This window comes from Pedobacter albus (genome assembly GCF_036324255.1).
Classification (GTDB): Bacteria; Bacteroidota; Bacteroidia; order Sphingobacteriales; family Sphingobacteriaceae; genus Pedobacter; species Pedobacter albus.
In genome coordinates, this window is sequence record NZ_JAZDQT010000001.1 from 576716 (window position 1) to 634386 (window position 57671).

44 protein-coding genes (1 of these 44 cut by a window edge) are annotated in these 57671 nt (G+C 44.6%); 18 read left to right on the forward strand and 26 right to left on the reverse strand.

Features of this window, described 5'->3' with window-relative positions; genetic code table 11:
- Positions 1-7 precede the first annotated feature (7 nt).
- Positions 8-904: a GLPGLI family protein gene (locus VRU48_RS02425; protein WP_330106334.1), complete on the reverse strand. Its 897-nt coding sequence runs from the start codon at positions 902-904 to the stop codon at positions 8-10.
- 86 nt (positions 905-990) lie between these two features.
- Positions 991-1872 (reverse strand): GLPGLI family protein, encoded by an 882-nt coding sequence (locus VRU48_RS02430; protein ID WP_330106335.1) that lies wholly within the window; start codon positions 1870-1872, stop codon positions 991-993.
- Between the two features lie 400 nt (positions 1873-2272).
- On the opposite strand from VRU48_RS02430, the gene rplU reads away from it, so the two are divergent.
- Together rplU and rpmA are read left to right on the forward strand one after the other, a co-directional pair.
- Positions 2273-2584, forward strand: a complete 312-nt coding sequence (gene rplU / locus VRU48_RS02435) for a 50S ribosomal protein L21 (protein ID WP_199138690.1) — start codon at positions 2273-2275, stop codon at positions 2582-2584.
- Between the two features lie 59 nt (positions 2585-2643).
- The gene (gene rpmA / locus VRU48_RS02440; protein WP_330106336.1) at positions 2644-3090 is read left to right on the forward strand and encodes a 50S ribosomal protein L27; all 447 of its coding nucleotides are present in this window, start codon (positions 2644-2646) and stop codon (positions 3088-3090) included.
- Positions 3091-3337: 247 nt separating this feature from the next.
- Here rpmA and VRU48_RS02445 read toward each other — a convergent pair whose 3' ends face one another.
- From VRU48_RS02445 to VRU48_RS02495, 11 genes are all read right to left on the reverse strand, one after another.
- The gene (locus VRU48_RS02445) at positions 3338-4300 is read right to left on the reverse strand and encodes a polyprenyl synthetase family protein (protein WP_330106337.1); all 963 of its coding nucleotides are present in this window, start codon (positions 4298-4300) and stop codon (positions 3338-3340) included.
- 3 nt (positions 4301-4303) lie between these two features.
- The gene (locus tag VRU48_RS02450) at positions 4304-5494 is read right to left on the reverse strand and encodes a carboxypeptidase-like regulatory domain-containing protein (protein WP_330106338.1); all 1191 of its coding nucleotides are present in this window, start codon (positions 5492-5494) and stop codon (positions 4304-4306) included.
- An 11-nt stretch (positions 5495-5505) separates the two neighbouring features.
- The gene (gene rnr, locus VRU48_RS02455; protein WP_330106339.1) at positions 5506-7638 is read right to left on the reverse strand and encodes a ribonuclease R; all 2133 of its coding nucleotides are present in this window, start codon (positions 7636-7638) and stop codon (positions 5506-5508) included.
- Positions 7639-7779: 141 nt separating this feature from the next.
- Positions 7780-9504 carry an ABC transporter ATP-binding protein gene (locus VRU48_RS02460; RefSeq protein WP_330106340.1) on the reverse strand — a complete coding sequence of 575 codons (1725 nt, stop codon included), beginning with the start codon at positions 9502-9504 and terminating at the stop codon, positions 7780-7782.
- Positions 9504-9788, reverse strand: coding sequence for an Imm32 family immunity protein (locus tag VRU48_RS02465; protein ID WP_330106341.1), 285 nt, complete (start codon positions 9786-9788; stop codon positions 9504-9506). The genes VRU48_RS02460 and VRU48_RS02465 overlap by 1 nt, the downstream gene beginning before the upstream one ends.
- Before the next feature lie 842 nt (positions 9789-10630).
- On the reverse strand, positions 10631-11344 hold the full coding sequence (locus tag VRU48_RS02470) for a 3'-5' exonuclease (protein WP_330106342.1): 714 nt from the start codon (positions 11342-11344) through the stop codon (positions 10631-10633).
- Positions 11345-11460: 116 nt separating this feature from the next.
- The gene (locus tag VRU48_RS02475) at positions 11461-12852 is read right to left on the reverse strand and encodes an arginine decarboxylase (protein WP_330106343.1); all 1392 of its coding nucleotides are present in this window, start codon (positions 12850-12852) and stop codon (positions 11461-11463) included.
- A 276-nt stretch (positions 12853-13128) separates the two neighbouring features.
- The gene (locus VRU48_RS02480) at positions 13129-13587 is read right to left on the reverse strand and encodes a hypothetical protein (protein ID WP_330106344.1); all 459 of its coding nucleotides are present in this window, start codon (positions 13585-13587) and stop codon (positions 13129-13131) included.
- A 3-nt stretch (positions 13588-13590) separates the two neighbouring features.
- Complete coding sequence (ctlX, locus tag VRU48_RS02485) at positions 13591-14505, reverse strand: citrulline utilization hydrolase CtlX (protein WP_330106345.1); 915 nt, start codon at positions 14503-14505, stop codon at positions 13591-13593.
- A 149-nt stretch (positions 14506-14654) separates the two neighbouring features.
- Positions 14655-16103 (reverse strand): arginine deiminase family protein, encoded by a 1449-nt coding sequence (locus tag VRU48_RS02490; RefSeq protein WP_330106346.1) that lies wholly within the window; start codon positions 16101-16103, stop codon positions 14655-14657.
- A 96-nt stretch (positions 16104-16199) separates the two neighbouring features.
- Complete coding sequence (locus VRU48_RS02495; RefSeq protein WP_330106347.1) at positions 16200-17519, reverse strand: alpha/beta fold hydrolase; 1320 nt, start codon at positions 17517-17519, stop codon at positions 16200-16202.
- Positions 17520-17695: 176 nt separating this feature from the next.
- On the opposite strand from VRU48_RS02495, the gene argS reads away from it, so the two are divergent.
- Both argS and VRU48_RS02505 read left to right on the forward strand, forming a co-directional pair.
- Positions 17696-19471, forward strand: a complete 1776-nt coding sequence (gene argS, locus VRU48_RS02500) for an arginine--tRNA ligase (RefSeq protein ID WP_330107749.1) — start codon at positions 17696-17698, stop codon at positions 19469-19471.
- Between the two features lie 78 nt (positions 19472-19549).
- Entirely contained in the window at positions 19550-20314 is a 765-nt protein-coding gene (locus VRU48_RS02505; RefSeq protein WP_330106348.1) for a sulfite exporter TauE/SafE family protein, read from the forward strand.
- Between the two features lie 204 nt (positions 20315-20518).
- Here the strand turns inward: VRU48_RS02505 and VRU48_RS02510 are convergent, their stop codons facing one another.
- Positions 20519-21643 (reverse strand): AI-2E family transporter, encoded by a 1125-nt coding sequence (locus tag VRU48_RS02510; RefSeq protein WP_330106349.1) that lies wholly within the window; start codon positions 21641-21643, stop codon positions 20519-20521.
- Between the two features lie 223 nt (positions 21644-21866).
- Between VRU48_RS02510 and mnmE the strand changes: the two genes are divergently transcribed.
- Entirely contained in the window at positions 21867-23228 is a 1362-nt protein-coding gene (gene mnmE / locus VRU48_RS02515) for a tRNA uridine-5-carboxymethylaminomethyl(34) synthesis GTPase MnmE (RefSeq protein WP_330106350.1), read from the forward strand.
- A gap of 20 nt (positions 23229-23248) precedes the next feature.
- On the opposite strand, the gene VRU48_RS02520 is transcribed toward mnmE, so the two are convergent.
- Entirely contained in the window at positions 23249-24247 is a 999-nt protein-coding gene (locus VRU48_RS02520; protein ID WP_330106351.1) for a helix-turn-helix transcriptional regulator, read from the reverse strand.
- A gap of 105 nt (positions 24248-24352) precedes the next feature.
- Here VRU48_RS02520 and VRU48_RS02525 point away from each other — a divergent pair, with 105 nt between their 5' ends.
- Both VRU48_RS02525 and VRU48_RS02530 read left to right on the forward strand, forming a co-directional pair.
- A complete protein-coding gene (locus VRU48_RS02525; protein ID WP_330106352.1) occupies positions 24353-24820 on the forward strand; it encodes a glycine-rich domain-containing protein in 468 nt (155 codons plus the stop codon).
- A gap of 297 nt (positions 24821-25117) precedes the next feature.
- On the forward strand, positions 25118-25375 hold the full coding sequence (locus VRU48_RS02530; RefSeq protein ID WP_330106353.1) for an NAD(+)--rifampin ADP-ribosyltransferase: 258 nt from the start codon (positions 25118-25120) through the stop codon (positions 25373-25375).
- Positions 25376-25411: 36 nt separating this feature from the next.
- Here VRU48_RS02530 and VRU48_RS02535 read toward each other — a convergent pair whose 3' ends face one another.
- Positions 25412-25987: a dihydrofolate reductase family protein gene (locus tag VRU48_RS02535; protein ID WP_330106354.1), complete on the reverse strand. Its 576-nt coding sequence runs from the start codon at positions 25985-25987 to the stop codon at positions 25412-25414.
- A 288-nt stretch (positions 25988-26275) separates the two neighbouring features.
- On the opposite strand from VRU48_RS02535, the gene arr reads away from it, so the two are divergent.
- The 3 genes from arr to VRU48_RS02550 all read left to right on the forward strand — a co-directional run bounded on the left by arr (position 26276) and on the right by VRU48_RS02550 (position 36077).
- Positions 26276-26680 carry an NAD(+)--rifampin ADP-ribosyltransferase gene (gene arr / locus VRU48_RS02540; RefSeq protein WP_330107750.1) on the forward strand — a complete coding sequence of 135 codons (405 nt, stop codon included), beginning with the start codon at positions 26276-26278 and terminating at the stop codon, positions 26678-26680.
- Positions 26681-27143: 463 nt separating this feature from the next.
- Complete coding sequence (locus VRU48_RS02545; protein WP_330106355.1) at positions 27144-35171, forward strand: MBG domain-containing protein; 8028 nt, start codon at positions 27144-27146, stop codon at positions 35169-35171.
- 21 nt (positions 35172-35192) lie between these two features.
- The gene (locus tag VRU48_RS02550) at positions 35193-36077 is read left to right on the forward strand and encodes a PorP/SprF family type IX secretion system membrane protein (protein WP_330106356.1); all 885 of its coding nucleotides are present in this window, start codon (positions 35193-35195) and stop codon (positions 36075-36077) included.
- Between the two features lie 48 nt (positions 36078-36125).
- Here VRU48_RS02550 and VRU48_RS02555 read toward each other — a convergent pair whose 3' ends face one another.
- The 4 genes from VRU48_RS02555 to VRU48_RS02570 all read right to left on the reverse strand — a co-directional run bounded on the left by VRU48_RS02555 (position 36126) and on the right by VRU48_RS02570 (position 40046).
- Positions 36126-37061 (reverse strand): helix-turn-helix domain-containing protein, encoded by a 936-nt coding sequence (locus VRU48_RS02555; protein WP_330106357.1) that lies wholly within the window; start codon positions 37059-37061, stop codon positions 36126-36128.
- Entirely contained in the window at positions 37054-37995 is a 942-nt protein-coding gene (locus VRU48_RS02560; protein WP_330106358.1) for an NAD-dependent epimerase/dehydratase family protein, read from the reverse strand. Before VRU48_RS02560 ends, VRU48_RS02555 begins: the two co-directional genes overlap by 8 nt.
- Positions 37996-37999: 4 nt before the next feature.
- A complete protein-coding gene (locus tag VRU48_RS02565) occupies positions 38000-38704 on the reverse strand; it encodes a type 1 glutamine amidotransferase domain-containing protein (protein WP_330106359.1) in 705 nt (234 codons plus the stop codon).
- 100 nt (positions 38705-38804) lie between these two features.
- The gene (locus tag VRU48_RS02570; protein ID WP_330106360.1) at positions 38805-40046 is read right to left on the reverse strand and encodes an NRAMP family divalent metal transporter; all 1242 of its coding nucleotides are present in this window, start codon (positions 40044-40046) and stop codon (positions 38805-38807) included.
- A 471-nt stretch (positions 40047-40517) separates the two neighbouring features.
- On the opposite strand from VRU48_RS02570, the gene VRU48_RS02575 reads away from it, so the two are divergent.
- From VRU48_RS02575 to VRU48_RS02595, 5 genes are all read left to right on the forward strand, one after another.
- Positions 40518-41666 carry an efflux RND transporter periplasmic adaptor subunit gene (locus VRU48_RS02575; RefSeq protein WP_330106361.1) on the forward strand — a complete coding sequence of 383 codons (1149 nt, stop codon included), beginning with the start codon at positions 40518-40520 and terminating at the stop codon, positions 41664-41666.
- Positions 41667-41677: 11 nt separating this feature from the next.
- The gene (locus tag VRU48_RS02580) at positions 41678-44839 is read left to right on the forward strand and encodes an efflux RND transporter permease subunit (protein WP_330106362.1); all 3162 of its coding nucleotides are present in this window, start codon (positions 41678-41680) and stop codon (positions 44837-44839) included.
- A gap of 7 nt (positions 44840-44846) precedes the next feature.
- Positions 44847-46259, forward strand: a complete 1413-nt coding sequence (locus VRU48_RS02585) for a TolC family protein (protein WP_330106363.1) — start codon at positions 44847-44849, stop codon at positions 46257-46259.
- 538 nt (positions 46260-46797) lie between these two features.
- Entirely contained in the window at positions 46798-46989 is a 192-nt protein-coding gene (locus tag VRU48_RS02590; protein WP_330106364.1) for a cold-shock protein, read from the forward strand.
- A 112-nt stretch (positions 46990-47101) separates the two neighbouring features.
- Positions 47102-47563, forward strand: coding sequence for an NUDIX hydrolase (locus VRU48_RS02595; RefSeq protein WP_330106365.1), 462 nt, complete (start codon positions 47102-47104; stop codon positions 47561-47563).
- A gap of 9 nt (positions 47564-47572) precedes the next feature.
- Here the strand turns inward: VRU48_RS02595 and VRU48_RS02600 are convergent, their stop codons facing one another.
- From VRU48_RS02600 to VRU48_RS02615, 4 genes are all read right to left on the reverse strand, one after another.
- Complete coding sequence (locus VRU48_RS02600) at positions 47573-48283, reverse strand: DUF2931 family protein (protein ID WP_330106366.1); 711 nt, start codon at positions 48281-48283, stop codon at positions 47573-47575.
- Positions 48284-48287: 4 nt separating this feature from the next.
- A complete protein-coding gene (locus tag VRU48_RS02605; RefSeq protein ID WP_330106367.1) occupies positions 48288-48593 on the reverse strand; it encodes a hypothetical protein in 306 nt (101 codons plus the stop codon).
- A 39-nt stretch (positions 48594-48632) separates the two neighbouring features.
- Positions 48633-49397 carry a carboxylesterase family protein gene (locus tag VRU48_RS02610; protein WP_330106368.1) on the reverse strand — a complete coding sequence of 255 codons (765 nt, stop codon included), beginning with the start codon at positions 49395-49397 and terminating at the stop codon, positions 48633-48635.
- A 221-nt stretch (positions 49398-49618) separates the two neighbouring features.
- The gene (locus VRU48_RS02615; protein WP_330106369.1) at positions 49619-52024 is read right to left on the reverse strand and encodes an ABC transporter permease; all 2406 of its coding nucleotides are present in this window, start codon (positions 52022-52024) and stop codon (positions 49619-49621) included.
- Positions 52025-52292: 268 nt separating this feature from the next.
- Here VRU48_RS02615 and VRU48_RS02620 point away from each other — a divergent pair, with 268 nt between their 5' ends.
- Positions 52293-52925, forward strand: a complete 633-nt coding sequence (locus VRU48_RS02620) for a GyrI-like domain-containing protein (RefSeq protein WP_330106370.1) — start codon at positions 52293-52295, stop codon at positions 52923-52925.
- A gap of 204 nt (positions 52926-53129) precedes the next feature.
- On the opposite strand, the gene VRU48_RS02625 is transcribed toward VRU48_RS02620, so the two are convergent.
- Together VRU48_RS02625 and VRU48_RS02630 are read right to left on the reverse strand one after the other, a co-directional pair.
- Positions 53130-54569 (reverse strand): alpha/beta fold hydrolase, encoded by a 1440-nt coding sequence (locus VRU48_RS02625; RefSeq protein WP_330106371.1) that lies wholly within the window; start codon positions 54567-54569, stop codon positions 53130-53132.
- Between the two features lie 62 nt (positions 54570-54631).
- The gene (locus tag VRU48_RS02630; protein WP_330106372.1) at positions 54632-55441 is read right to left on the reverse strand and encodes a helix-turn-helix domain-containing protein; all 810 of its coding nucleotides are present in this window, start codon (positions 55439-55441) and stop codon (positions 54632-54634) included.
- Positions 55442-55628: 187 nt separating this feature from the next.
- Between VRU48_RS02630 and VRU48_RS02635 the strand changes: the two genes are divergently transcribed.
- Complete coding sequence (locus tag VRU48_RS02635; RefSeq protein ID WP_330106373.1) at positions 55629-56006, forward strand: BlaI/MecI/CopY family transcriptional regulator; 378 nt, start codon at positions 55629-55631, stop codon at positions 56004-56006.
- Between the two features lie 34 nt (positions 56007-56040).
- A protein-coding gene (locus tag VRU48_RS02640; protein WP_330106374.1) for a M56 family metallopeptidase crosses the window boundary here: on the forward strand, positions 56041-57671 show its 5' portion. 349 nt of this gene lie beyond the right edge of the window; 1631 of the gene's 1980 nt are visible here — the first part of the coding sequence; its start codon is at positions 56041-56043; the stop codon falls past the right edge of the window.

Genomic DNA, 57671 nt, shown 5'->3' on the forward strand with positions numbered 1-57671 from the left:
TTAGGGGTTAGTTATGTTCGGGTAATTCTATTGGATTGTTAAAGGTGTTTTTAGAAGCGATTTCGGCCAATTTGTTGGTGCTGCTAATGGTAACGCCACTGTTGGCCATCTGGGCTTTTACAAAGCCCACAGGGTCTTTTGCCCGGGCTTCTTTCAGTTTGTTGAGCTCGGACACGGTTGTTCTGATGGCGTTGGTAGGCAATTTGATTTCTTTGCCCGCCAATGCGCTGGTTGTGGCAACGATGGTGTTTTCTGGATCTAATGCCGGTTTTTCGGCGACTTCCTCTTTGATGTTCTCGAAGCCAGCAAACAAGAACTGGACTTCCTTTTTATCGTCATAGGCCTCTATAATCAATCCGGGCAGACCATTGAGTTTCCATGGACCGCTCTGAAAAGGCAATTCGGGGGCGAACCAGGCCGTCCAGTTGCGACCCTTAAAATGGGCTGTGGCTTTTTTGCAGGCAATACCAGAAAAGCTGGCTGTGTCTTTGGTAATCTTCCAGCTGATTTTAGGCAAAGGCTCTTCAGTAAGGTAGATGTTGATGAGGAGCTCTCTGGTAAAAAGCTTGTTCTCTTTAAAGAAACTGTAAAACTCTACGGCCGAAGTAGGCTTAACCTTGCCTACATTGATGCGGATGGGCTCGCCGGGCGCAAGATTCTTTACCTGTTCTTCAAGTTGTCTTTTTCTTTCGATGTCTTGGGTGATTTTATCGAAACTGGCATAAACCGAGGCATTTTTGCCAATTAGCAAGGCCATGTTTTCGGTATAGGGATTAGCCCTGTTGGTGGTGTCCCTAATGTGCGAAAACGAATAGCTGACTTTGGCCAAGGCTTTTTCTGGCGATTGCGCCCAGGCCACGCTAGTACAAAAAAAGGCGATAAAGGTGATTTTTAAGGTTTTCATGTGAATAAGGATGATTTTTATGGCGTCTATTTCTACGAAAATTTCGTAAATAAGGACGTGTTTGATTTATGGTATTTGGACATAGGCTAGGGAAGTTCTATGGGATTATTCATGAAAACTACTTTTCTCGGTAGGTTAGGCTTGTTTTCGAGCAGCTTTGCGAAAGGCGTTCCGGCAAGTTGTGTTTTGGCAAAGCCGATAGGGTCTTCGGCATGGGCCATTTTTAATCTTTGCAGTTCTTCTTTGGTCGTTTTAATGGCATTGTTGGGTAGTTTGATGAAATCCGTCATCTCGGAAGTATCTATCATCTCGCCACTTATCTTATTGGTTTGGACTTTAGGCGTGCTTTCGGTTGTTTCAAAGCCATTGAACAGAAACTGGACGTCTTTTTTGCTGTCGTAAGCCTCAACGATTAAGCCAGGTAAGCCATTGAGTTTCCATGGCCCGCTTTGGAAAGGGATGCTGGATGCAAACCAGGCTATCCATGTTCTGCCTTTGAACAGCGCTATGGCTTTTTGGCATTTAAGTCCAGAGAAGCTGGCCGTATCTTTGGTGATTTCCCAATGGATAGGAGGGATTGTTTCTTCGGTGTAAAAGAAATTGATCATTTTTTCGCCGATGTTAAGCGTGTTGCTTGCACGGAAGCAATAAAAATCGGCCATGCTGGTGTTTGTTCTTTTTTGGGCCGAAATGGTAGCGCCATTTAAAGTGCCGCCATTGTTCTTGATCTGTTCGTTAACATGGCTCATGAAACCAACGGTTTGGTTAAGCCTGGTTTCGCTGGTATACCACGACGAACTTTTGCCCAGCATCAAAATCATGGCTTCGGTGTAGGGTGCATTTCGGTTATTGGTATCTCTCACATGAATGAAACTGTATTTTGCCCTGGCCAAGACTGGTTCCACATATTGCGCAACGGCCAAGGTGCTAAGCAACAGGGATGATGACGTAAACAAAAACCTTTTCATCTGCCACATTTATTTATGTTTCGTAAAACTACGAAATATTCGTAATAAAAGAAAATATTTCGATTATTTTTAGGGGTAGGCGATTGGCCGGGATAAAATGAGTTTGTTTTTGGCTGTACAACAGCACTTTCAAGCTAAACCCGATAGGAGCGAAAATACTTTTTGCCTTGAGGACTGATTGATGGCAGGCGGAAAATTGCAAAAAGATTGGAGCGGCTAGCGGGACTGTGCTGGCCTAGCAGCAGGAAACAAGCCTTTTCTTATTTTTGAAACCAGGCGTGTGGGCGGGAGAAGCATTTGTGCCTTAAATATTTTTGTTAAGCTATTGTGTTTGAAAATTAATTGTTCTATATTTGCACCTCGATAAAAAATAAAACAAGTCTAAAATAATTATTTAACAATGTACGCAATAGTAAATATAGCAGGACAGCAATTCAAAGTTGCAAAAGACCAGCACCTTTTTGTACACCGTTTACAAGGAGATGAGGGCGCTAGTATTGAATTTGACAATGTATTGTTGGTTGATAATGGTGGTAAGATTACAGTAGGCGTTCCTGCGGTAAAAGGTGCATCGGTTACAGCTAAAATCGTGTCTCATTTAAAAGGTGATAAAGTAATCGTTTTCAAAAAGAAACGTAGAAAAGGTTACAAAAAGAAAAATGGTCACCGCCAGTATTTCACCAAAATCCAGATTGAGAATATCACTCTGTAGTTAATTTTTTGTTTAATTCTGAGATTGGGCTTTCCAATCTGTAAAAAATATAAAAGAAAATGGCACATAAAAAAGGAGCCGGTAGTTCGAAAAACGGACGCGAATCGCATAGCAAGCGTTTAGGTATCAAAATTTTTGGTGGTCAACAAGCTATCGCTGGCAACATTATCGTTCGTCAACGTGGTACAAAACACCACCCAGACAAAGGCGTAGGTATTGGTAAAGACCATACTTTGTTCGCTTTGGTACCTGGTATCGTATTGTTCAAAAAGAAACGCGACAACAAATCTTATGTTTCTGTACTTCCAGTTGCTGACGATGCTCCAGTAAAAACTGCAGCACCTAAAAAAGCAGCCAAAGCCGCGAAACCAGTTGTTGAAGCAGCTGCAGCCGAAGCACCAGCTAAAAAAGCGCCTGCCGCTAAAAAAGAAGCAGCGCCTAAAGCCGCTAAAGCCCCTGCAAAGAAAGCAGCTAAAGCCGACGACGAAGCTCCAGCAGCAGAGTAAGCTTTAATTAGATATTATAAAAAAGCCTTGGTCAATTTGATCAGGGCTTTTTTGTTTTATGAGTTCATTGGCTCATTAGTTCATTGGCTCATTGGTTCATTGGGGATAGACTTGCAAAGTTTAACTTTTATACGCCGTTTAAAAACTTCGCAAGTCTATTTGGGCCTAACCCCGCCTTTTTAACCTTCGGCCTTCCGCCTTTGGCCCTTAAGCTTTAGTCTTTAAGCTTTGGTCTTTTGACCTACCATTACCGATCCCTTTCCATAATCTGTTGTACCAGCTCTCTGAATTGGGTTTTCTTTTCTTCGGCAACGGCTAGGGCATTTAGGGCCTGATGGGCTTTGTCGAGGTATTTATCCATTTCGGTGGTGGCCAGTTCCTTTACGCCGTATTTGTTGTACAATTGGGTTACCTGGCTTACTTTTTCTGCTTGTGCCAATGCCGTGCTGGTTAATGGAGCAGCTTCGTCAAGGGGTGCCAAAGCCAAGGTGGTAAGGTGCAGGAATGTTTTTTTGTTGGCCATGATATCGCCACCAACTTGTTTGCCGAATTTCTCTGGATTGCCGTAAACATCCAGGATGTCGTCTTGCAACTGGAAGGCAACACCCAAATTTTCTCCAAAATTATAGAGCAATTCTGCATCGGCCATGCTGGCTCCGCCAACAATAGCACCCAGTTTCATGGCGCCACCCAAGAGCACTGCTGTTTTTAGGCGAATCATTTCAATGTATTCGGCTATGCTTACATCGCTTCGCTGCTCAAATTCCATATCGAGCTGCTGGCCTTCGCAAACGCCTTGTGCAGTTGCGTTAAAGGTATCTAGCACGGGTTTTAACACGTTTACGTCTACTTTGGAGAGGTGTTTGTTCGATTCGACCATCATCACATCGCCACTGAGGATGGCATTGTTGCTGCCCCATTTTTCGTGCACGGTTTGTTTGCCTCTGCGCAATGGGGCATTGTCCATAATATCGTCGTGCACCAGGGTGAAATTATGAAAAGTTTCTATGGCCAATGCTACATCCAAGGCCTTGTTGATCTCGTCGGTAAAAAGTTCGGTAGCCATGAGCACCATTACCGGCCTTATTCTTTTGCCACCCAGGCTCATGATATAGCGAATGGGTTCATACAAATCGGCAGGGTGTGCAGGATATACTATTTTGGGAATGGCGTTTTCTATAATTTCTTGTAGTTGTGTAGGACTGTGCATTACTTAAGGGTTAGTCATGGTACCGAAAGCGGCTTTGCTTTCCATCATTTTGATAAAAGAATCTTCTAAAGTAGTTTGTTTTACAATGGGGTTGTTCCTCCAAAAGCTAGGGTCATATTTTATGGATTCGATGACCGTTTTATCTTTTGTTCGGCGGTTAAGCGCCTCAAATTGTTGGTCTTTTAAATCGTTGTCTATGTTGTAAACGGTTAGCAACGAGCTAATACCCGGATTGATTTCCCGGCCTTTTACGTTGAGGCTGAGGTACATTTTGGTAGAAACGCTTTCCAATACCGGAATAGGGTGGGCAGCTCCGTTAAAAGTAGCTACCGTGGTAACGATAGGGGGGAACTTGGCGCTGGCACGAGAAAGCCTGATAGGCAAATTGAATACGCTGTTTTCGAGCCGGTAGATATTCGAATCGTCAAGTCCGACATAATACGTAGAATTTACATAATACAGGTTGCTTTTCCCCTTTTTGTATTTGCAGGAAACCACTGCTATCTTTTGGTCGGCTTGTTCGATGTATTTTTCGATGTTGATTTCATAATCGGCCAATGTATTCAGGTTCACGAATTTTCCGCCTTTGTCTGGAAAAAGATAGCCGCTAACCGTGAAGGTATAATAGGATTGGTTATCGAGCGAAAATGCTGCCTGATCGTCCAGTTGGGCAAAACGGCTTTGTTTGGCAATCCAGCCCTGTACACGTTTGGGGCTCCATTGCAGGTCGAAAAAGAGCTCGTAAATCTGGCTCGGCTTGCCGTTTAGGGTGGTTAATTGCCTGTAAAAAGCATTGAGGTAAGAATTATTGTTTTCGTAGGTCTTGGCTTTTTCAAAGGCTGCCTTTAAAATACGCTGACCTTGATAAGGATCGATGGTTACCGTGTTCAAACTGATGCTGGCCGGTTTTAGCTTGACAATGATCGCACTGTTGCTGCTTTCTTGCAATATCCTATCGCTGGTTAAATAGCTTACGTGGCTGCAACGCAGCTTGGCAGGATAGGTTGGCGCCTTGAGTACAAAATCGCCGTTCTCATTGCTAACAGAAGCATTGTTGGTGCCCAAAATGCCCACCGATACAAAAGGAATACCAGCGCCACTGGCTTCGTCTACCACACGGCCCTGCAAAAGGTTTTGCGCCTGGGCGGCAACGACAAGAAAGAGCAATACCATAAAGATGGTCAGTTTTTTCATAGGCTGCTAAACTATTGTTGTACTAACGAAAAATCTATTTGTCGCTTAGAAAGATCCACTTTCTTTACTTTGATTTGCACTTCGTCGCCCAATTGGTATTTTTTCTTTTTACGCTGGCCAACTATGCAGTAGTTCTTTTCGTCCAATACGTAAAAATCGTCCGAAATATCGCGTAAACGCACCATGCCTTCGCATTTGTTTTCGATGATTTCTACATACATTCCCCATTCGGTAACGCCAGAAATAATGCCCATGTAGGTTTTGCCCACATTTTCTTCGAGGTATTCGGCCTGTTTGTATTTTACCGAAGCTCTTTCGGCATCGGCGGCGCGTTTTTCCATGGCCGATGAATGTACGCTGGCGGCTTCGTATGCTTCGGCATCGGCCGATTTGCCACCATCGAGGTAGAGGGCCAGCAAGCGGTGTACCATGACATCGGGATAACGCCTAATGGGCGAGGTAAAGTGGGTATAATAATCGAATGCCAAGCCGTAGTGGCTTGTTTTTTTGGTGGTGTAAATGGCTTTGGCCATCGAGCGGATTGCCAATTGGGTCAAGATGTTCTGCTCTTTTTTGCCTTCTACGTCTTCCATCAGGTAGTTGAGCGATTTGGCAATTTCCTTGTCGCTTTTCATGTTGATCTTGTAGCCAAAACGTGATGCAAAACTGGCGAAACTGTTCAGGTTTTCGAGGTTCGGCGCATCGTGAACACGGTAAACAAAAGTATATTTCTGTTTCCCTTTTCCTTTTTTGGCAATAAACTCGGCCACTTTTCTGTTGGCCAGCAACATGTAGTCTTCAATCAGCTTATGGGCATCCTTGCGCTCTTTTACATATACGCCGATAGGTTTTCCAGTTTCGTCGAGCTTGAATTTTACTTCTGTGCTTTCGAAGCTGATGGCGCCGTTTTTAAACTTCCGTTCTCTTAAAATATAGGCAAGTTCGTTCAATTTGAGGATTTCTTCGGCGAAATCACCGGTTTTGGTTTCGATTACTTCTTGGGCTTCTTCGTAGGTAAAGCGCCTGTCTGAATGGATTACCGTGCGACCAAACCATTCGTTTTGGATGTTGGCATGTTCGTCTAATTCGAAAACCGCGGCAAAGCAGAGCTTATCTTCATGCGGACGTAGCGAGCACACCCCATTGCTGAGGCGCTCGGGCAACATCGGAATAACACGGTCTACCAAATATACCGAAGTGGCACGCTCATAAGCTTCCTTGTCGAGCATGCTTTTAGGCAGTACATAATGCGATACGTCGGCAATGTGAATGCCGATTTCGTAATTGCCGTTGGGCAGTTTTTTAAAGGAAATGGCGTCGTCAAAATCCTTGGCATCAATAGGGTCAATGGTAAAGGTTACGGTATTCCTAAAATCCCTTCTCCCTTTGATTTCGGCTTCGCTCACCTGTTCGGGAATGGCATTGGCTTCGGCCTCCACTTCGGCCGGAAAACTAAGTGGAAAACCATATTGAGCCAATATGGCATTCATTTCGGTATTGTTCTCGCCTTGTTCGCCCAAAACATTGATGATTTTCCCGATCGGGTTTTTGGCACCTTCGGGCCAGTCGGTAATGCTTACCTGAACTTTTTGTCCGTTTTTGGCGCCGTTAAGGTCGTTTAAAGGCACAAAGATATCGTGTAGCATCTTGCGGTCGTCGGGAATAACAAAAGCGAAACGTTCCGATACCTTGGCCACGCCAATAAAATCGGTTTTTAAACGGGTGATGATTTCTACGACTTCGCCTTCGTTTTTGCGACCTGTTTTTTTCTTGAAAACGTAAACCTTTACTTTATCGCCGTGAAGGGCGTTGCGCAGCTTTCTTGGGGCTACGTAAATATCTTTTTCAAACTCATCGTCGGGTACGATAAAGGCAGAGCCGTCGGCAGTCATATCCACCGTGCCCACCACGAATGTTTTGAGGTCTTTTAAGCGGAACTTGCCTCTTTCGGGTTGTGTAAAGAGCCCTTTGTCTACCTGTTCTTTTAATACTTCGAGAATGGTATCGGTAGAGGCAACGTCTTTCAGGTTTAGCTTGGCCGCAACTTGCTTATGGTTAAGCGCTACATTTTTGTTTTTTTCGAATATATCGCTAATCAATTGGGTCAGAACCTGTTTGATGTGAGCGGATTTGTGTTTTGCCATAGCATGTATTTGTGTTGTTCACAATATAGCAAATGTATGTTTAGCTTGGGCTATTTTTGGAGAGAAATAACACGGCTATAACATATCACAGGGCCTTAAGGTTAGTATTCGGCTTGGATTGGGTCTTGAAAAACAGGAAAACTAACTGGCCAATGGCGTTGCCGTTTTTCCGGGGATGGCATCAATAAGCTTTTGGGTATAGGCGGCTTTCGGATGGTTGTAAATATCGTCCGGAAAACCTTCTTCCTCGATTTTTCCTTTGTTCATCACAATCATGCGGTCCGAGATGTGCTTAACTACCGCCAAATCGTGCGAAATAAAGATGTAGGTTAGGCCAAATTCCTGTTGCAGTTCGCGCAAAAGATTAAGCACCTGGGCTTGTACCGATACATCGAGTGCCGAAACAGATTCATCGCAAATGATAAATTTGGGTTGCAGGGCCAGGGCGCGGGCAATAACGATGCGTTGGCGCTGTCCGCCAGAAAACTCGTGCGGATAGCGATCGAAATGCTCTGGTTTGAGGTTTACTTTTTCGAGCAGGCCCAATACGTGCGCCTTTCTCTCCTGATCGTTTTTAAAGAGGCCATGCACCTGCAAAGGCTCCATAATGGAGTTGCCTACGGTTATTTTGGGGTTGAGCGAAGAGTAGGGGTCTTGAAAGATAATCTGGATATCCCGGCGCATTTTGCGGAGTTCACTTCTGCCCAGTTGGGTAAGGTCGGTGCCGTTAAAAAGCAATTTACCAGAAGTAGGCTCTACCAAACGCAATATGCTTCGCCCCAGGGTGGTTTTGCCACAACCCGATTCGCCCACCAAACCAAGCGTTTCGCCGGGGTAAACCTTTAAACTGATATCGTCGACTGCTTTTACATAGTTTTTGCGCTTGCCGAACAATCCCTTGTTGATGGGGTACCAGGTACAAAGATTTTGTACTTCGAGCAAGGGTTTTTGTTGGTATAGCTGTTCGCGCCTTTGCCTAATTTCTGCTTCGGTATAACTGTTGATTTCGAGCTGATGCTGCAGGGCGACATCCTTGTTTTCGTTTAGGAAATCGGCTACGGTAGGCAGCTTTTTGAGTCGTCGTTGCGGAGAAGGCCTGCAGGCCAATAAGCCTTTGGTGTAGGGGTGTTGCGGATTTTGGAACAGTTCCTTGGCAGGGCCCTGTTCAACGATATCGCCTTTGTACATCACCAAAAGTTCGTCGGCAATTTCGCTGATGACGCCCAAATCGTGCGAAATGAAGATGAGGCCCATGTTGCGCTCGGCTTTGAGGCGCAACAATAAATCGAGGATGGTTTTTTGTACGGTTACATCCAGGGCGGTAGTCGGCTCGTCGGCAATGAGCAGTTCCGGATTGCAGCTCAAGGCCATAGCAATCATCACGCGCTGTTTTTGTCCACCAGAAAGCTGGTGCGGATAGCTTTCGAAAATCTGTTCGGGTCTGGGTAACTGTACTTCCTTAAAAAGGGCGATGGTTTTATCTTTTGCCGTTTGCTTGTCTATTTTTTGATGGAGCATGATGGCTTCCTGCACCTGATAGCCACAAGTGAATACCGGATTGAGCGAAGTCATGGGCTCCTGAAAAATCATGGAGATTTTGTTGCCCCTGAAATTTCTGATTTCGTTATCGGAAAGGTTGAGCAGGCTGCTGTTTTCGAAATCTATTTCGCCGTTGATGTGCGTGTTTTTTGAATCGTGCAAGCGCATAATGGAGAAAGAGGTAACCGATTTACCGGAACCCGATTCGCCTACGATGCCCAATACTTTGCCCTTGTCGAGCTTAAAGCTGATTTTGTGCACGGCTTCGGTCCAGGTTTTGTCTTCCTGGCTATAAAATTCGATGGCGAGTTCCTTGACGTTTAGCATTAGCTTTTTTCGATTATAAGATTTTTGGAGCCAGTTTCTAAGCCACTGTGTTCGTCAAGATGAAAATGGCAGCTTGATGGGACATTGTCGTGAGCCAAAGTCAGCAATTGCTTTGCTAAAGAAATTAAACCAGCCCGATTTGCTTTAATAACGATTTCATTGTCAATGATTTCGGTTTCTATTTCAAATCCATCTTCCCAGATGCTTCGCAAGCCTTGTTCAGTGCTGTATTCGGGGATGTTTAGCTTTATTTCCATCTGCTTCACTAAGATAGTGTTTTTCATCCACGTTTTGTGATTATAATCCTTTCATTTAGCTCGAAATGTAGGTCTGTGCGCCACAGACCTTGGTGTTTTTTTACTTTTCGCCAAAGAATGTTTTCATCCACGGCTTGTGGCCCACAAATCGTTTTGCGATTATAGTCTTTTGGTTTAATTCGAAGTATAGGTCTGTGGGCCACAGACCTAGGTTGTTTATCAACTTTACTTGGGCAATGTTTTTCATCCACGGTTTGTGGCCTACAAATCGTTTTGCGATTATAATCTTTTGGTTTCGTTCGAAGTATAGGCCTGTGAGCCACAGACCTTGGTTGTTTATCAACTTTACTTGGGCAATGTTTTTCATCCACGGTTTGTGGCACACAAAATGTTTTGCGATTATAATCTTTTGGTTTAGTTCGAAGTATAGGTCTGTGGGCCACAGACCTTGGTTGTTTATCAACTTTGCCTGGACAATGTTTTTCATCCACGGCTTGTGGCCCACAAATCGTTTTGCGATTATAATCTTTTAGCGTAGTTCGAAGGCGGGTCTGTGGGCCACAGACCTCGGTTACTTATTTACTTCACCAAAGTAATGTTTTCTTCGGGAATTGCATTTAAGCCTTTCATCCACGGTTTGTGGCCCACAAACCGTTTTGAGATTATAATCTTTTAGCTTAGTTCGAAGGTGGGTCTGTGGGCCACAGGCCTTGGTTGTTTATCAACTTTACTTAGGCAATGTTCTTCATCCACGGTTTGTGGCCCACAAATCGTTTTGCGATTATAATCTTTTAGCTTAGTTCGAAGGTAGGTCTGTGGGCCACAGGCCTTGGTATTTTTCCCTGTGCGCCACAGACCTTGGTGTTTGTTTACTTCACCAAAGTAATATTTTCTTCGGGAATTGCATTCAAGCCTTTAAAGCGCAACAGGATTTGTGCCGTTGTAATGACATCCTTTTGGCAGTAGGTAACAATGCGTGGCAGGTCTTTTTCTTTGTAGTACACCTCTTTAACCATGCTGCCGTCCATATCGTCTTTAGGCGTCGGAATGTTGAATATGGTAGCCAGGAGGTTAAGCGAGGTGTAGTTTTTGTAATCGCCAAATTTCCATAGCTCCATGGTATCAATGTGGTTGACCTCCCAAGGTTTTTTGCCTGCGATTTGCAACTGTGGCGGAATAGTAATGCCGTTGATCAGCATGCGGCGACACAGGTAGGGGAAATCGAACTCTTTGCCATTGTGTGCACAGAGCAGCTGATCGGTTCCTTGTTCGCCCAGCAATTTGGCAAAACCGGTTAGGATTTCGACTTCATCATGCCCTGCAAAAGAGCTTACTCTAAAATACTGTTGCTTGTTTTGTGTGTGAAAAAAGCCAATGCTGATGCAAATGATCTTGCCAAATTCGGCCCAGATGCCGGCACGGTCGTAGAATTCGGCAGCTGTAAATTCGTCTTTGCGCTGCAGCCTGGTTTTGTGCTCCCAAAGCTCCTGCAGGGTTGGGGACATTTCATCAAAATGTTCACATTGGGGTACGGTTTCGATATCGATAACGAAAACCTTGTTTAAGTTAACTTCTTTTAACATGAGCGTATTGTTTTTGATAGGTTATACAAGTTAACAAAAAAAGCCGAAGCTTTTTGCTGTACAACAAACCCTTAAACAAAAAATCCTTCTCGGTTGGAGAAGGACTGCTGTATTTTTTAGGTGTAACCCAGAATTTTGAGTACTTGCTTGCTGTTTTGCTCTTCTCCAAATACCTCGAAGTTGAAAGTTTCGTCTCTGTTGCGCCTGATAATCACGTGCTTCGGACTTGGCAACAGGCAGTGGTGTATACCGCCATAACCGCTCAATACCTCTTGGTAGGCACCCGTGTTAAAGAAACCCAGGTATTGCACCTTACGGGTTTTTGGCATAAACACACTGTTCATATGCGCTTCCTGGTTGTAGTAATCCTGACCGTCGCAGGTAATGCCTCCCAAGTTTACACGCTCATATTCTGCATCCCAATTGTTAATAGGCAATAGGATATATTTTTGATTCAAGGCCCAAACATCTGGCAGGTTGGTGATGAAAGAACCATCCAGCATCAGCCATTTTTCGCGGTCGTTTTGTTGTTTACGGCCCAATACCTTGTATAAAATGCCCGAAGCCTCGGCTACGGTGTATTTGCCAAATTCGGTAATAATATCTGGTTCCATCACCTCGTGCTCAGAGCAGATTTCCTTGATCCGTTTAACGATTTCGTTGACCATGTATTCGTAGTCGAAATCGAATACCAAACTGTCTTTGAACGGCATTCCGCCACCAATATCGAGGGTATCGAGATCAGGATTGATTTTCTTGAACTTACAATACAAGGTCACGTATTTCTCCAGTTCGTTCCAGTAGTACGGCGAATCGGTAATGCCAGAGTTGATGAAGAAATGGAGCAGCTTTACCTTAAAGTTAGGGTTGGTCGATATCTTGTTGTTGTAAAAATCGATTACATCTTCCAAACGAACGCCCAAACGCGAAGTATAGAACTGCGAATCAGGCTGTTCTTCGGCTGCGATACGGATGCCCAGGTTGCAAGGCGTATCCATTTCTACCTCGTCATCGTACAGGTTGAATTCTTCCTTGTTATCGAGTACCGGAATAATGTTTTTATAGCCGTCGTGCAGCATATCGATGATGTACTGCTTATACTGGTAGGTTTTAAAACCGTTGCAGATTACCGTAATGCTCTTGTCGAGCACGCCTTTTTTCTCCAATGCATCGATCATCGGCATGTCGAAAGCAGAAGAGGTTTCCAAGTGGATGCCGTTTTTGAGGGCTTCTTCTACAATGTGCCTAAAATGCGAGCTTTTGGTGCAATAACAGTATTTGTAATCGCCACGATAGTTGTTCTTGATAATAGCCGTCTGGAACAACAGTTTGGCCTGTTGTATCTTCTTGCTTACCATGGGCAAATAAGTGAAACGCAATGGCGTGCCATAGGTTTCTATCATTTCCATTAAATTTAGATCGTGAAAGTATAGCTCATCGTCTATAACGCTGTAGCCTTCTTGCGGGAAGCCTACGCTCAGATCAAGAAATTCGGAATAACTCTGCATTTATTTACGTTAAATAATTTTTGCAAAAATGTAATTTTAAATTGAGAATTATCCGTTAAAAACAAATTTTTTATGCTGCGAAGCAGTCATTAGTTCTAGGGTTCATAGCTCATTAGTTCATTGTTTGGATGGTTCATCAGGTTAATGGCCACTAACTCATTTGGCCATGTGAAGATTATTACATCAAATTGGAAACAGAGCTATGGCTAAGAAAGGGGGGTAATTGGCACGAATTAATTGGATATGCCTTAGATTTCGCAGGTGTATTTGGCGATTTTACCGCTTTAAGGCACCTTCCTTAAAATAGGACGAATTGAGTGGAATGGAGCTGATATCGCGCGCCAAAACAACAATTTCAGCAGGGTTTTCTACGCCTTCTTTTGCGCTGAAACTGATTTTGTATTGCTGGTATTGGTTGGTGTCGAGCAAAACCGTTTTCACAATGATGCCAATCTTTTTGCCCAGGTTAGGCAATTCTTCTTTCAACGGTACGCGTTCTACGTTTTTGATCACCACATCGAGTTGCGAAACCACCGAATCTTTTTTGTTGAATTTACTTCCCTTTAACTGTACATTTTCGTTCTCCATCAGGATATCCTTCAGCTCAAAGCTCAAAACCTGGTTGGCATGCTGAATGAGGACGGGCGGATTGTCGACAGACGTTTGATTGGTCGAGGTACAAGCGTGTAGCAACAGACAAGTAAACAACAAAGATAAGAGAACGCGTGTATTCATGGTTTAAGGTTTAGTTGGCAAATGGACTTCAGCCAGCATGCATCGGGCACTGCCACCACCATTGGTTTCGATGGTGTATAGCGGGGCATAAACCAGGCTGCAATATTTTTCCAAAGCGCTTATTTGGTTTGGGTTAAGCGAGCGGTAAGCTTGTTCCGACATCACCAGCAAACTTTCGCCTTCCTTATTGCTTACTTGCAGCATATTACCGGCGAAATGGTTCATTTGGTCGAAAGTAATGGAAACGATTTCCTTGCCACTTTGGCTCAAACTGCCTCTTACCAAGGCCTGTTCGGTTGCATCAGGGATGGAATCGAAGCAAACCACGGCAAATTTATCGCCAATGCACATCATCACATTGGTATGGTAAATAGGGTAGCCGGTCGAATCGACGGCGTTGAAAACAATAGCCTGATAGCCGGTTTTTTCGCAAAAATCGTCCAATACTTCTTGGTTAGTTCTGAGCGATAGGCAGGCGTAAGCAATTTTGTGGTCGCGGTCGAGCACCAAACTGCCGGTACCTTCCAAAAACTGGTCACTATTTTCGTAAGTGCTCAGGTCGGTAATTTTGCTGATGCCGAATGTTTTGCCCAGGCTTTCGATAATATCTGATCGGCGTTCGGCCCTGCGGTTAACCGAAAACATAGGGTAGAGGATCACCTCGCCATTGTGGTGAAACGAAATCCAGTTATTGGGAAAGATCGAGTCGGGGGTTTCGGGTTGCAAAGTATCGTTAATTACCGTTACTTCTACGCCGTTGGCACGCAATAAGGCTACAAAGCCATCAAATTCCTGCAATGCTTTTTGCTGCACATCGCTGGCCGAATTGGCTTGCTGAAACTTGTTGTTTCCGGCCGTCTGTTCGTTAAACTTGAAATCGACAGGGCGGATCATCAAAATATGATTGGTTGTTTGCATCTTTATTTTATTTATTCATTGAGGGTACACTTGCGAAGTTTTTAAAACTTCGCAAGTGTTTTTCAAAGGTTAATTCATTGTTGAATTGCTCCATTGTTAAACTGCTGGATTGAACGTTTCAACTTTACAACGTTTCAACTTCCCAACCCCTAGCTCAAATCATCTCTCAAAATTGGCAGACTCATGCAGTGGAAACCGCCACGGGCCCTCGAAAGTTCTGCCGATGGCATCAGGATCAGGGTATCGGTTAGGGTATCGGCATTGGCTTGGCCACTTTCCAAATCCTGGATCAGGTCTTGCACCTTAACCACTTTAAAGCCGTTAGCCTCAAAGGCCTCTACCGTTTTGTCGTTGCGGTCGTAGCCCAAAACTACGCCTTCCTTAATGGCCAAGAGGTTACACGAATCAGTCCATTGCTCTCTCGAATCGTATGGGAAGGTATTGTTGCCGCTGTAAATGATTTTGGTAGGTTCGGTGCAACCCAAATCATTTTGACTGATGTCGTTAAGCAAAGCCTCTACGTGTTCGAAATATTTAGGCTCGCCAGGTTTGTTTTTATTGAACTGTATGGCTGTAGTAGCCTCCAATCTTTCAGGTTCCTTTAAGAAATTGATCGGTTCCGAAGCGTTGTATTTTGGCGAATGGGCAATCGAGTTGAGGATTACCCAGGTATTGCGCTTCACTTGTGTAAAAACAGTGTCTAAGTGCATGTAATCGCGTTTGCTCGGAATTTTAACTACGGTAACTTTCTCTACCACATCTTGTTCGAACAAGAGTTTGATGGCTTCGTTGGCACCTTCTTCAGAGGTTCTTTCGCTGCAGCCAATCAGCACGTGGTTGGGACTAACCATCATCACATCGCCACCTTCTAGCGTGGTGCGGTAATGGGTTTCTTCGCCTGGCCTTAAAAAATGCTGGGTAGGATCTGGTATTTCGATGATGTTGTTCTGGTATTCGGCAAAATACGGATGGTTAAAGAAAATATAACGCATCAGCAGGGTTTCGCGTACGCGGGCTTTCTTGGCCGGTTTGTTCAATAAGATATGCTTGTTGATGGTAGTGCCTACATCGCGGGTAAAAATAAGGTTGGGAATAGGCGCAAAAATCATCGTATCGTCGGCCAAAGTTCCCGAAATAAAAATCTCGGCCAGTTCTTGCGGTGCGGTATCAACCAATTTGAGCTGTAGTTTATAGGTACATCCCTCGATGGCCGCTACGGCTGCCACCAGTTTCTTTCTGATCGATTCGTTTTCCAAGATCTCTGCCAGCAGGTTTTGTACTTCTACAACCGCCTGCGAATTGTGGAACTGTGGGTCGTTGGGCTTGAAGAAAGCCCGGTTGGCCTCTTCAGAATCGATATGTGCCAATTTGCCCTTGATTTTTTCGGGATCGAGGAAATACATCAGCAGCTTTACATAATAGTCGTATTCGCCTTTGCGGATGGTATCGAGGTGTACAATGTCTTCAAATAGCCAATCTTGCGCCTTTGAAGGAACTACCTTGCCTAAACCGCTATCCGGACTATGGATCAGCAATTTACGTAGCCTACCGATTTCTGTATTTACCTTTACCTTGAAATTTTCGTTCTGTGCGCTCATATTTTGGTCTGTATAATGCAAAGCTATCAGATTTTTTGATAAAGAAAAGTCACAAGAGCTGAGGCGAGGCCAATTGGTTGAGGCCTAGGGTACTTGCTAGGGCTTGGCCAAAAAATCCAATACGGTTTGAGTAAACAAGGCCGGGTTTTCTTCGGGAACGAAATGCGTCTGCCCCTTTAAAATCAGCACTTGGGCATTTGGAATGCTCCTGCCGATCAACTGGGTATGCGGTTCTAAAATCAGGTCTTTTTCGCCGGCTAAGATCAGGGTCTTGGCGCTGATGGTTTTTAGGCTGGCCGGATCTATTTGTGGTTCGGTTAAAATCATTTGCAACAAACGAATGGTGACTTGGTCTTGTGGCTCGTTTTTGGCCTGTAGTTTAGCCAGGTCTTTTTTGGCCTGGTTTAAAATCTTTGTGCTCACCGCTTCTTCGCTGGGATTGAGGTTGGCGCCAAGTGCCACCAGTTTTTTTACATAATTGGGATGTTTCATGGCTAAGATCAGCCCGGTATTGCCACCATCGCTCCAGCCCACCACATTTACCTGTTTCAGTTTCAGGGTGTCGAGCAGGGTTTTCATGTCGTCGGCAAACTGGTTGTAAGAGAAACTGCTGCTTTGGGTATCCGTGCTTTTGCCTTGGCCACGGGTATCAACGGCTATGACTTGGTAGTGTTTGGCCAATTCTGGAATTTGCGCTTTAAATGAGGCAATAGAACCGCCATTGCCGTGCAACAGGAGCAAGGGTTCGCCCTGACCGTAGATTTCGTAATAGATTTTGCATCCCTGGCTATTGACGTATTGGCCACGACTGCTGTTTTGCCCATAGCGCTCAATGATTTTTCCCCCAGTAGCTGCAATGTGAATATAGCTGAGGTAACGCGGATCTTGGGTTTTTTCGAGGCTGATGCTGAGGCCTGTTTTGGTTTTGAGCGATTCGGTGCCCTTGTAATCTTTCAGCGGATTGGTTGCTTGTTCGAAATCGCCATTTGGCACTTCTATTTTGGTCCAGACGCCAGGTGCCGTTTCGATTTCGAGGCCGAAATTATCGTAATAAAAATTGCCATTGCCTTTGGTATTGATGTAAAGCCACATTTTTTGGGCATTGGGGTCTATCGTACCTTGGAGTTCGTAGTGATGCCAAGTGGTGTCGTTTTTGGCGGGCAGGCTGCCTTTGCCGGTATGGTTGATGAAATCGTAATCGCTTTTGCCCACCTGCAACATAAAGAAGCTGGCTTGTCCGGTTACATCGCTAGGCTGGTTCTTAATATCGACACTGGCTTTAAAGGCTTTGTTGACGAATTTTTTAACCGGTATTTCCTTAACCAGGTTAACATCAACAGTGGTATTGACTTGAGCAAATAGTGGAAGACCAAAAAATGATAGGCAGGCAATGAGCAATAGTTTTTTGTGGTTCATGGGGGTTATGTTATGGATTTTATTGCTGTATAGACAATGGATTTTTTAAAATGATGATGACATTTCTGCTTGTTGCAAGCTAATGTACGAAATAATTCGTAAATAAATAATCTCTTTTGCGGGTCGATTTGGTCTTGGGCTCTTTCAGCTTTACGCTTTATTCGCTATTTTTGGGCATGAATTTTATCATTACCGAAACGCTGAAGGCCATTAAGGAACTTTATAACGAGGAAGTTGCCGAAAGCGTAATCAACCTGCAAGAAACACGTAAGGAATTTGAAGGACAAGTAACCATTGTTGTTTTTCCGATTGTTCGATTCTCGAAGCAATCGCCCGAAGAAACCGCTAAGGCCATTGGCAATTATTTGGTAGAACGGGTAGAGGTGGTAAGCGGTTTTAATGTGGTAAAAGGATTTCTGAACCTGAGCATTGCCGATAGCTATTGGCTTAATTTGCTGAACAATGATTTGTTGAGCGCCGATTTTGGACAGATCAAGCCGAACGGTAAAAAGGTAATGGTCGAATATTCGTCGCCAAACACCAACAAACCTTTGCATTTGGGCCATGTGCGCAACAATCTGTTGGGCTATTCGGTAGCCGAATTGCTAGGCGCTGCAGGTTACGACGTAATTAAGGTAAACTTGGTTAACGATAGGGGCATCCATATCTGCAAATCGATGTTGGCCTGGCAAAAATGGGGCAATGGCGAAACACCTGAGAGCTCGGGCTTAAAAGGCGATCACTTGGTAGGCAAATATTATGTAGTATTTGATAAGGAGTACAAGAAGGAAATCGAAGCCTTGGTGGCTCAGGGACAAACTGAAGACGAAGCCAAGAAAAATGCACCGTTGATTAAGGAAGCGCAACAAATGCTGTTGGCCTGGGAGGCTGGCGACGAAGCGGTCATTGCACTTTGGAAAAAAATGAACGGCTGGGTTTACGATGGCTTTGCCGTCACCTACAAAAAGCTCGGCGTAGATTTTGACAAATATTATTACGAAAGCAATACTTACCTGTTGGGCAAAGACACGGTTGAAGAAGGCTTGGCCAAAGGCGTTTTCTTTAAGAAGGAAGATGGCTCGGTTTGGATAGACCTGACTGCCGAAGGCCTTGACCAAAAACTGGTGCTGCGTGCCGATGGTACCTCAGTGTACATTACCCAAGATTTGGGTACGGCCCAAATGAAATACGACGATTTCCACATGGACGAGTCGATTTATGTGGTAGGCAACGAACAGGATTACCATTTTAAGGTGTTGTTTCTCATTTTAGAGAAATTGGGCAAGAGCTGGGCCAAAGGCCTGCATCATCTGTCGTACGGCATGGTTGATTTGCCAAGTGGCAAAATGAAGAGCAGGGAGGGTACGGTGGTAGATGCCGACGACCTGATTGCAGAAATGATTGATACTGCTCGAGAAAAAACCGAAACCTTGGGCAAAACCAATGATTTTACCGAGGAGGAAAAAACAAAGCTTTACAGTCAAATCGGCTTAGGTGCTTTGAAATATTTTCTGCTGAAAGTGGAACCTAAAAAACGCCTGTTGTTCGATCCATCAGAATCGATTGATTTTCAGGGCAACACGGGGCCTTTTATCCAATATACCCATGCCAGGATCAAATCGCTGTTAAGCAAAGCGAATTACCAATTAACGGCTGACAGTTCGTTGTATAGCGTTGATTTGGCGCCTACCGAATTGGAAATGATCATGTTGCTGGCCAAATATCCTGAAGAATTGGTGAATGCGGCCAAGGCTTATAGTCCGGCGTTTATGGCCAACTACCTTTACGAAGTGGCCAAATTGTTCAACAAGTTCTATCACGAAACGCCGCCAATTGTAAGGGAAGAGAACCAATTGCTGAAACAACATCGCTTGAATATCTGCAAACTTACCGCCGATGTGCTTAAAAACGGTACGCAACTCTTGGGAATCCAGGTGCCGGAAAGGATGTAATTCATTGGTTCATTTGTTCACTGGTTCATTCGTCATTAGCTTATTGGAAACCGAAAACCGCCAACTTAAAATTGAGAAATGGCTCAAGAATTAGTGCTCCTTTGTTTGGCTGCTTTTGCGGCTGGTTTTATCGATGCCATTGTAGGTGGGGGTGGCCTGTTGCAAACGCCCGCTATTCTGCTTGTTTTGCCACATTACCCGGTAGCTACTTTGTTGGGTACCACCAAAATCCCTTCGTTGGCAGGTACCAGTATTGCGGCCTATAAATACAGCAGGCAGGTCAAGTTTAACCTCAAAGTATTGGTGGCTTGTGCGTCGATGGCATTTTTGGCCGCCTTGTTGGGCGCCTATTCGGTAAGTATGATCAACAACCAGGTGATTAAGCCTGTTATTTTGGTGGTGCTTATTGGTGTAGCCGTTTATACTTATTTCAACAAACAGTTCGGTATCCAGAAGCATAAGAACCATTCGGCTGCTAAACAAGTGGCTTTGGCGGCAACATTCGGATTGGTTATTGGCTTTTATGATGGGTTAATCGGTCCGGGAACGGGTTCTTTTCTGATTTTGGTGTTCATCGCCGTGCTGGGTTTCGATTTTATTGGGGCCAGTGCCCATGCCAAGATGGTTAACCTGGCTACTAACCTGACGGCTATTCTCTATTTCAGTTCTACGGGCCATATTTTGTTCCAATATGCTTTGCCTATGGCCGTTTTTAATATTGCCGGTGCATTTTTTGGTGCGAGGCTGGCCTTGCTCAAAGGCAATAAGTTTGTGCGTATATTTTTTTTGATTGTGGTATTTGGAACGATATTGAAGTTTGCTTTCGAGTTGCTGAAACGGTAGCTTGTTTGTTAAAAAGGTGACCACCTTAGACCCCTAAGTTAGCCTAAGAGTGGTTTCCAATTGTGAACTGCACACTGCCAACTGGAAACTTCTTTTGTGGAATTAACCACCTGAGGTACCTAAGTTCGCCTAAGAGTGGTGTGTTGACTATGTGGTGTTCAATTGCAAACTGCTGACGGAGAACTGCCAACTGAAAACTGTCAACTATTCTTTATCGATCACGCCAGATTTAGTGTGTACAAGGCTCTTTTTCCTGAATTTGGGAAAGCTCATCGGGCTTTTGCTCGGTCTTTCGTCGCCTAATAGAACACCCCATTGCTTAAACGATTCGGTACGGTCGAAAATGATTTTGAGTACCGCAATGATGGGCAGGGAGAGGAACATGCCGGAGACTCCTGCTATGGCACCGCCAATGAGTACGCCCAAAATAGAAAACAAGGCATTTATTTTTACCTTAGAGCCCACAATACGTGGCATCAGGATGTTGTTGTCTAAAAACTGAACGGCTGCAATGACGCCCAGCACAGTTAATACCGGCCAAAGTTCGGTCGATGAAGTCAGCGTAAGCAAGACGCCAATCACGTTGCCGATTAAGGCTCCTACATAGGGGATAAGGTTCAAAATGGCAAAAATAACCCCGATAAGCAGGGCGTGTTTAATGCCGAAAAGCATGAGCAAACCACCCAAAAGTATCGTCATGTAGGTAATTTGGATGAGCAATCCCACTAGATAGCTTTTAATGATCGATTCGGTTTCGAAAACCACTTCCTTCACTTTGGGATGGTCGTGTGTTTTGAACCACATAAAAGTGAAGCGCAATAAAATGTCTTTATAGAACAAAATGAGGTAAATGTAAATCGGCAAGAGACCCACAAATACAAAAACGCCACTTAGGGTCACGGCAGCGCCACTGGCCGCACGACCACCCATGGCCAGTAGGTCGTCGCTTTTTGTTTTGATGAAATCTTCCTGCTTGGTGATTTCAACCCCAGAAATTTCTTTGATCCATTCTTTGAGCGATTGTAGGTGATTGGCTACGTTTTGCTTGATCTGCGGAAAATCGTCGACCAAAATGCCAATCTGTGCCGAAAAGAACCAGACGATTCCCGCAATGAAAATCAGCACAAAAAGAATGGGCAGGATAATGGAAATGGATTCGGGTATTTTATGCCTCCTTAAAAAGCGATAGATAGGCAGGAGCATAATGCTGATGAAAAATGCCATGATAACCGGCATAATGATGTCGCGACCCAAAATCAGGATGGCGGCAACGAGCATTACGCCTAATAGTTCAATAGATCGCCTTACGGTTAGTGGTAGTTCCTTCATAAATAGCTGTTGTGTTTCCCCTAGTGTAACACGAATATAGCAAATTTGTTTGCGCCTTGGGTTCATTAGTTCATTGGCTCATTGGTTCATTAGTTCATTGGTTCGCTTGGCATTGGTAGTTGGAAATGTTGATTGATATTCTTCCTTCCTCCTCAAAACCTTCCGCCTTTTACCTTTCTTTGGTCTTTAATTTGCCTATCTTTGCATTCTTCCATTCACACGCATGAGCTACACTACAGATACCATTATTGCTTTGTCTACGCCTCCCGGAAGTGGCGCCATTGGCGTTATCCGTTTGTCGGGGCCAGATGCCGTTAACCTAACCAACCAGGTTTTTAAGGGTAAGGATTTGACCCAACAGGCTACGCATACCTTGCATTTTGGACTGATTAAGGATGGCGACAGCATCATCGACGAAGTAGTGGTAGGCCTGTACATTGCCCCCAAATCGTATACCAAAGAAAATGTGGTGGAGATTTCGTGTCATGGTTCCAATTACATTATTCAGCAGATTTTGAATTTGTTGATCAGGAAAGGGGCGAGGGCAGCCAAGCCGGGCGAGTTTACCTTGCGCGCCTTTTTAAACGGTGCTTTCGATTTGAGTCAGGCAGAGGCTGTAGCCGATTTGATTGCCTCTGACAGCAAAGCTTCGCACGATGTGGCCCTGCAACAGATGCGTGGTGGTTTTGCCAACGAATTGAAGGATTTGCGCGAACAGCTGATCCATTTTGCCTCGATGATTGAACTGGAACTCGATTTTGCGGAAGAAGATGTGGAGTTTGCCAACCGTGAGCAATTGCGTAGTCTGATTATGCAGATCAACAAGGTTTTGTATCGTTTGATTGCCTCTTTCGAGATGGGCAATGTATTGAAGAATGGTGTGCCTATTGTAATTGCCGGTAGACCAAACGTGGGTAAATCTACTTTGCTCAATGCCTTGCTGAACGAAGAAAGGGCCATTGTGTCTGACATTGCCGGTACCACCCGCGATACGATTGAAGACGAGCTGAACATTGAGGGCGTGATTTTCCGCTTTATTGATACGGCAGGCATCCGCGATACGGCCGATGTGATTGAAGCCAAAGGTGTGGAACGTACCTTGGAGCGTATGAAACAGGCCAAGCTGATTATTTATATGGTTGATGCTTTGCAAAGTCCCGAAGAACTGGAAGTGCAATTGGCTGAACTTAAACAGTTGGGTATTCCTTACTTGGCGCTTATCAATAAGGCCGATTTGCTGACACCTGAAAAGCGTGAAGCTTTTGAGCAACAGGAAGTCCTGTTTTTAACGGCCAAAGAGCGCGTGGGTATAGACGAACTGAAGCAACAATTATTGGCCAAAGTTAACCTGCATCACATCAATACCAGCGAAACCTTGGTGAGTAACATCCGCCATGTAGAAGCCCTTAAAAACACCGAAACCGCCCTACAGCGCGTACTGCAGAACATTGACAATCCCGTTACCTCCGATTTCTTAGCCATGGATATTAAGCAGGCCCTGCATTACCTCGGCGAAATTACCGGTACGGTTACTACCGATGATTTGCTGGAGAATATTTTTAGTAAGTTTTGTATCGGGAAGTAGTTGGATTGTGAAAAGTTTAGTTACCTATATTGTCTAATAGTGTCTCTAGCAATTTCGACAATTTTATCTGCTAATGATTGTGGCTCTAAAACCTTAACCTGCTTTCCATATCCTAAAATGATTCCAACTAATTCAAAGTTAACAATTAGATTAAGTTCGATCGTAAGCCCACTGTTATTATCGCTAATAATTTTCTGTGAATGATGTAGGCTTTGAGTTTTTATATATTTTCCTTCATTGTAAGTAAATTTTAAAATAACTTTTTTAACGATTTCTTCTTCTAAATTAATGCCAATACAATGAGTAAGATATTGCTTAATATCGATTTTTGTGTTTTTTATGTAAATATCGACTGCTTCCTCAAGTTCTTTAATTCTGTCAAAAGCATAAGTTCTAATTTCCTGTTTCCGATCATTCAAAGCAATTACATACCATCTGTTTCTATATTCTTTAATAAAATAAGGATGAATGATATGAACATCAGCGGTTTTGCTTTCAAATTTTTGGTAAGTTAATTTTAATGCTTTTTTGTTTTGAATAGCATTGATTATAGTGTCCATAAACTGTAAGCCAACAGAAACTGGTGTCTTTTCAAACTCTATAAAATCTAGAATACTCTCATGATTACTTTGTTTTGCTCTATTTACAACTCTGATTATCTTATCGATTGTTGTTGTAAATTCATTCATGAGAGGTATATATTGATATTGCTTTAGTGTTGTTGCCGCAATCTCTAACTTTTTAATGTCAGTTTCTGTAAGAGGGAGTTTGTCTATCGAATAATCTAGGTCACTATAGTAGTATCCCTTATTTGTTTTACAGAACTTAATGGGCGCAAAATATTTTAATTGTTGCGAATGTCGCATTAAACTTATGTCGTAATCCAAGGTTCGTTCACTTATATCTATATCAATTTCTGAGATTTTTTCTATCAGCTTTTTTTTCTGCCAATAGCCACCATTCGAAAGACAGCTATTAATTACCTTAATTCTTGAGATTTGTTGTTTGTTTTGAGACATTAATTTAGAGTTTAATTAGGAAGTTAAATAAAAAAAATTACGACGCAAACTGGTTGCGTCATTCAGTTCTATTTTAGCTTTTAATAATTAATAAATTTTAAATAAATGGAAACATTAAGAATTGAAACGGCAAAGCCGAACTTTATGGAGGACATTGAGTCATTGGACTTCTCAATGTTAAAATTAAAACTTCAAGACAAAGATGAAGGACAAGGTTGGACAATAGTTCAATGTAATGATGCAGAGTATCAATACAAAAGATTTTTGGCTCTTAAACGTATGTATCCAGATAAAGATATTGTGCCAAATGGAGCAATAGATAAATTTTGGCATCAACATATTCTAGATACTGTCCAATATGCAGAAGATTGCGAGCAAATATTCGGATATTTCCTGCATCATTTTCCATATTTTGGAATGAATGGAACGCAAGATGCTCAAAACTTAACTGACGCTTTTGAGGAAACTAAAGATTTGTATTATAAATATTTTGGAGAAGAATATGTTGGAATGGCTAAAAGATGTACTGCACCTAAATGCAGGACACAGTGCAAACCAATGAAGTGCAAATAACTTTAAGTCTAACATCATATCAAATTTTATGAATTTTAACGACTGCCCCTTTGAATAAGAGGGGCTTTATTTTTGAATGAATATTAAAACTCATATCACGCCTTTACAAAAGAATAACGGCCATCTATATTTAAAATCAAACGATTTGTTAAAGGCGCATTTAGCAATTTATCTCTTATAACTGCCACTTAAATTTGCAACAAGTTAAGGTGTAGCTTAATTTTGGTTGAGCTAATTCCTATAAAATACACCCAAAAATAAATATATCAATCCCAAAACGAACAGCCTTTAGCGCCAATGTACAGCCCTTTTGCACAAGCCTTTTTCCATGGTACCAAGGCCGATCTTAAAATTGGCGATTACATTGGTCCAGGCTTTCAATGCAACTATGCCGATAGGAAACTAAGCCATGTGTATGTCGCAGATACGCTAATAGCTGCTATTTGGGGTGAAGAACAGGCCCAAGACAATGAAAACGAAATTAACAATTTTTATATGTTGGTACTGTGGTATTTAATGTTAAACCATGTTTTAAACAGTTTGGTGTGCGATTAATATACCTTACCCTGACTAAACTACGAGTTTTAATGATTAGCTTTCTCGTTTCATTTCATGATGCAGGCATACCACTCCGGAACTGAACACTTGAGTTTTTACGAGGTTAAGTTGTTGCTTTGCTTGGACGTCTGCAAAAACAGGAATGCCTTCGCTCAGTAGTACCGGATTAACGAACAGCCAGCATTCATCAATAAGGTTTTCTTTAAGCAAAGCATGGGCTGTACTTGGACTTCCGAATAAAAGGATTTCTCCGGTTGTTTCTTGTTTGATTTTGCGGAGTTCTTCCGGATAATTCGCTCCGATGACGGTTGTGTTAGTGAATTTTGTCTGGTCTAAGGTATTTGACAGCACTATTTTGTGCGCAGTTTTGTACCAAGCAGCATGTTCGATGTCGTGTTTGCTTGCGCCTGGCTTGTCGGCAGCGGTAGGCCAGTAGCTTTCCATCATCTCAAAGGTGATTCGACCGTATAATGCGGTATTTGTTGCGGCAATCCTCGTTGCTACATAGTCGAAAATTTCCTGGTCTACATGGATCCAGTTCATTTCGCCCTTGGGGCCTGCTGCAAAGCCATCGAGTGAGCAATGCATGAATAGTACAATCTTTCCCATTTTTTTCTACTTACTTTGTGTTCAATACAAATCTCGGATATTTGTAGCGGATTTGGTTGGTTTAAAAAGACAAATCTTGGGTGCATTCAGGACAAATGCGTTGGTTGCAGAATCCAAGATGTTTGCGTTATGTATATTTTACAATTGGATAATTTTTTGATAGCTAAGAAACGACTCGCAATCCATACCTTATTATAAATTTGCGAGATGTTGTTGCAGGCGGTAACTTTATCTTAAGCTAATCCCTAAAAAATGCACCAATCCCAAAACGAACAGCCTTTAGCGCCGATGCACAGCCCTTTTGCACAAACCTTTTTCCATGGTACCAAGGCCGATCTTAAAATTGGCGATTACATCAGTCCGGGCTTTCAATGCAACTATGCCGATAGGAAGCTAAGCCATGTGTATGTGGCGGCTACGCTTACGGCCGCCATTTGGGGTGCAGAATTGGCCCAAGGCGATGGCAAACAACGAATATACTTGGTAGAGGCCACCGGCGAAATTGAAGACGACCCCAACGTAACCGATAAAAAGTTTCCAGGAAATCCGACGAGGTCTTATCGCTCGGTGCATCCTTTTAGGGTAATAGGCGAGGTGGCTAGCTGGGTTGCGCATACGCCAGAACAGGTTAAGGCCATGCAAGATGGTCTCGAAAAGCTAAGGGAGCAAGGACTAAACCATATTATTGATTGACGGACGGCCTTACATAGCCAATTAATTAGCAGAAAATTTTGAGGCATTGCGTTTCAACAAAATGTGACCGTATAAATCTACGGGCAGCTCGTTGTAGGTCATAAAATCGTTATTGATTAATCCTGCGTTAAGCCAAAGTTATAAGCAATGTAAGCCCTTGGGCACCTGTAACTCCTTTATTTTTAAAATATTGTCCTGTTTTATAAAACAGGACAAAATGCTGCATGTCAAGTGCTTTTTTGTTTCGTAGTTTTGTTTGCAACAGTTAGGATGTAACTGTTGCAAACAAGCTAAATATGCTCGATCTGAAACGCTCCACTCTCACACTTTACTTTTCTTTTTCGGTTCTACGGATCTCGCATGCCATTTCTTCTGTAAAAGGCGTTCAACCTATTTTTTGTTGACCAAAGTCCAGGGAAATAGCTTGTTGGCTATTACATCATGAAAATGTAGAACAACAATTATGAAAAAGAATCTTACCCTATTTCTTTTATTGCTTTTGCTTTGCTTAAACTCAAGAGCGCAGACTACCCAAACATTTAACTATACCGGCAGCCAGCAAACATTTGTGGTGCCCGGCTGTGTATCAGAAATTACCATTACCGTTTATGGCGGCAAGGGCGCAAACGGTGGAGGCTCCTCTGTAGGCGCCCAAGGCGGCGCTGGTGGTTTTGGCGCAAAGGTAAAAGGCACTTTTTCGGTTACACCAGGCCAAACCTTTTCGCTTTACGTAGGTGGAGCAGCCAATGGTGCCAGTGGTGGCTACAACGGCGGTGGTAGCGGCAATACAGGTGGCCAGGGTGGCGGTGCCGGTGGTGGCGCCAGCGATGTAAGGCTAAATGGTGTTGATCCGTCTAACAGGATTATTGTAGCAGGCGGTGGTGGTGGCGGTGGTAACGCCGGCTGTCATCAAGGCAGTTTCAATGGCGGCAATGGTGGTGCCGGTGGTTTGGCGGGTTCAAATGGAGTTGATGCAACCAACGGTGGCGGTGGTGGCGGCGGCGGCGGTATAGTTGGTGGCCTACAGGCGGGTGGTGTACATAGCGAAGTAGGATGCCATGCGGGATATGTGGGTATTGATGGATCCACTGGTTCAGGAGCAATTGGTGGTGCCGGTGGTTTGGGCAGCGGTGGCTTAAATCTATGCTCTTCGATTGGATTAAGCGGGATTGGCGGCGGTGGCGGCGGCGGCGGTTACCTAGGTGGTGGCGGTGGTGCTGGTGGTTCTGGTAGTACGCCATCCTGTCAAACGTTGGCCTCTGGCGGCGGTGGCGGCGGTGCTGGTGGTTCTAACTACCTCGATGCCGCATTTACCAATACATCAACCGAAATTTCTACTTTTACAGATGGATTAATCGAAATTACTTATACCGTAAATACTCCGGCACCTTTGCCTGCAGGATCAACGGCACAAAATATTTATGTATCGGGCACATTGGCCGATTTACAAGTTACCGGAACCAATCTCAAATGGTATGATGCATCGGCAGCGGGCAACCTCTTGCCTTCAACTACTGCACTGGTTAACGGCACTACCTATTACGTTACACAAACTATTGGCAATTGCGAAAGCGCCTCTCGTTTGGCCGTAACGGTAACTATTTTGCCTAATCCGGTTGTTTCCATTTCCAGGTTAAATACATCGCCTACCAATGCGGCTTCGGTTAATTATCGCGTGGTATTTACAGCGCCTGTAACAGGGGTAGACGCAAGCGACTTTACTTTGGTTTCAACGGGCGTTACTGGTGCAAGTATAGGTACGCCCACGGGCACCGGAACTACCTGGGATGTCCCTATAACGGGCATCGTTGGAGAGGGTAGCCTAAGACTTGATTTTACCAATATTGCTGGGGTAGTGCCCAATGCGCAAGCGGTTTTTACCAGTGGAGAGGTGTACAGCATCGATCGCATTGCTCCGGTTTTGCCAACAGGTTTGGTGGCCACAAAAGGCAATCAGCAAAACGTACTGAACTGGAATGCCAATATAGAAAGCGATTTGGCATCGTATAAGGTATATGGCGGTACATCGGCCAGTCCAACTACCTTGCTTCAAACCATAGCTTCTGGAACTACTAGTTATACGCATACGGGTTTAACCAATGGAACAACTTATTATTACCGTATTACAGCGCTTGATGCCTTGGGTAACGAAAGTACTGCAACTGCCGATGTATCGGCTACGCCTCAGGCGCCACAAACCATTACTTTTGCGGCTACTGCTCAAGCCAATTATGGCGATGCTGATTTTGATTTGGGTGCAGTAGCTACTTCTGGATTGCAGGTTGTCTATACCACCAGCGATGCCAATGTGGCTACGATAGTGGTTGGTAAGCTCCATATTGTAGGAGCCGGAACGGTGAGCGTTTATGCCAATCAGCCAGGAAACAATGCTTTTACTGCGGCGGTTCAGCAAACACAGACCCTTACCATTAACAAGGCAACCCTGACTTACAATGCCACGGCAAGCAGCAAAGCGTTTGGTGCCGTCAATCCGGCATTTACAGGCACGGTAACCGGCTTTAAATATGGCGAGAGTCAAGGTACCGCTACAACAGGTACTTTGACTTTTGGCAGCACGGCTACAACGCTGAGTCCGGCAGGTAGCTATCCAATTACGGGTAGCGGATTGAGTGCGGCAAATTACCTATTGGTTCAGGCCGCAGGCAATAGCAGTGCTTTTACCATTAACAAGAAAGCCATTACGGTAACGGTTGATGCAAAGACCAAAACTTACGGCGATACCGATCCGGCGTTGACTTATACTTTTAGTCCGGCATTGGAAAGCGGCGATAGTTTTACAGGTAACTTGTCCCGTAACACAGGCGAGGCTTTCGGCACTTATGCCATTACGCAAAACAATTTGGCCTTGAGCAGCAATTACGATATTACTTTCAATGGTGCCAACCTGAGCATCGGCAAGAAAGCCATTACGGTAACAGCAGATCCAAAAAGCAAGACCTATGGCGATACCGATCCAGCCCTAACTTATACTTTTAGCCCAGCTTTGGTAACTGGCGATAGCTTTAATGGAGCCCTAACCAGAGATGCAGGAGAGAGTGTAAATAACTATGCCATCAGACAAGGCAGTTTAGATTTGGGCGTCAATTACAATATCACCTATGTGGGTGCTAATTTAAGCGTGGGTACTAAAACCATTGCCATAACCGCTACCGCCAATAGCAAAACCTATGGCGCTGCCGATCCGGCTTTGGCTTATACTTTCTCGCCAGCCTTGGTAACCGGCGATAGCTTCAGTGGGGCATTGACCCGTGATGCAGGCGAAAGTGCAGGAACCTATGCCATTAGACAAGGTGGCTTGAGCTTAAGCACAAACTACACCTTAAACTTTACCAGTGCCGATTTCACCATTGGTACCAAAGCCATTGCCGTAACCGCTACCGCCAATGGCAAAACCTATGGCGCTGCCGATCCGGCCTTGGCCTATACTTTCTCGCCCGCCTTGGTAAGTGGCGATAGTTTCTCTGGAGCGCTAACCCGCGACGCAGGCGAAACCGTAGGAACTTATGCCATTAGGCAGGGTAGCTTAAGCTTGAATAGCAATTATGTATTGAACTTTGCCACTGCCGATTTAACCATTGGCAAGAAAGCCATTACCGTGGCTGTTGATGCAAAGACCAAGACTTACGGCGATACCGACCCGGCTTTGACTTATACCTTTAGTCCGGCATTAGTTAGTGGCGATAATTTTACAGGTAACTTGGCCCGCAACACAGGCGAAGCTTTCGGTACTTATGCCATTACGCAAAACAGTTTGGCCCTGAGCAGCAATTATGATATTACTTTCAACGGTGCAAACCTGACCATCGGCAAAAAGGCCATTACGGTAACGGTTGATGCAAAGACCAAAACTTACGGCGATACCGACCCGACATTGACCTATACTTTTAGCCCTACATTAGTTAGTGGCGATAGTTTCACAGGTAACTTGGCCCGTAACACAGGCGAAGCTTTCGGCACTTATGCCATTACGCAAAACAGTTTGGCCCTGAACAGCAATTATGATATTACTTTCAACGGTGCAAACCTCACCATTGGGAAGAAGGCCATTGCCGTAACAGCAGCGGCGAAAAGCAAAACCTATGGCGATACCGATCCTGCTTTGACTTATACCTTTAGTCCGGCTCTGGTAACTGGCGATAGTTTCAGTGGTGCTTTAACCCGCGATGCAGGCGAAACCGTAGGCGCTTACACCATCAAGCAAGGCAGCTTGGCTTTAAGTACCAATTACGATCTCACTTATACTGGCGACAACTTGACCATTGGCACCAAAACCATTGCCGTAACCGCTACAGCCAACAACAAAACCTATGGCGCTGCCGATCCAGCTTTGGCCTATACTTTCTCACCAGCCTTGGTAACCGGCGATAGCTTCAGTGGCGCTTTAAGCAGGGATGCAGGCGAAAGCGCAGGAACCTATGCCATTAGGCAAGGTGGCTTGAGCTTAAATGCAAACTATGTATTAAACTTTACCAGTGCCGATTTCACCATTGGCACCAAAACCATTGCCGTAACAGCCACGGCCAACAGCAAAATTTATGGAGCTGCCGATCCGGCTCTGGCCTATACTTTCTCGCCAGCCTTGGTAAGTGGCGATAGTTTCTCTGGAGCGCTAACCCGCGATGCAGGCGAAACCGTAGGAACTTATGCCATTAGGCAGGGCAGTTTAAGCTTGAATAGCAATTATGTATTGAACTTTGCCACCGCCGATTTAACCATTGGCAAAAAGACTGTTGCTATAGCTGTTGATGCAAAAAGCAAAATCTATGGTGCTGCCGATCCGGCTTTGACTTATACTTTTAGCCCTGCTTTGGTAACTGGCGATAGTTTCTCGGGGGCTTTAACCCGCGATGCAGGCGAAACCGTGGGAACCTATGCCATCAGACAAGGAAGTTTGGCGCTGAACACCAATTATAACCTTGCTTACACAGGCGAAAACCTAACAATAGGCAAGAAGGCAATTGTGTTAACAGTTGATGCAAAGGCTAAAACCTACGGTGATATCGATCCGGCGCTGACCTATACCTTTAGCCCTGCTTTGGTAACCGGCGATAGTTTCTCTGGAGCTTTAACGCGCGATGCAGGCGAAAGTGTAGGAGGCTATGCCATCAGACAGGGAAGCCTGGCTTTGAGCACCAACTACGATCTCACTTATAACGGAGCCAATCTTGTTATTGCCAAAAAAGCGATTGCAGTAACCGTTGCAGCGAAGAACAAAACTTACGGCGATGTTGATCCTGCGCTGACTTATACCTTCAGTCCGGCTTTGGTAACTGGCGATAGTTTCAGTGGCGCTTTAACGCGCGATGCAGGCGAAGCAGTAGGAACCTACGCCATTAGGCAGGGTAGCTTGACGCTAAGTACCAATTACGATCTCACCTATACTGGCGAGAACCTGACCATTGGCAAGAAAACCATTGCAGTAACAGCCGTTGCGCAAAGCAAAACCTATGGCGATACCGATCCAGCTTTGACTTATACTTTTAGCCCAACATTAGTAACCGGCGATAGCTTCACAGGTTCATTAAGCCGTGCAGCTGGCGAAGATGTGGGTACTTATGCTATTGCGCAGGGAACATTGGCCTTAAGCAATAATTACATTTTAAATTATACGGGTGCCAACCTGAGCATTGGTGCCAAAACCATTGCCGTAATGGCCGTTGCGCAAAATAAAACCTACGGCGATATTGATCCTGCGCTTACTTATACTTTCAGCCCTGCACTAGTAACCGGCGATAGCTTTAGTGGTAGCTTAACCCGTGATGCAGGTGAGAACGTAGGCACTTATGCCATTAAACAAGGAAACTTGGCCTTGAGTGGCAACTATGCGTTGACTTATACGGGTGCCAATTTGGTTATCGGAGCTAAAGCCATTGCCGTAACGGCCGCCACGAAGAGCAAAACCTACGGTGACGTGGATCCAGCGCTGACTTATACCTTTAGTCCAACTTTGGTAACTGGCGATAGCTTTAATGGAGCCCTAACCCGTGATGCAGGCGAGAACGTGGGCACTTATGCCATTAAACAAGGAAGTTTGGCTTTAAGCGGTAACTATGCGTTGACCTATACAGGTGCCAATTTAACTATCGGAGCTAAAGCCATTGCCATAACAGCAGCGGCAAAAAGCAAAACTTACGGTGACGCAGATCCAGCCCTGACTTATACTTTCAGTCCGGCTTTGGTAAGTGGCGATAGCTTCAGCGGAAGCCTAACCAGAGATGCAGGCGAGAACGTGGGCACTTACGCCATCAAGCAAGGAAGCCTGGCCCTAAGTGGTAACTATGCGTTGACTTATACCGGTGACAATTTGGCTATCGGAGCCAAAGCCATTGCGGTAACAGCAGCAGCAAAAAGCAAAACTTATGGCGATGTAGATCCAGCCCTGACTTATACTTTTAGCCCTGCGCTAGTAAGCGGCGATAGCTTTAGCGGAAGTCTAGCCAGGGATGCAGGCGAGAATGTAGGCACTTATGCTATCAAACAGGGAAGCCTGGCCTTAAGCAGTAATTATGCGCTGACTTATACCGGTGCTAATTTGACTATTGGTGCCAAAACCATTGCAGTAACTGTCGCTTCGAAAAACAAGATTTACAATGATGTTGATCCGGCCCTGACTTATACTTTCAGCCCTGCGCTGGTAACCGGCGATAGCTTTAGCGGTAGCTTAACCAGAGATGCAGGCGAGAACGTAGGCACATACGCCATTAAGCAAGGCAGTTTGACCTTGAGTGGCAATTATACATTGACCTTTACAGGTGCTAATTTGACCATCGGAGCCAAAACCATTGCCGTAACGGCAGCAGCCAAGAACAAAACTTATGGCGATGTTGATCCGGCACTGACTTATACCTTCAGCCCTACACTAGTAACCGGCGACAGCTTTAGTGGCGCCTTAACGCGCGATGCAGGCGAAAATGTTGGTACCTATGCCATCAAACAAGGAAGCTTGGCCTTAAGCAGCAATTATGCGTTAACCTATACTGGGGCCAATTTGGTTATCGGAACCAAAGCCATTGCTGTAATTGCCGATACGAAGAGCAAAACCTATGGCGATGTTGATCCGGCACTGACTTATACCTTTAGTCCGGCTTTGGTAAGTGGCGATAGCTTTAATGGAGCCCTAACCAGAGATGCAGGCGAAAATATAGGCACCTATGCTATCAAACAAGGAAGCTTGGCCTTAAGTAGCAATTATGCGTTGACCTATACGGGTGCCAACCTGAGCATCGGCAAGAAAACCATTACGGTAACTGTGGCGGCTAAGGCTAAGACTTACGGCGATGTAGATCCAGCCTTGACTTATACCTTTAGTCCGGCATTGGCTTCTGGCGATAGCTTTAGCGGTGCCTTGAACAGGGATGCTGGCGAGAACGCAGGTACCTATGCCATTAAGCAAAATACCTTGGCCTTAAGCAACAATTACGTGCTGAATTATGCTGGAGCCAACCTCAGCATTGCCAAAAAAGCACTTGATGTTACGGCAGCCGGTTTGAGCAGAAATTATAACGGACAGACCTTTACAGGTGGCAATGGGGTTACCTATGCTGGCTTTATTACCGGCGACAATGCAGGCAACAGCTTAACTGGCACACTTGCTTATGCCGGAAATGCACAAGGAGCAATTAATGCGGGTACTTACAGCATTACGCCAGGGGGACTAACTTCGGCTAATTACCAACTGAATTTTGTTAGCGGTACTTTAACCGTAAACAAAGTGGCACTTACGGCCAAAGCCGATGATAAAGCCCGTTGTTTTGGGCAGCAGAATCCAGCCTTTACCATTACTTATTCAGGTTTTGTAAATGGTGAATCTGCTTCGGCACTGGGTACTGCTCCATCGGTAACCACTCCAGCCAATGCCAGTTCACCGGCAGGTGGTTATGCCCTTACTGTTGCTGGAGGCCTTGCTACAAACTACACTTTCCAATATCAAAATGGCACACTCACCATAAATGTATTGCCTGGAGTGATGATTGTTTCGAGCAAAGGCAATACCATTAGCAAAGGCACTACTACGCAATTGAATGCCAGCGGAGGCACAACTTATACCTGGGCAAATGCCAGTGGCATCATCAGCGGACAGAATACGGCTACACTGAGCGTTCGTCCGTCGGTAACGACCACCTACACGGTTACGGCTAGCAATCCTACAGGTTGCAGCGATGTAAAAAGCATCACTATCGAAGTAATTGAAGACTTTAAGGTAGAGGCAACCAACATCCTTTCGCCAAACGGTGATGGGGTAAACGATAAGTGGGTAGTCGAAAACATCGACTTTTATCCAAATAACGAAGTCAAGATTTTTGATAAATCGGGTAGGATACTCTACAGCAAAAAAGGTTACGACAACAGCTGGGAAGGTACCGTAAACGGCACGCCGCTTAGCGAGGGAACCTACTTCTATATCATTGATTTTGGACCAGGCAAATTAAAACAAAAAGGCTTCATTACCATTGTGCGCCAAAGTAAATAACAACCTAACAATACTCATCAGATGAAAAAAATAAGAATATTAATGGTTTTAGGCACGTTATGTTGTGCCTTAAACAGCAATGCCCAGCTCGATCCGATGTCGAGCCAATATTTCAACAACCGTTACCAAGCCAATGCTTCGTTTGCCGGTATCGAACACGGCATTAATTTAAATGCGGGACTGAGAAGCATGTGGAACAACATACCGGGTGCCCCGGTTACGCAGGTGTTTACCTTCGATTATGGCTTTCAGCGTTCGGGCGTTGGACTAAACGTTTACAACGATAAGGCAGGTTTGCAACGCCAAACCAAGGTGTTGGCCAGTTATGCTTATCACTTGCCCTTAAACGAACATAACAACTTGCATTTTGGGGTTTCGTTGGGCTTTACCAACCAGCGCCTCAGTACTTCAGACATTAACGGCAACCCCAACGATGTGTTGGTGGGCCAGTACAACGACCGTGAAACCTATGTAGATGGCGATTTTGGCGTGGCTTTTACCAGCAGCCGCCTTACCCTCCAGGCTTCGCTGCCCAACCTTAATAAGTTGTTTAACAGAGATAATACCAAACAAGCCGATATCTCGAGGCTTTATTCGGCAATCAGCTATAAAATTCCGCTGACTAGCGGAGGATTGTCAGAAGAGCTGATTGAACCCTTGGTAGCCTATCGCATGATAGAGGGTTACAAGGATATTTTGGATGTGGGTGCACAGGCCGCCCTGATAAACCAACAGGTATTGCTTTCGGCCATTTACCACAGCTCTGAAAACATGACCTTTGGCATTGGCATGGATTATAAGAAAAAATACCTGATCAGTGGCTTATACACGACCAATACTTCTTCGCTGAACAATTACACCAACGGTAGCTTCGAGATTTACCTGAGGTTGAAGTTTGGCCGCTAAGATAGATTTATAAAAGCCCCGCAATGGGGCTTTTTTATGGAATGAGTTTCAGTTAAACGACTGCCTAAATGCCAACGGAGAAACAGCCGTTCTGTTTTTGAACAGCCTATGGAAAGATTGCGGATGTTCGAAGCCCAACTGATAAGCAATTTCCGATACCGATAGCTGGGTGGTCGACAATAATTCCTTGGCCTTGCCAATCAGCCGGTTTTGGATGTGCTGTTGCGTGGTTTGTCCGGTTTGTACCCGAAGCATATCGCTCAGGTAATTGGCGCTGAGGTGCAACTGGTCGGCGATAAACTGAACCGTTGGAATGCCATTGATGGCCAGTTTTTCGTTGCTGAAATAATCGTCGAGGAGGGTTTCTAGTTTAATTAGCAAATCACTGCTGACTTTTTTCCTGGTCAGGAACTGGCGATTATAAAAACGGTCGCAGTATTTGAGCAGCAGTTCGAGGTTAGCCACCAGCAGATCCTGCGTAAAAGCATCGATGTTGGCCTCTATTTCCCTGCCTATGTTCGCTATGATATCCAGGATGGATTTTTCTTCCTTTTCAGAAAGATGCAATGCCTCGTTGCTGGCGTAGGCGAAATAGCCATAGTTTTTAACCTGTGTGGCCAAGGTATAACCATACAAAAAATCGGGATGTACGGCCAATACAAAGCCCTTCACTTCGGCCAGTAAAATATCATCAAACTGCAAAACCTGTCCGGGCGCAATAAAATACATGATACCTTCTGCAAAATCATAGTATTGTTGTCCGTACCTGCATTTGTTGCCGGCACAATCCTTTTTCAGCGCTACCACATAAAAATCGGTAGTGATGGCGCTGAGCACTGTTTCTGGGGCAATTTGAACCTCGTTAAAATCAAATACACTGATCAGCGGATTTGAAGGGCCTTTCAGGTTCAAAAGTTTATGCAGGGCAGTAATTGATGTAATGTTGCTGGGTACTTTCATGTAATCTAAAGCCAATTTAGACATTCCCATTGGTTTCCTGTTCGTTTTTTATTTGCGTTATGCCCTCTATGTAGCTGGTGGATTTGAAATGGGGGAAGCGTTTCCTGAATTTGCTGTCGTCAAAAATATTGTTGTGTTCGTATCTCGGCAACAATTCCTGTAGTTCTTTCAGTCGGTTGCTCAATAAGGCACCTAGCTTAAAAAAGAATTTAGGGATGATGGTATACTGCAACGGTTTGCCGTACACTTCCGATGCCATAGCAATAAGCTGTTTATACGTAGGCCTGTGCTCGTCAATCGGCAAATGCCAGGTTTGGCCAAAAGCATCGGGGGTATTGCCAATCAAGGCGGTGGCCCTGCTGGCATCGGGAGTCCAGATCAGACTTCTCGCTTTGTCGTCCCTCAATGGAACTTTAAGCTTTTTGTTCGCTTTAGCCTTGTCAAACAGCAGCGAATTGGTAATGCTCTGCGTTTTGCCAGGACCATAAAATTCGGGTGCTCGACAAATAACGGCTTCCAACTGACCGGTATCCATGGCTTTGAGCAATAGCTTGGCCATTTCGCTTCTTACCCGGCCTTTGCGCCCTACGGGTTCGAATGGCGTTTGCTCGGTCAGCACACGGCCATCTTGCGGATACATGTAGGTGTTGTCGAAAAATACCAGTTTGGTACCATTGATTATACAGGCATCGATTACGTTTTGGGTAATCTGCAGAAACTGTTTTTCCCACAAGGCCGAATCCATGGGTAGACCCAAAGTAAAATAGGCTATTTCGCTGTCTTCAACGGCGGCTATGGCATTTGCCCTTATGGAGAGGTCGGCCACGAAAGTCTGGTCGCTATCGTTTACTTTTTGTGGCTTGCGGCCTACGATCCGGATATCGGAGGTAAAATCTTTTTTTAGCGCTCTGGCCAGTTCTTCGCCAATTTGTCCGTTGGCACCCAATATGGTTTGCATCGCTTTATCGGTTTAATTTATTCTTCAGTTCGCGCATTACCACTTTTGCCATTTTCTTTGAGCTGAAGGGATTTTGCCCGGTTATTAAATTTCCGTCAACCACCACATGGGCAGTCATGGGGATAAAAGCTTTCCTATAATCGGCACCTCTTTCTTTCAAGCTGGCTTCCAAATTAAAGGGAACTTCTTTTTTTCTGCGGGCCAGGCTTTCTTCAAACCAATTAAAACCCGTCATGGTTTTTCCTTTGATCAATAATGTTCCGTCGGCCAATTTAACATGGAGCAGGCCACAAACGCCGTGGCAAATAGCGGCTACCATTTTTCCGCTTTCGTATTGTCTGCTAACAAGGGTTTGCAAAGCTGTATCGTTGGGAAAATCGTACATGGTGCCATGACCACCCGCCAGGTACACCAAATCAAATTCATCGTTTAGCACTTGCGCTAAAGATTTGCTGCGCTGCAAAAGTTCCATAAATTGGCTATTGTTCAAATACATTTTAGTCATGCGATCGAGCATAAAGCTTTTGAGGCTTTCGGGGTCGATGGGTATAAGACCACCTTTTGGACTTGCAATGGTAATGGTGTAGCCCTTTGCCTTGGCGGCGTGGTAAATATGCGTAAGCTCGCTGAGCCATAAACCCGTAGCCCGTTTGCCACTGGCATATTTGCTGGTATTGGTTGCCACAATCAAGATTTTTAGCTTGTCCATCTTTCTTATTTTAGGATAGCACAAAGTTCCGAACCCATTTTAAGGAATGCGTAACCCAATTAGCGAAAGTTGTAACCCAATCTCTGTTGTGTGATCGGGTTTAGCTCCAAGTAGTAAAAAACAAGGCAATGGCGGCCGCGCCCATGATAAAAAAGGTAATCCACAACAAGGTTTTAGAAAGCCAGCCACTCTTGTATTCGCCCATGATTTTGTCGCTGGCCGCAATCTTAACAATGAGAAACAACAACGGAACGGCAGCTACGCCATTGATTACGGCCGTATATACCAATGCCTTTACGGGGTCAATACCGATAAAATTGATGGTAAGACCAATTAAGGTAGAAACAATGATGACCGCATAAAAACCATAGGCTTTTTGAAGCTTGAGGTTAAGGCTGGCGCTCCAATCAAAAGCTTCGGCTACGGCATAGGCCGCCGAGCCCGAAAGCACCGGAACGGCAAGCATGCCCAGCCCGATAATGCCCACAGAAAATATCAGTTTGGCCAGATAGCCCGAATGTTCGAAAGAATGGACCAAAGGCTCGAGCGCCTTGGCCGCATCGGCGGCATTCTTAACGTCGGTTACGCCGCTGTTATGCAAAACCGTGGCACCTACCAAAAGGATGCACCAGGTGGTAAATTCGGAGATAACCATGCCAATGTTGTTGTCTTTGCGCATGGCATGGATATGTGGCCAGCCAATTCGCGGTTTCCCGTCCCTGAACAATCCTTTGGCCTGTTCTTCCTCTACTTCTTGCGAGGCCTGCCAGAAAAACATGTAGGGCGTAATGGTGGTGCCGAATACCCCTGTAATGATAAATAGGAAATCGAAAGAAAATTCGAAGTGTGGCACTACTGTAGCCTTAAGTACCGTAGGCCAAGGCTGGTCGATAATAAATACCGTAATAGGGTAGGCCAACAAGGCCAGTGCCAGCCATTTCAGTATTTTAGAATACGCCCGATAGCTGGTAAAGATTTCGAGCAGGAGCACCGTAGTGGTAAAAAACAGGGTCAGTACTACAAAATGAACCGGAACCAACAACTGTGCCGCGGCGGCCATGGCTCCAATATCGGCTCCAATGTTAATGGTATTGGCCACTACCACCAAACCTACTACGGCATAAAGCACCTTGCGACTATAATGCTCTTTGATGACGGCTGCCAAGCCTTTTCCGGTTACCAAGCCTATCCTGGCACAGGCTTCCTGAACCGCCGTCATAAATGGAAGCATGTACAAAGCGGTCCATAACTGTCCGTAGCCGAATTGTGCGCCTGTTTGCGAGTAGGTGGCAATGCCCGAAGGATCATCGTCGGCAGCGCCGGTAGTTAATCCGGGCCCCAAAAGACCAAAGAATTTTTTTATTTTCCTTATCCGGAATTTCGAATTGTGCTTTACAGGCATAAGCAGAAAGTAGTTAAGCTAATGGTTAACTAAATATACTATCTAAATTTCAACAATAACAGATATTTCATTTAAATCAATTTAGTAAGCTATAAGTTAACTATCAAAAGGCTTTAATGGATAGGAAAGCTGTTTTATGCTTTGTCTTTAATTGTTCAAGCTGGTTTTTAAGATTGATTTTCAGTGTTTTAGGGGTTGTTTGTCTTGATGATATTGGTTATATTCAATTATCGATTCGGGAAAGATCATTTGGCTTGTTGCCAAGGCCTAGGTGTTGCCATGCTTCTGTTGTTTGGGCAGTTTGGCAGGGGTTCGAATTTTAATTGGAGATGGCGTTAAACCACTTGATGTTAGGCCATTCTAACAGGCAGTTATTGGCCAAGAAGTTTTCAAATCATTAAGTCTAATTATATGAAAAAAGGAACGTTCATTTACCTGGTAATGGCACTGGTTATTTTGGTCTCTTGTAGCGGCAATCAGAAAAAGAAAGACGATAAAAACGGCAATAACCAATATGAAGTGCTTACGCTGGTACCCGATACGGTAACTACTTTCAACGATTTTCCGGCCAATGTGCAGGGCGAAGACATTATCGAAATCAGGCCAATGATAGATGGCTACCTCGAAAACATTTATGTAGCCGAAGGCGCCACGGTTAAAAAAGGGCAGTTGCTTTTCAAAATCAGAAATCCGCAATACGAGCAAGCCGTGATTACGGCCAGGGCAGCCATTAAAAGTGCGGTTGCCGATGTGGATGCCGCCCAAATGGACCTGGAAAAGGTACGCCCGCTAGTTGAGAATGACATTGTTAGCAAATATCAGCTGAAGTCGGCCCAATATACTTTAGAATCAAAACAAGCCTCCTTGGCACAAGCACAGGCCACTTTGGCCAATGCGCAAACCAATTTGGGCTATACCATGATCAGAAGCCCGCAAAACGGCGCTATCGGTTCTATTCCTTACAAAATTGGAGCCTTGGTAAGTAGTTCCACCACCCAGCCTTTAACTACGTTGTCGAATACCGGCAATGTATATGCCTATTTCTCTGTTAACGAAAAGCAGCTGCTTTCTTTTTCGAGCAAGGTCAAGGGCAATACTTTGCAGGAAAAGCTCAACAAACTTCCTGCAGCAACATTGGTTCTCGCCGATGGTACGGTTTATTCGATGAAGGGAAAGCTAGAAACCGCCAGCGGATTGATCACTACCGAAACCGGAACGGCCAGTCTTAAAGCCACCTTTCCCAATCCGTTGGGCATCATCAGGAGTGGCGCCAGTGCTACGGTTCGGGTGCCTCGTACCATCGATAGTGCCTTGCTGGTGCCTCAAGCCGCCTCTTACGAACTGCAAAACAAGCAGTTTGTGCGTGTGGTTAAATCCAATAATATGGTGTTTAGCGTGGCCATTACGGGTAAGCCTACCAACGACGGGCAGTTTCTGATTGTTCAGTCGGGCCTCAAAGCAGGCGATAGGGTGGTGCTCGATGGGCCAAACCTCAAAGACAGCACCATTATCGTTCCCAAAAAGGCAATTGCCGATAGTTTGCACAAGTCCTTAAACTAGCAACAGCTCCTATGCTCAAGATATTTATCAAACGCCCAGTATTGAGTACCGTCATTTCGGTAATCATTGTCTTATTGGGTATACTCGGGGCGGTAAAGCTGCCAATTAACCAATATCCAAACATATCGCCACCAACGGTTCAGGTATCGGCAAGTTATGCAGGTGCCAGTACCGATGTGATTTTAAAAAGCGTAATCACGCCCTTAGAACAGCAGATTAATGGGGTAGAGGGAATGACTTACATCACTTCTTCGGCCACCAATACAGGTTCGGCATCGATCAGCGTTTTTTTTGCCGTAGGTACCGACCCCAACCAAGCCGCCGTCGATGTGCAGAATAGGGTTTCGGCCGCCACCAGTTTGTTGCCACAAGCCGTTACCCAGGCAGGTGTAACGGTAAGGAAACAGCAAAGCAGCAACATTCTCATCGTATCGCTGGCCAGCGATAATTCCAATTACGATCAGGAATTTTTACAAAACTATGCGGCCATTAACGTTATACCGCAATTGCAAAGGGTTAATGGCGTTGGTGCTGCTTCGGTATATGGTTCGGCTATGACTTATTCGATGCGGATTTGGCTAAAGCCCGATGTAATGGCCATTTACGGGGTTACGCCTCAGGATATTTCCACAGCCATTAACGAACAGAACATACAGGCCGCACCAGGCAAGTTTGGCGAAAACGACAAACAAAGTTTTCAATATGTAATTACCTACAAAGGGCAGTTGCAATCGGCCGACGAATTTGGCAACATCATTATCAAGTCTACCGCTGCCGGACAATACCTGCGCCTCAAAGACGTGGCTCGCGTTGAATTAGGTGCGCAAACGTATACCGGTTCAACCACAACCGATGGCAAGCAGTCGGTGGGTATTTCTATCAGCCAAACACCGGGTTCTAATGCGAAAGACGTAATCGATCAGTGTAAAAAGGTACTGGACCAAGCTCAGAAATCGTTTCCCAATGGGGTTAAAATGGTTTACTTGGTAGATATCAATACCTTTCTCGATGCCTCGATTAATAAAGTATTGCATACGCTGGTAGAGTGTTTTTTGTTGGTGTTTTTGGTGATATTCATCTTTCTACAGGATTTCCGTTCTACCATTATCCATGGCATTTCCGTTCCGGTGGCTATTACAGGCACGTTTTTCTTTCTCTACTTGTTTGGTTTTAGCATCAACCTGCTCACATTGTTTGCCTTGGTATTGGCTATAGGCATTGTGGTCGACGATGCCATTGTGGTGGTAGAAGCGGTGCATGCCAAATTAGAAAGCGGCTACAAATCGCCTCGAAAGGCCGCTATCGATGCCATGTCCGAAATTTCGGGAGCTATTGTTACCATTACGCTAATCATGGCCGCCGTGTTTATCCCAGTTACCTTCGTCACTGGTTCTGCAGGGGTATTTTACCAGCAGTTTGGCATCACCTTGGCCATTGCCATCATGATATCGGCTGTTAATGCCCTTACGCTTTGCCCTGCATTGGCGGCCTTGTTTTTAAAACCGCCGCAACACGGAGAAACTGGCCAGCATCAGAATCTGTTGCAGCGCTTTGGCGTTGGATTTAATGTCGCTTATGATACCTTAACTGCCAAATACACCAAAGTTATCAGGTTTTTTGAGGTGAAAAAATGGGTAGTGATATTAATTGTGGCTTTGTTTTCGGGCGGACTTTACCTGCTCATGCGTTCAACGCCATCTAGTTTTGTGCCCAGCGAAGACATGGGAACCATATTTGTGAATATCAGTTTGCCTCCCGCATCAACCATGGAAAGAGTTGAAACCATAGCTCAGGAAGTAGATAGTATTGCACGAACCATTCCGCAGGTGCAAAATACCATGCGTACTTTGGGCCAAAACCAAATTGCCGGCAGTGGCAGCGCCTATGGCATGGTGGTTTTGCGCTTAACTCCCTGGGACAGTCGGCCCGGCGTAACCAACGACGATGTGATCAAAATGCTGAAACAAAAAACCGCTGGCATACACGAAGCCAATATTGTATTCATGTCGCAGCCTACTATTACGGGTTTCGGAACAAGCGGTGGCTTTACCTTTCAGTTGCAGGACAAGGGCGGGCATTCTATTCAGGATTTTTATAAAGTATCGCAAAATTTTTTGGCAGTCCTGAACAAACGACCAGAAATTCAATATGCTTCTACTGCTTTCAATCCAAACTTTCCGCAATACCTGTTAGACGTCAATGTGCCGAAATGTAAAGATGCAGGAGTAACGGTAACCAGCATTTTAAGCACCATGGAAACTTTTTATGGCAGTTCCTATGTATCTAATTTTAACGAATTTGGACAGCAATACCGGGTAATTGTACAGGCCGATACCAATTATCGAGGTACACCGGCCGGATTGCAGAACATTACCGTAAAAACAGGCGATGGCAGTATGGCCCCAATCACCGAGTTTATTACCCTGAAAAGGATATACGGTCCCGAAACGGTAACGCGTTTTAATTTGTTTACTTCTATTTCGGTAAACGGATCGCCAAATGTGGGCTACAGCACCGGGCAATCTTTATTGGCCATTCAAGAAACCGCCGACAAAACACTGCCACAGGGCTACGGTTTCGAGTATTCGGGCATTAGTAGGGAAGAGCAGAACAGTGGCTCGCAAACGGTCTATATTTTTGCGGTGTGTTTGCTCTTTGTATATCTCCTGCTCAGCGCCCAATACGAAAGCTATCTCTTGCCTTTTGCCGTCATGCTGTCTATGCCGGTGGGCTTGTCGGGTGTGTATGTATTTGCCAAAATATTCGGTCTCGACAATAACATCTACATGCAGATTTCTGTCATCATGCTGATTGGCTTGCTGGCCAAAAATGCCATCTTGATGGTTACGTTTTCGCTAGAGCGACGCAGAAAGGGCATGGATTTGCTGCAATCGGCTATTGAAGGGGCAAAGGCAAGGTTGCGCCCAATCTTGATGACTTCGTTTGCCTTTGTGTTTGGTTTAATGCCGCTCATGTTCTCGTCGGGCGTAGGCGCCAACGGCAATAGGTCTATTGGCACGGGAGCTATTGGCGGCATGTTATTTGGCACTTTGTTGGGCGTATTGGTAATCCCAGCGCTGTATCTCATCTTCCAATCCTTGCAAGAGAAACTAGGTGGCCATAGAGAGGAAGAAGATGATGATGAAACCGTTTTATCGACCACTACCAAATGAAAATGCTATGAAAGGAAATCCAATAGGCTTTGCCCAACCTCAAAGAATCTCGCTTATCATTGCAATGGTATTGCTTGTTACGGTATTTGCAGCCTGCAAGGTAACACAGCCCTATAAACGACCGGCCGATTTAACTACGAACAACTTATACCGAAATACCACGAATGCCACCGACACCACCAATATGGCTACGCTATCATGGAAAGAACTGTTTAAAGATCCTTTGCTGCAATCGCTTATCCAGGAAGGCATTGAAAATAACCTCGACCTCAAAACTGCGGCTATGCGTATCCAACAGGCCGAAGCCAATTTAAGGCAGAGCAAATTGGCTTTTTTTCCTTCGTTAAACCTCACGGCAACTGGAGAAGCCATTAAGCCTGCTGCTACGCAATCGGCCAATACCCAGGTTTTTGAAATGTATGGAAGTTCAAGCTGGGAACTCGATTTATGGGGAAAGCTAAAGAGCAGCAAACGCGCAGCCTTGGCCTCATTAATGCAAAGCGATGCCTATAAGCAAGCCGTACAGACCCAATTGGTAGCCGATATTGCCACCAATTATTATGCATTGATGGGTTATGATGCCCAGTTGAAAATAACCATGGCTACCTTGGCCAACCGAAAAAAGGATGCAGAAACCATGAAAATTTTAAAGGAAAGCGATGTGGTTACCGGCGCGGCAGTGGTACAGAGCCAAGCCAACCGCTTTTCGGTTGAAGTTACCATCCCAGATATCGAACAAAACATTCAGCAAACCGAAAATGCGATCAGCATTTTGTTGGGTAGAGCTCCTGATGCCATCAAAAGAGATAGTCTGGCTAATCAAACGGTTTTTACAGACCTCAAAACCGGAGTGCCATCGCAGTTGCTGGCCAACCGACCGGATGTACGCGAAGCCGAATACCAGTTCAGGAATTCTTTTGAGCTGGTTAATGTGGCTAAAACCTATTTTTACCCTGCGTTGAGCATTACCGGACAAACGGGGCTGTTCAATAATAACCTTTCCGATTTTTTTAAAGGTTCTTCATTTTTTGCCAATGTAATCGGTGGTATTGCCCAGCCTGTTTTTAACAACGGCCTCAATAAGCAAAGGCTTGCTGTGGCCCAGGCGCAACAAGAAGCCAGCCTCATTGCCTTCAAGCAAAGTTTGCTCAATGCCGGATTAGAAGTTTCGAATGCCTTATTCAGTTATCAGGCGGCGGCCAGAAAAATTACGATTAGGGAACAACAGATTGCCTTTTTACAAAAGTCGGTCGATTATACCAAACAGTTGCTTAAATATACCACAGCCACCAATTATACCGACGTGCTTACTTCAGAACAAAGCTTATTGGCGGCGCAGCTCAGTGGCATCAGCGATAAACTGCAACAGCTGCAGGCGGTGGTAGCGTTATACAGGAGCCTGGGTGGGGGCTGGAAATAACCCGACCAGGTTTAAGTTGTGCAACAAAAAAGGTTCTGCCTTAAAAACAGAACCTTCATGATGTTTTAAAAAACGAAGTTGAAGCGACAAGGCTTGCCACAGGTTCGCCCTACCAAACCTAATTGTTAGGTAAGCGCATCCATGCCTGAGCCTCCAAGCTTATATCTTTAATGTCTAGTGCGCTTTATCGCTAGTGTCCCTTTTGGCAAAGAAAGTTAAAGAAAAGGCAGTAATTAAGATAACTGCACAGATACTGGCCAAAGTTACGAGTAGAATAAGTCCGTCTGTTGATTGTGGTCCCATAGTTGATTTATTGTTTTGATAGGCAAATCTACTAAAACCAGCTTAGCTCCTGAAGAAATTTGTATTTTTTTTAAAATCGGGCTTTGTAGCCATTGTCTTGGTCTAATGGTATTTAAACCCAGTATTTGGTGCAAATGCTCGGGTTGAAATTGAAGGCCTGTTATAGGTTTTGAATAATAAAAAATTGGCTATCAATAAATTATGTTACCTTTGGGCATAATTTAAATAAAATATAATGCAACAAGGAACAGTAAAATTTTTCAATGAGACAAAAGGTTTTGGATTTATCGTGCCAGCTAACGGCGATGCCGAAATCTTTGTTCATGTTTCAGGCCTATTAGATAACATTCGCGAGAATGATACCGTAAGCTATGACGTAGAGCAAGGTAAAAAAGGCCTAAACGCAATTAATGTTAAGATCAGCTAATTAGAATCCTTCATAAATTGGTAAAAGCATCCAGCGTAAAGTTGGATGCTTTTTTTATGACCCAAATCAAAGAAAAATCAGGGTATGTGGAGTTAATTGAGTAACTTGAAGCATGCAAGAAAGTGCAGGGATTTTAGGCTACAAAAAAGCCGATAAGGGCATCATGTTTTTTCTCGTTCATCCGGGAGGTCCGTTTTTTGCCAAAAAAGATTTGGGCTTTTGGACCATACCCAAAGGCCTGATCGAAAAGGACGAAGATCCCCTGCAGGCTGCCATTAGGGAATTTGCCGAAGAAGTTGGCTTTACGCCCGAGGGAAATTTTATGCCATTAGGCAGCGTTAAACAGAAAGGTGGCAAAATGGTTCATGCTTTTGCCCTCGCCTTCGAATTTGATTCCAGCCAATTATCGAGTAATACCTTTACCATCGAATGGCCGCCACGCTCGGGCAAAATGGCCAGTTTTGCCGAAGTAGACCGTGCCGAATGGTTTGATTTGGCCACGGCCCAAGAAAAAATCAATCCCGCGCAGGCCGATTTCCTCTTGCGTTTGCTCGAGCTCGAAAAAAATAGCTAATCGCAACAATTATTGTTCGCGTTCCAAGTAATGCGACGGGCTGTCGATGTAATTGGCTTTGGCATCGGTCCCCTTTTCAAATTCGAGGCGTAAACTGTCGGGCAAGCGTTCAAATACCTTTTTAAAATAGGCCTCCTTGGTTAATTGTTTGGCGTAAAAGGTTTCAGCCTTGCTCGGCTCATGGGACTTAAGCTGGGTTTTGAGCAATAATTTTTCCATGTTTATTCCTCGCAGCCATAAAATGATATGGCCATTGTTGGCAATGCCCAAATGAAATTTCAAACCCTTTTTGTCTGCGCCTGCATGGTACATTTTTTCGAGCTGGTTATGCTTTTCGGCCTCTTTAAAATAAGCCTTTATTTTTTCGGTAGGCAACGGAATCGTATCGCTGTAAAAGCTTTTTTCGCGATAGCTTACATATTCTACCACCAATTTCTCCGGTAATCGCTGCGGTTCATGTACTTCGGCAAAGAAATAGTCGCTGCCCCAGACCGAATTGAACTGATAAACGTTTTCTGTGTTAAAATAAGCATCCTCATCGCTGTTGGGCAATAGAAAATAGCAGTTGCGAAGCGCTATCGGAAAATGATGGGGCGTGCTTACGCTCGAAAAATAATAATAGCGGTCCCAGCTTTTATACCTCAATATTTTGAGGCCTATGGCCACAAACAAAATAACAGACAAGGCAAAGTAGGTTTTGTTAATGAAGTTCCATTTCATAGGCCTAATGCGAAAAAGCCTTGCCCAAGGCGGCAGCGTACAACAATAAGCCCAGCATACCCAGGCCAATCAATAAGGCGATGGCAAAGAGCCATTTGCCCAAACGATAAGGCTTGCCGTGATAGCTAAAGGCATAGCCTGCTAATAAAACCACTAAACCGCCCGCAAGACAAACCAAATTTATCATGGATTCGTCTTCCGTGGCATGGCCGATGTTCAAGAAAATGGCCAATAGGATGAGGTTCAGTATGATGAACAAGATAGAGGCATTGCTGTTTTTTTGCTTTTCTATTTCCTGTTGTTTATCCATGGACTATAATTTTAGCTTCAAAAAATTAAACACTTGAACTCAGTTTTTGCTTTGGGCAAACAGCCAGTCGAACAGTTGGGGTTCGGCATAGGCTTTGTCCCAGCTGTTGTGTTTGATGCCAGGATATTCGGTATATTTTGGTTTTCCTCCCCGTTTTTGAAGCGCATCAATCATCATTCGGGTGTATTTTACATCGTTTACGTCGTCTTGGTCGCCATGAAAAGCCCAAATGGGGGTACGGTAAATCAGTTTGGCTGTTGCCGTATCGGCCACCGCACAGATGGGAATAGCACCGGCAAATCGCTTGGGTTTTCGCGCCAGAAAGTCGAAAGTGGCCTCGCCACCCATAGAATTGCCCATAACATAAATCCTGTGACGGTCTATAGGCAATTGCTGTTGCAAATTGGCCAATAGAGTCAGAACCGAAGCCGTGCTTTTGGTGGGTTTGGCAGTTGCCGAAAGGCTTTTCGGAAATTCGGGGAATTTTACCCAAACATCATTGTTCGGACATTGAGGTACCAAAATGAAACAATGATAAGCTTCTCGGCCTTGAGCCGTTAACAAAGCTTTCGGAAGGTTAACGATCTGTTTTTGGTTGTCGTTGCCCCGAACGCCCATGCCGTGCAAAAAGAGGATCAAGGGATATTTTTGCTTTGGATTGTAATTCTGAGGATAAAGCAAACGGTAAGGCAGGCTGTCTTGCCGGGTTTGGTATACTGCTTTTTCAAAAACAGGAAGCTCTTGCGCTTGAAGTAGCGAGGCAAAGGCCATCAGCATGAACACCATGATATAGGATTTCCGCATATCCAAAAATAGAAAATTAGTTCATGGATTTGTGGGCCCTTTTCAAGAGATAGCCACCAGCCCTAAGCCTAGCCGACAAATAAAATTGGCTATTTGCACAATATTTCGTCCAAAGTGTCGTCTAATAATAGGAGAGCGTTAATTTGAAAGCGGGAATCGTCTACGGATGGTTCCCGCTTTTTCGTTGTCTGGGTGTGATGTTGGAAAATTGGAATCGCGGCCTATTCGTATTTCAGGGCATCGATAGGATTTGATACGGCGGTTTTATAAGCCCTGAAGCTCACCGTAACCACCAATATGAGTACCGACGATAAGCCTGCCCAAATAAAAGGTTGCCAAGGAAAATCAATTTTATAGGCAAAAGACTGTAGCCATTTGTTCAGCAAAATATAAGACAGAGGCCAGGCAATGAGATTGGCAATCAGCATCATCTTTACAAAGGAATGGTTCAGCTGCTTAATCAGCTCCACCGTGGTGGCGCCAAGCACCTTGCGGATGGCCATTTCTTTGGTACGTTGCACAGCTACGAAAGAAATCAGCGAAAAAAGCCCAAAGCAAGAAATAAAGATGGCAATTCCGGTAAACGTGCTGAGCAACGTAGCCGTTTTTTCTTCTACCAGGTAATAATTGGCAATATACTGGTCGTAAAAGCTCGGCTGTTCGTAAAACTGGTTCGGAAAAAACGTGTTGAAATCGTCGGCAATTGCTTTTAAAGTCGCCTGCATATGCTCTGGCGCAAGTTTCACAAACAAGGTTTGGTATTCGTCTTTGCTGGTGTAAAGCACAACCGGACTAATCTCGCCATGTAGCGAAAGGTTGTTGAAGTTTTGTACTACGCCAATAATAGGAGCATTCGCTCTTTTGTTCAGCTTCAGCATTTTGCCTATGGCTTCATCGGGTTTTTTAAAGTTAAGCTGATGCAACATGGTTTCGTTCAGGATGTAACCGGTGGTCGTATCGGTTTTGCTCAAGGGTTTTCCGGCGAGGAGCTTTAAACCAAAGAGTTTGAAATAATCTTCGTCGGCAGGTTTGTTGCAGACCAGGAAATCTCCTTTTTCGGGCGAATTGTTGAGGTAGAAACTGGTGAAATTGTTAGACGAGGTGCTAGGCGCCGTATAGGCATAACTAGCCATTTCTACGCCGCTGTTGGCCATGAGTTTTTGCTTGAACGAGGCAAAACGCAACTTGCTGAGGCTATCGCTAGGTATGTTGAGCTGCACAATGGCCCTATCGTTAAAGCCCAAAGGCTTGTTTTTAAAGAAATTGATTTGTTTAACTACAATCAAAGTGGCAATAATCAGCACCAGGGTTACACTGAACTGCAACACCACCAATACGTTTCTGAGGCTAAGCGCACCAACTTTTTGGGCTCTTATCTTGCTTTTTAGTGCGCTGATAGGGTTGTAGCCCGATATGATAAGCGCTGGATAAGTGCCCGCCAAAAAGCTGATGCAGATCCATAAACCAACAATAAACGCCAGCAAAACAGGGTATTGCTGTATGTTGAACGAAATCTGCTGGTCGAGAAAATTGCCGACAATAGGCAGGCAGGTTTCGGTAAGGATGCTGGCTATGATCATGGCTATGAGCGTAATGATAAAGGTTTCGCCCAAAAACCTCACCATCAACTGCTTGCGGCTGCTGCCCAATACTTTTCTAACACCAACTTCTTTCGATCGGCTTACGGCCTGTGCCGTGGCCATATTGATAAAATTGATACAGGCGATGAGCAATAAAAAAGCACCAATGATTTTTAGGGCATTTAACTGGCCGCTGGTGTAATGCTTGCCCGAAAAAGTGCCATAATTATCGTCGGTATGGATGGTCGAAAAGCTTTGGAATTCGTGGCTGTTGGCTAAAGGATCTTTCGGGTCGTAGTATTTTTTGGTAAAGGCAGTTAATTGTTGCTGCAGGCTGGCCATATCTGTACCAGGTTTGGCCAGTACATAGCAGTGGTGTCCCTGGTCTACCGAATTCCAGCGAGTGCTGGTGGCATTGTAATAGTTTTGGAACGAAACCGCCACATGGATAGGGAAGTCGGAGTTTGAGGGAACATCCTTCATAATACCCGTTACCTCATATAGCTGATCGTCGCCTGCCAATTTGAGTTTTTTGCCCATCGCATTTTGCCAATTTCCAAAATACTTAGCCGAAGTACTTTGGGTAAGCGCGATATGGTGTGGAGCCTTGAGCGAGCTGGGGTTGCCCATGAGCCAAGGGAAGTTTAAAATTTCGAAAAACTCGGGATCGGTATAAAAGAGGCTGCCATATTCTCTAAAATGTTGTTTAGCTGTACCATTGCTTTCTAGAACATCAACCACCTGATACGATTGGGCAATATTGGCTACTTTTTCCAGTTGCGGAAATTCGGCCCTTAAGGCGTTGGCCATCGGTGCGGGAACGCCCATCATCGGGTTTCTTACGCCTTTGTTATTGCCAATAGACACTACGCGGTAGGTGCGGTTGGCATTGGGATGGAAATTGTCTGCGCTTAGCCATTGGTGTATAAAAAGAAAAATAATCAGCACACAGGTTAGGCTGATGGCTAAGCCAATGATGTTAAAAATGGCATATCCTCTATGTTTCCAGAGGTTGCGAAAAGCTATTTTGAGGTTAAGTGCAAACATGTTTGTTTAATTTTTACAGCTTATAGCGAAGCTGATGCCAAATTGATAAGATAGCTCATCTGGTTTATTGTGAGTGGTTTATGTTTGGTTTGGCTTAATAATACTGTTCATAATCGGACAATTACTGTGCGCCAACGGACAAACCTATTGGGCATATTGGGGTTGCTAGAGATCGCTTTAGCCACAAGTTATCGAAAAATTTTGGCACATGCACTGCCATAGGGCTGTCAGTACCCGGTTTTTATTTAGGTTTTAAATTCAAACAATCATGGAAAAACTAGAATTAACCAAACAGGACAAGGCGTATTACAGTGCGGGCTCGATGCCTGCGCTGAAAAATTTGGCAGCCTGCAACTATTTGTCCATTGCCGGCAAAGGCGATCCTGAAGGTCGGGCCTTTCAATTGGTTTTACAGGCACTCTACAGCGTAGCTTATAGCCTTAAGTTTAGTTGCAAGGCTCAAGGCAACGATTTTGTAGTGCCCAAATTGGAAGGGATGTGGAACTTTGAAGCCAGTAAATACAAAGACATCAGCATGGCAGATGCGCCACTCAAGGTGCCACGCAGCGAATGGAATTATCAAATGTTGATCCGTATGCCCGATTTTGTAAGCCCCAGGGATATCGATATGGCCAAATTGAAAGTCATGGCCAAAAAAGGATTGGATTTGGTGAAAAACGTTAGCTACTTTCAATTGCCCGCCAGAACCGTAGTAGAAATGATGCATTTTGGGCCTTTTTCAACAGAACCCCAAAGCCTTTTGCAGTTGCAACAGTTTATAGAGGCAAGAGGCCTCGAATCTGATGGATTGCACCATGAAGTTTACTTGAGCAACTTTAATACCGTGGCTCCCGAAAAGCTAAAAACCATTTTAAGAGAACCCATAAAACCGGTTCGTTAAAAAAATATTCAGTGCAACACAATATTTGCCTCAAAGAAACGCTTATGTATATGAGAGCGTTAATTTAAGCGGGAACAGTCTTCGGATCGTTCCCGCTTTCTTGTTGGTGTCAAATCCACTAGTTGATTTTTGCTTTCTATCATCTACCTTTTGGCCCTTAACCTTCCACCTTTTACCTTTTCGCCTTCTGCCTTTTCCCTTTCCTCACTCCACCTTGATATTTGGATCATTCGAAACCAATTTTTGGTAGGGGTTTTTCAAAAACTGGCCGAGAAAATCGGAATTGGCATTTCCAAAACCTGCGCCATGGCCACGGTTATGCACGATAAGCAATTGCGCATTAGGCATAGTTTTTTTGATGATGCGGTTGTAAAATGGCCTGCAAAAAGGATCGGCATCGCCAGCGGAAGCCAGCACGGGTATTTTGCTGTAAAGCGCCTCTTTCATATACAAGGGCGCTGGCTTAACCTTCCAGCAATCGCATATCGCCTGATTAACGTTGTTAAAAGGATATCCGGCAAACCAAGGCAGGTCTTTTTCCTGTTGCTTAACCAGTTGGGGGTTGGCAAAAGCAATTTGCTCGCTGCAATATACCGAATAGCGCATGCCCAAAGTATAACCGGGATTGCCGGCAAAAACCTCGTCTAGCACCTCTTTAACGTAGGGTTCGTGCCTGCCATTGGTCATTTCGTAAATGATAAAAGGCAGGTCTTTCAATTGGCCATTGCTCATCCGGGCAAAAATGGCATCCAGCAGTTCGGCTTTGCCATAAGTGATGGTACGCTTTTCGTTGCTTCCCTTTTCCTGATAGCTGATGGTAAAGTGCTTGTTGGTAATCGATGTGAAATAATCCTGGAAGCGTTTTTTCAGGTTGCCGTAAAGTGCCTTGTTGGTCGAATCGGCATCGCAATTGGCGAAAATCTGATCCAAAGCCTCGTTCATGTTAAACAAACCATGTTCCTCGTAGGTAACATAACTCGGCAAAGGACTGTTTAAAATCAGGGTACGTACCATTTCGGGATAAAGGCGCGCTACGGTAAGCATCAGTCCGCCACTGTACGAAATGCCAACGAGGTTGAGCTGTTTGATATGAAGGACAGTCCTAAGGTCGTTGATGTCGGCCGCACTTTCCACGGTGTTATAGGCCGAAAGATCAATGCCTTGGTCGCTAAGCCTTTGCCGCATTTGCTGGGTAGCCACAAGCACCAGACTGTCTTTGTTTAGATTTTCGCGGTAGGAGCGTTGAATAGCCTCTTCAATTTCTGGACTTTCTAGCGCAGGAATTGATTTCTTGGTACCACGTTGATCAAAGGCAATAAAACCTCCAAATTTTAAAAAGCCTGAGGTGGCATTGATTTCCGAGATGTAGGAAATGGTGCTATAACCTGGGCCACCAGTGGTATATAAACTCACATTCTGTGTAGAATCTGCATCGGCTTTGCGTGCAAATACAAAAGGTACTTTTATTTTTCGGCCGTTAGGCTTTTGTCTATTCTCGGGTACCACCAAATAGCCACATTTGGCAATTACGCCTGTTCCAATTTTTAGGGGACATGCCGTAGGTTCTATTTCAGCTTTGTAGCCTTGGGCATTTGCCCATTGAACCATGAGGGAAAGATACAGTAGGACGATGAAAACTCTCATAATATTCTTTTTAGCAAAGAAAAGGCAATTGCAAAGGCCGGTAAAGTAAAAATCGGACAATCTCAATTTAAGCGCCTGCCCAGTCGCTGGCCCGTAAAATTATATACGTCTTTATAAAAATGGCTGCGGTCATAATAGCCATATAGGTAAGGGTTAAAGTTTGGTGTATCTGCAATATAAGCGGTTAGCGCCGTTCTGGCCCTGAGCATAGCCATATAGGTTTTGGGGCTGGCGCCTACGGTTTGCGTAAAATAACGGTACAGGCTTTTGTCGGTTAGGGCCAATTGCTGGGCCAGTTCGCTGTTTTTGTTGGCTAGGCCAGAATCGGCAAACAGGGCAATGGCTTTTTGCACATGGCTATAATAATGCCCAACCTTGTTCTTTTGATAAAGCTTGGCCAAGAAGAAATCTTCCAGCAGTTTGATGCGATCCTTAAAATCGCTGAGGTTTTTGAGCTTTTGGAGGGTAGCATAGGGGATAAGCTCTGCAGCTTGTAAAATCTGGCTGCCAATTTGCGCCTGACTGATGCCAAATAGAGCTTCGATAGCGCCGGGAAAAAACTTGATGGTGAAAATATTGTCTGTTGGCAGGTTCCGGCGCTCTATAATTTCATTGCGCAATACCAGGACGTCTGTTTGCTGGTCTACGCTTTTCCAATCGTTGCCATTTTTTAAGAAGTAGGGCGAACCCAGGTTGATCCAGATGGTTGGCGTATAGCTGGGGAAGAGCTTTACCGTAAACTCTTCGCTGGCCACGTGGCTTTGGGTGGCTGCGAGCGATGTTTCCGAAAAGAACTCGATATAAGGCGAGAGCTCTTCGCAGGGTTGTTCAAACTCATAAAGCTTTTTTATGTTTTCGAAAATCTCGGTCATGCTTTGATGCTAATCTATCGTATATGACGCCAAATAAAAAAAATAGTTACGCATAGTAGCGGTAAAGCCATATACTTTTTAAGAGAAAAAACGCTTTTTCTAGCTTGATTTGGACTGTTATTTATTTTTTTTGAAATTTTTTACTCCTAATATTTGCATCGTACGAAAAACATCGTACCTTTGAGATATGGAAAATACATCAACTGGAAAACAACTGCCTGAACCAACAAAGGCCGAACTTGAGATTTTGCAAGTGCTGTGGGAATTCGGTCCGTCGACAGTTCGTTTTGTGAACGAGCAACTAAATCTGCAAAAAGACGTCAATTATACATCGACCCTGAAACAGATGCAGATCATGACCGAGAAGGGGATATTAAAAAGAGACGAAAGCCAGATGAAACACATTTACATTCCGGTAGAGGCCGAAGAGAAAACGAAAGACCAATTGTTAGACCGTTTTGTAAATACCTTGTACAAAGGTTCGGCTTCGCGCCTGATGATGCAGCTGCTGGGCAACGAGAAAATCTCTAAAGAAGAAATAGAAGCCATCAAAAAGATGTTGTAACTAATAAACAGATTAAACCTTAATGAACCACACCATGAAATCTTTATTTGTTAACCTTATTCCCGAAAACTGGCTTCATGCCATCGGGGCTGCCTTGTTCCATTCGCTATGGATTGGCGTTGTATTGTCGGTTATTACCGCTTTGTTGCTATCGGTTTCGCGTAAATCGAGTTCGGCGATGCGCTATAAGCTTTTGGTAGGCTGCCTGTTGCTTTTTGTAGCTGGTGTTGGTGCCAGCTTTGTATATGAATTGGGCAACGAAGCAACCAAATCGGCAATACCTGTTGCAACCCAAGCAAATGCACAGCCTATTGTGGTACAACAGGGTGCGGCAATGGTACCTGCAGGCAATCAGTTTGATTTTAAGATCCATAACCTCATGGATTTATGGAATGCCTATTCGGCGCAAATCGTATTGATCTGGTTTTTGATTATTTGTGCCAAAAGCATCCATTTATGGGTAGGCTTAAGCGGCATTGCCTTTTTAAAGAAAAACCAGACTTTCGATGCCGGCAAATTTTGGGAAGTAAAAGTGATAGAGATTGGCCACAAGCTGGGCATGAGCAAGGCCATTAAACTGGTACAGTCGGGCATTGCCAAAGTGCCTATGGTGGTTGGCCATTTTAAACCGGTTATTCTTTTGCCATTGGGGCTGATTAACGGCTTGAGCATTGCAGAAGTAGAAGCCATTTTGGCACACGAGCTGGCACACGTAAAAAGACGCGATTATTTGGTGAACTTGCTGCAGAACTTGTTAGAAATCGTGTTTTTCTTCAATCCGGCGGTACTATGGATGTCTAAACTGATCAGAACAGAAAGAGAGCACTGCTGCGACGATTTGGCCCTGCAGTGCGTAGGCGATAAAAAGAACTATGTAAATGCGTTGCTGTACTGCCAAGAATTTCAGGCTGGTGCTCCGGGCTATGCCATGGCGCTTACGGGAGGCAAAAACCAGTTGTTGGACCGTGTAAAGAGAATGTTGTTCGATACGAGATCTAGTTTAAACAAAATGGAAAAGGCAATACTTGCTATGGCCTTGGTAACGGTTTTTATCTGTTCGGCCGCCTTTACACAGGTGCATACGGCTATGGCTGCCGGATCTTTAAACAACCTCGGCCTTTTCCAAGACAAGCCTAAAAAACAGCAAGATACCGCTCAAAACAAAAAGAATAACGCAAAAGCTAAGGCAAAGCCAACTTCGAAAACCGTGATCAAACAACGCGAAGTAGTAACCGAAAACGGCGTAGTGGTAAAGGATGAGACTAGAGAAGTTAATGCAGCAGACAAATCGCGTTACATAGCCGATAGCCTCAGCTACGAAAGACACAAAGCGCTATACAAGCAGAACCAGCTTCAAAACAACGCCGAATACAAAAAAGCACAAGAAGATGCCAAAAAGCAACAGCAATATTATGAGCGCGAACAACAACGCTACGATAGAAGCCAGAAATTGTATGACCAACGCGCAAGAACACAAAGCGAAATAGAACGAAAAGCAGCCGACATAGAGCGGAAAAGAGCCGAAATAGATAAACAAATGGCAGATAGCTATAGGACGCAAAACACCAACCGCAATAGAAACCTCAGGCTCGACTCGGCCAGAAGAAAATTATCGCCACTTGCTAAGCCCCTGCCAACACCAAGAACTCCGCTTACGCCAGCCAC

Excerpts from the sequence above, each read along its gene's own strand:
- VRU48_RS02425 (WP_330106334.1), bottom strand. The coding sequence starts at position 904 with ATGAAAACCTTAAAAATCACCTTTATCGCCTTTTTTTGTACTAGCGTG.
- VRU48_RS02430 (WP_330106335.1), bottom strand. The coding sequence starts at position 1,872 with ATGAAAAGGTTTTTGTTTACGTCATCATCCCTGTTGCTTAGCACCTTG.
- rplU (WP_199138690.1), top strand. The coding sequence starts at position 2,273 with ATGTACGCAATAGTAAATATAGCAGGACAGCAATTCAAAGTTGCAAAA.
- rpmA (WP_330106336.1), top strand. The coding sequence starts at position 2,644 with ATGGCACATAAAAAAGGAGCCGGTAGTTCGAAAAACGGACGCGAATCG.
- VRU48_RS02445 (WP_330106337.1), bottom strand. The coding sequence starts at position 4,300 with ATGCACAGTCCTACACAACTACAAGAAATTATAGAAAACGCCATTCCC.
- VRU48_RS02450 (WP_330106338.1), bottom strand. The coding sequence starts at position 5,494 with ATGAAAAAACTGACCATCTTTATGGTATTGCTCTTTCTTGTCGTTGCC.
- rnr (WP_330106339.1), bottom strand. The coding sequence starts at position 7,638 with ATGGCAAAACACAAATCCGCTCACATCAAACAGGTTCTGACCCAATTG.
- VRU48_RS02460 (WP_330106340.1), bottom strand. The coding sequence starts at position 9,504 with ATGCTAAACGTCAAGGAACTCGCCATCGAATTTTATAGCCAGGAAGAC.
- VRU48_RS02465 (WP_330106341.1), bottom strand. The coding sequence starts at position 9,788 with ATGAAAAACACTATCTTAGTGAAGCAGATGGAAATAAAGCTAAACATC.
- VRU48_RS02470 (WP_330106342.1), bottom strand. The coding sequence starts at position 11,344 with ATGTTAAAAGAAGTTAACTTAAACAAGGTTTTCGTTATCGATATCGAA.
- VRU48_RS02475 (WP_330106343.1), bottom strand. The coding sequence starts at position 12,852 with ATGCAGAGTTATTCCGAATTTCTTGATCTGAGCGTAGGCTTCCCGCAA.
- VRU48_RS02480 (WP_330106344.1), bottom strand. The coding sequence starts at position 13,587 with ATGAATACACGCGTTCTCTTATCTTTGTTGTTTACTTGTCTGTTGCTA.
- ctlX (WP_330106345.1), bottom strand. The coding sequence starts at position 14,505 with ATGCAAACAACCAATCATATTTTGATGATCCGCCCTGTCGATTTCAAG.
- VRU48_RS02490 (WP_330106346.1), bottom strand. The coding sequence starts at position 16,103 with ATGAGCGCACAGAACGAAAATTTCAAGGTAAAGGTAAATACAGAAATC.
- VRU48_RS02495 (WP_330106347.1), bottom strand. The coding sequence starts at position 17,519 with ATGAACCACAAAAAACTATTGCTCATTGCCTGCCTATCATTTTTTGGT.
- argS (WP_330107749.1), top strand. The coding sequence starts at position 17,696 with ATGAATTTTATCATTACCGAAACGCTGAAGGCCATTAAGGAACTTTAT.
- VRU48_RS02505 (WP_330106348.1), top strand. The coding sequence starts at position 19,550 with ATGGCTCAAGAATTAGTGCTCCTTTGTTTGGCTGCTTTTGCGGCTGGT.
- VRU48_RS02510 (WP_330106349.1), bottom strand. The coding sequence starts at position 21,643 with ATGAAGGAACTACCACTAACCGTAAGGCGATCTATTGAACTATTAGGC.
- mnmE (WP_330106350.1), top strand. The coding sequence starts at position 21,867 with ATGAGCTACACTACAGATACCATTATTGCTTTGTCTACGCCTCCCGGA.
- VRU48_RS02520 (WP_330106351.1), bottom strand. The coding sequence starts at position 24,247 with ATGTCTCAAAACAAACAACAAATCTCAAGAATTAAGGTAATTAATAGC.
- VRU48_RS02525 (WP_330106352.1), top strand. The coding sequence starts at position 24,353 with ATGGAAACATTAAGAATTGAAACGGCAAAGCCGAACTTTATGGAGGAC.
- VRU48_RS02530 (WP_330106353.1), top strand. The coding sequence starts at position 25,118 with ATGTACAGCCCTTTTGCACAAGCCTTTTTCCATGGTACCAAGGCCGAT.
- VRU48_RS02535 (WP_330106354.1), bottom strand. The coding sequence starts at position 25,987 with ATGGGAAAGATTGTACTATTCATGCATTGCTCACTCGATGGCTTTGCA.
- arr (WP_330107750.1), top strand. The coding sequence starts at position 26,276 with ATGCACAGCCCTTTTGCACAAACCTTTTTCCATGGTACCAAGGCCGAT.
- VRU48_RS02545 (WP_330106355.1), top strand. The coding sequence starts at position 27,144 with ATGAAAAAGAATCTTACCCTATTTCTTTTATTGCTTTTGCTTTGCTTA.
- VRU48_RS02550 (WP_330106356.1), top strand. The coding sequence starts at position 35,193 with ATGAAAAAAATAAGAATATTAATGGTTTTAGGCACGTTATGTTGTGCC.
- VRU48_RS02555 (WP_330106357.1), bottom strand. The coding sequence starts at position 37,061 with ATGTCTAAATTGGCTTTAGATTACATGAAAGTACCCAGCAACATTACA.
- VRU48_RS02560 (WP_330106358.1), bottom strand. The coding sequence starts at position 37,995 with ATGCAAACCATATTGGGTGCCAACGGACAAATTGGCGAAGAACTGGCC.
- VRU48_RS02565 (WP_330106359.1), bottom strand. The coding sequence starts at position 38,704 with ATGGACAAGCTAAAAATCTTGATTGTGGCAACCAATACCAGCAAATAT.
- VRU48_RS02575 (WP_330106361.1), top strand. The coding sequence starts at position 40,518 with ATGAAAAAAGGAACGTTCATTTACCTGGTAATGGCACTGGTTATTTTG.
- VRU48_RS02580 (WP_330106362.1), top strand. The coding sequence starts at position 41,678 with ATGCTCAAGATATTTATCAAACGCCCAGTATTGAGTACCGTCATTTCG.
- VRU48_RS02585 (WP_330106363.1), top strand. The coding sequence starts at position 44,847 with ATGAAAGGAAATCCAATAGGCTTTGCCCAACCTCAAAGAATCTCGCTT.
- VRU48_RS02590 (WP_330106364.1), top strand. The coding sequence starts at position 46,798 with ATGCAACAAGGAACAGTAAAATTTTTCAATGAGACAAAAGGTTTTGGA.
- VRU48_RS02595 (WP_330106365.1), top strand. The coding sequence starts at position 47,102 with ATGCAAGAAAGTGCAGGGATTTTAGGCTACAAAAAAGCCGATAAGGGC.
- VRU48_RS02600 (WP_330106366.1), bottom strand. The coding sequence starts at position 48,283 with ATGAAATGGAACTTCATTAACAAAACCTACTTTGCCTTGTCTGTTATT.
- VRU48_RS02605 (WP_330106367.1), bottom strand. The coding sequence starts at position 48,593 with ATGGATAAACAACAGGAAATAGAAAAGCAAAAAAACAGCAATGCCTCT.
- VRU48_RS02610 (WP_330106368.1), bottom strand. The coding sequence starts at position 49,397 with ATGCGGAAATCCTATATCATGGTGTTCATGCTGATGGCCTTTGCCTCG.
- VRU48_RS02615 (WP_330106369.1), bottom strand. The coding sequence starts at position 52,024 with ATGTTTGCACTTAACCTCAAAATAGCTTTTCGCAACCTCTGGAAACAT.
- VRU48_RS02620 (WP_330106370.1), top strand. The coding sequence starts at position 52,293 with ATGGAAAAACTAGAATTAACCAAACAGGACAAGGCGTATTACAGTGCG.
- VRU48_RS02625 (WP_330106371.1), bottom strand. The coding sequence starts at position 54,569 with ATGAGAGTTTTCATCGTCCTACTGTATCTTTCCCTCATGGTTCAATGG.
- VRU48_RS02630 (WP_330106372.1), bottom strand. The coding sequence starts at position 55,441 with ATGACCGAGATTTTCGAAAACATAAAAAAGCTTTATGAGTTTGAACAA.
- VRU48_RS02635 (WP_330106373.1), top strand. The coding sequence starts at position 55,629 with ATGGAAAATACATCAACTGGAAAACAACTGCCTGAACCAACAAAGGCC.